Raw genomic sequence first — 57080 nt, 5'->3', positions numbered from 1 at the left:
TGGCAAAAGACAAAATCACATAAAATGCTGCGATGTAAACAATCTTCACTGGCCCGAGGATCAGCAAAAAGAAAGTTGTATTGGGGGTCAAAGTCGCTGCACCAACAACTATCGCAAATACCCCTGCACTAGCTCCAAGCATCATCGAGCTTTCTACCGATCCACTAAAGTAGGGTGCAAGATTGTAGATCAGAACATAAAACAAGGCTCCGAAAATCCCGCCTAAAATATACAAGTTTGCAAGCTTTCTACTTCCAAGGTATTGGTGGATCAGCATCCCAAACCAATAGAGAAAAAGCATATTGAAAAGGATGTGAAATAATCCTTCGTGCAAAAACATGTAGCTTAGAATTGACCAAGGCTGTGTGGCTATTTTAGGAAGATAAGCCGGCATCATCAGGTAGCTCAAAGCTGCTTTGTATAGCTCCCCAAATCCGCTGATTGTAAATATTACACGGACGATCAACAGACCAAAAAATACCAGAATATTTATCGCAATCAGCTTAAAAAGGCTGTTGTCGCCATGCCGGAAGGCATTCTTTAGATTATCCCAAAAACCACCGTACATATCAATAGAAGCTATTTCTGTCCTTTTTCCAATTGTAAACCAATACTGCCCCAACCACCAAGCCACTCAAGTGGGCAAAATGAGCCACATTATCTGTCGGGTTATTTACGAATACGTTGTAAATGGTATAAAGTGCATAGACTCCCACCAAATATTTTGCCTTGACAGGCATAGGTGGAAACAGTAAGAACAGCTGTGTGTTGGGGAAAAGCATGGCAAAGGCCACTAAAATTCCAAAAAGGGCACCTGATGCACCGACCATAGGCTGATTGGATCGTAGCCTCAGGATCGCCTGAAGTGTTTTTTCTGCCCGTTCGATAAACATTGGATCCTCGGGATTTCTGCTGAAATCGCCCACAAAATCAAATACTTCCGGGGAAAAATACCCTCGATTTTCTAAAACAAGTTTGTTGAAATATTCAGGATCGGGATCAGCTTCAAAGGTAAGCACCTTGTCCTCTAATTTTTTATACTCATACATGGAATAGCCTGAATACAGGACTCCTGCACCAATACCGCAAACCATCCAGAGAATGAATAATTTTTTTGGTCCCAAAAATTGCTCCAGCAGTGGGCCAAAAATCAATAGACCGAACATGTTGCTGAAAAGGTGCCAAAAATCGGCATGCATAAACATGTAAGTCAGGAATTGGAATGGCTTGAAATAAGGACTTTGAATAAAATAAAGTGCAAACCATTCATTCAAAACGGGAAAAACAAAATTTGCAACCAAAAAAACGATAATGTTGATCAGTAGAAGATTTTGTACGACCGGGGTGATATTTCTAAACATGTTATTTTCCGAAGAAGGAGTGAATGCTACTTAAATCCAATTTCACGAAAGTTTTGTTCCCCGCAGGGGAATAATTCGGGTTTTGGCTGGCAAAAAGCTGACCAACCAGTGTTTCCATCTCCTGAGGGTTCAGCTTTTGCCCCTTTTTGATAGAGGCTCTGCGCGAAAGTGAGCGGGCCAAATTTTCCCGTTTATCCAGAGAAAGCTCATTTTTGAAGTTTTTAAACTGCTCCACCAAACCTTCAAAAAGTTCTTTTTCATTTTTTACCTGCACATCTGCGGGCACGCCTTGAATCAAAACTGTATCCTTGCCAAATTCCTCCACAATAAACCCCAAACTATAAAGCTCCGGAAGCATATCCATCACCAAGGCAAAATCTCCGGCATTCAGTTGGACTGTCGGAGGGAAAAGACATTGCTGAGAAGCACCTTGGGAGGATTGAAGTTGCCGTAAGTAGCGCTCATATAAGATTCGTTCATGTGCGGATTGTTGATCTACGATCAGTAATCCTGTTGACATTTGTGCGATGATGTAGCTCAACTCAACCTGAAATGTAGTGCCGGTTGCCTCGGATTCCTGAGGAGGAATCAAAAATCTCGATTCATCCGAGGTGGCCCGACTTGGGAAGGTCAGGATTTCCTGGTCTTCCTCAGAATTCTGTACCGCAGATGGGGTAGGAGTAAAATTCCCTTCAAATAAGCGTTCCCAGCCTGAGACTGATGATTTTTTAAACTCCGGTGTGTTGAATGTTTTATAGCTGTACTCTCGGTCGACTTGCACCTTGGTGTCGGGATTTGAGGTCCAATTTTCCTGAAAATTCACATCCAGAGAAAAGTCAAGGGCCGGCATCACATGATGTGCTCCCAAGGCTTGCTTCACTGCTGATCGGATTACCGCATAGACAGTTCGCTCATCGTCAAACTTGATTTCGGTCTTGGTGGGATGGACATTGATGTCAATATGTGCCGGATCGATGTCAAGAAACAAAACATAAAAGGGGAATTGATCATTCTGAATCAGCCCTTCAAATGCCGAGCTCACGGCATGATGCAGGTATGAACTTTTGATGTAGCGGTTGTTGACAAAGAAAAACTGCTCTCCACGGGTTTTTTTGGCATTTTCAGGTTTCCCGATGTAGCCTTTCACATTGACATGGGGGGTTTCCTCATTGCAGGGGACTAATTGTCCCTGATAACTTTTGCCAAAAAGTGAAACAATTCGTTGACTCAATTTCCCCGAAGGAAGGCTGAAAACCTCCAAATCCTGCTGAAAAAGTGAAAAGGCGACTTCCGGATAGGAAAGTGCTACCCGCTGAAATTCGTCTACGATGTGACGCATTTCCACAGGATTGGATTTCAGGAAATTCCGACGCGCAGGAACATTGAAAAATAAATTTTTCATCGCCACGGAAGTTCCTACCGGTACAGCTACTGGCTCCTGTTTTTTCACTTCGGAGCCCTCGATTTGAATCAAAGTACCCAGTTCGGTTTCGGTCTGTCGCGTTTTCAGTTCCACATGGGCTACAGCGGCAATGGAGGCCAGCGCCTCTCCTCTGAACCCGAAAGTCCGGATTGCAAAAAGATCTTGCGATGTTCTGATTTTGGATGTCGCGTGCCGCTCAAAACTCATTCGCGCATCGGTGGCCGACATTCCTTTTCCATTGTCAATCACCTGAATCAGCTGTTTCCCGGCATCTTTGATCACTACTTGAATATGAGTTGCGCCAGCATCCACGGCATTTTCCAAAAGTTCCTTTAAGGCGGAAGCAGGGCGCTGTACTACTTCCCCGGCTGCAATTTGATTGGCAATTGCATCTGGAAGAAGTTGGATGATGTTACTCATCTTTTGACCTATTTTTTAGTCTAAAAAAGAAATAAACCCCGGCAACCAGTAAGCCCAGGTAAAGCAGATAAGTGAAAATATCAGGCCCAATGTAAATGTACCCGAATGCCATTAGGATCATTCCCAAGAATAGAAGGGTACGGATTATAGCAGTTGAACTGAAAACGCTGGTTTCTCTCGGCTTGATTCCTCGGTATTGAGAGAAGGAACCCCGGATTCCAGAGCTAAAATTTTCCAGGGAATCTTCATTTTCCGAATTCAAAAGCCCTTGCTCTGCCAATTCCCTTCTTATTCTGGAGGTTCGTTGTTCGATTTCCTCTTTGACAGGATCGTAGTAGCGTGGTTTGATATCATACCGCATCGGTGAAGCGGTACGGAATAAGGAGGGAAATTTCATAATAAACTCGGTTAGGGTTTGGGCCGGCTATTAGGGGAAACGAGGAGGCTCAAGGATTAAATATACCGAATAGACCCTTGTTTACGTTTTTAACCTTAAACCTCACGTAATGTTGCCCAATCTTTGTTACATTCAATTGAAAGTCTTTTACAGGCTTTGAAAAAAGCAGAAAAGACTCGTAGAATTTAATATATTCATAGCCTACACAAATATATTTTGAAAGTTAAGGATAAAAAATTGATCTCGTTAATGAAAAGGAAGCTTTGGGGCCCGATAGCACTTTTGATGTTGCTAGGAATAGCTACATCAGGTAAAGTCGACCCTTTTGTGGCCAATGAGGACCCATTGATCAGTAGTGATCGTGTTGAACAAAAGCATTGGGTCGACAGCGTGTTTTCAGCCATGAATTTTGATCAAAGATTGGGACAGCTTTTTATGGTAGCAGCCTATTCCAACAAAGATCAAAAGCATGTCGATGAGATCAGCAATTTGGTAAAAACCGAAAATTTGGGCGGTTTGATATTTTTTCAGGGAGGACCAAATCGACAGGCTAGGCTAACCAACTATTATCAGGCTCAATCAAAAACGCCACTTTTTATCGCAATGGATGCCGAGTGGGGAATAGGAATGCGTTTGGATTCCGTCCCGAACTTCCCGAAGGCGATGACTTTGGGAGCGATTCAAAATCAAAAATTGATTTATGATATGGGTGCTGAGATCGCACGCCAGTTTAAGGAACTGGGGATGCATATCAACTTTGCTCCGGTAGTAGATGTCAATTCCAATCCCAACAATCCGGTAATTGGATACCGGGCTTTTGGAGAAAATAAAGAAACGGTCACTCGTCGTGCGGTTGCCTATATGAAGGGCTTACAAGACAATGGTGTTATTGCCAATGCAAAGCATTTTCCAGGGCACGGTGATACAGATACTGACAGTCATTATGCTTTACCCGTGATCAAGCACGCCGAGAAGCGGATATGGGATGTGGATCTATATCCGTATCAGGAGCTTTTCAGAGAAGATTTAATGTCAGTGATGGTTGCCCACCTCAATGTCCCTAGTTTGGATCAGGGCTCCAATATTCCTTCCAGCCTTTCCAGGCCGATCGTGACCGATTTGCTTCAAAATAGGATGAATTTCCAGGGTTTGATTTTCACTGATGCGCTGAACATGAAAGGTGTGGCAAATTTCAGCAAACCCGGAGAAGTAGATCTGAAAGCACTACTTGCCGGTAATGATGTGTTACTATACTCCCAAGATGTCCCCAAGGCCAAAGCTCTTATTAAAGATGCCGTAGCGCGTGGTTTGATTAAAGAGTCGGAAATAAACCGACGGGTCATGAAAATCTTAAAAGCAAAATATTGGGCAGGTCTGGATAAGTACAAACCTATAGATACCTATAAAATTGCAGAGCGTCTCAATACGCCCAAAACCGCTGAAGTCATTGAAAAGCTTTATGCCGAATCCATCACCGTAGCATCCAACAAAGGTGATCTTTTGCCTTTTCAAAACTTGGATCTCAGAAAATTTGCCTGCTTGACAATTGGGGACGATGGAAAAGTTTTTAATCAATATCTAAAAAATTATACCCAAGTAGACCATTTCACTGTACAAAAGGCTGCAGGAGAATCTGCCCATTACAATCTGATTAAGCAATTGGAAGACTATGATGTGATTGTGGTAGGCTTGATGGGAGTGACTAACAGTCCACAGCGTGCCTTTGGAATTGCTCCCGGGGATATTCAACTAATCCGAACCTTGGAGAAAAGGCAAAAAGTGGTCACTGTCCTGTTTGGGAATGCTTATGGGGCCAAAGCCCTGGAAGGGATGGGCAATGTAGTCTTGGCGTATGAGAACTCCTCCGAAACACAAAAGCTTGTTCCTCAAGTGCTGTTTGGAGGTAGGTCAAGTCAGGGGATTTTACCCGTCACAGTCAGCGGACAATATTCCCATGGAGTGGGGGGATACCTGTCAGATGCCAATCGACTTTCGTATGGCACTCCCGAGAGTGTGGGATTGAAATCTGAAGTTTTGGATAAAATTGATGAAGTGGCCCAACGAATGATTCAGATTCAGGCTGCACCCGGAGCCAATGTTTTGGTATTAAAAGACGGAAAAGTGGTATTTGAGCGTTCTTACGGCTTTTTAGACTACAAAAAGACAGTCCCCGTATCTAAAGAAACGGTATACGATCTGGCATCAGTCACTAAAGTACTTGCGACCACGCAAGCGGCAATGTTTCTCAAAAGCCGTGGTGAATTGGATATGAATAAGACCTTGGGGGATTATTTGCCTGAGCTGAAAAACACCAACAAAGGCAACCTTGTCCTAAAGAATGTGATGATTCATGAATCAGGGCTCAAGGCATTCATTCCTTATTATGCCAAAACCGTCCAGTCAGGACAATGGCGTGGGGACTATTATAAGGCCTCATTAGAGACGGGTTTCAGCAGACCGGTTTCGAATGATATGTATGGGAAAGACGCGCTCAGAGACAGTATTTGGAACTGGACCGTTCAGTCTGAATTACTTCCCAAACCTTACAAATATGTCTATTCAGACCTGACTATGTACTTCATGCAGGCAGTGGTCGAGCGGATTGTCAACCAGCCACTGGATGAATTTTTGGATCAAAATTTCTATGCCCCTTTGGGTTTAAAGACGCTGACATTCAATCCCTATCTCAAAATGCCATTGGAAAAAATTGCACCGACAGAAAACGATGTGGCTTTCCGAAAACGTCAGGTTCAGGGCTTTGTACATGATCCAGGAGCAGCGATGTATGGTGGGGTCGCTGGTCATGCAGGACTTTTCGGTACTGCCAATGATCTTGCCGTCATGATGCAGCTGATGCTGAATAAAGGGACTTATGGGGGAATTACGCTCTTCGATCCAGAAACTGTGGATGCCTTTACCAAGCGCCAATCCAATATAAGCCGTCGGGGTTGGGGTTGGGATAAACCGGAACCCGAAGCAGGAAAAGGTGGTTCGGCAAGCAAGTTTGCTCCAAAAAGTACCTTTGGGCATACAGGCTTTACCGGTACTTGTGTTTGGGCGGACCCAGAAAATCAGCTGGTTTATGTTTTTCTGTCAAACCGGGTTTATCCGGACGCCGAAAACAACAAGCTTTTGAATGAGGGTATACGGACTAAGATTCACGACATCATCTATGAGTCGATGACTAGCGAGAAAAAGTAAAATCTAAGCTTTGTTTGGGGTAAAACTGGTTTTAATCAAGCGGTTGAAAATTCTACGGAACACTTGAATTTGGATCGGACATCTGACACCGGTCATCCGACAAATACAGTTAGGTAATCAAAAATTCAATTTTGTCATTCCTTTTTCCCATCTCTCAGCGACTTCAGGTAAAGCCCCTCCACCCGTTCTCTTGCCCAAGGTGTTTTTCTGAGAAATTTCAAGCTTGACCCAATCGAAGGGTCATGGGTAAAGCAACGGATCGTGATCCGTTCGCCGAGTTCTTTCCAGCCGTAAAACTCCACCAAATGCTGCAGGATATCATCCAGTCGAATGCCGTGAAGTGGATTGTTGGGTTGTGGTTCCATAGCTACTATTTTTCTGAATTCTGAAAACTGAGACTGCTTACTGTTTTACGGGTTCGATCAAATCCCACAAATTTCCATACAAATCCTTAAATACGGATACAGTTCCATAGGGCTCTTTTGCAGGTTCGCGGACGAATTCCACACCCCTGGAAGTGTATTTTCGATAATCTCTCCAAAAATCATCGGTATAAAGAAACAGAAATACACGTCCTCCCGCCTGAAACCCGATTTGCTGCTGCTGAGCTTCATTGGCTGCTTTAGCCAATAGCAAGTGACAAGAGGATCCGGGAGGTGAAACTCTCACCCAGCGTTTGCTTTCACTCATCACGGTATCTTCCAATAGCTCAAAGTCTAACACATCTGTGAAATAGCGAATGGCTTCGTCATAGTCGCTGACCAGAAGAGCGAGTTGTCCGAGTTGTTGTTTCATTATTAATGAGAAAATCCAAAAATTTCTTTCATAGTTTTAAAATTGGTTTTAGTTTAAAGCCTAAACCAATTATCATGTACAAGTTTACCGCATTATCTTTTTTCTTAAGTCTTTTTTCAGTTTTGATTTTTTCCTGTCAAGGAAAAAAGGAGGAAGTTATTTCTTGGAGTTTAGTCTCATCCGGCGAAAAAATCAAATTTCCACTAAATGATCAGACTCCCAATATCAGTATGGGGCTGGAATATTTCGGCGGAGAAAAACCACTGCTTTTCAATGTTAACGAGATAACCAATTCCCTGCAAATCTTCGATCTGGAGAGTCAGAGCTTGGTCAAGGAGTTGACCTTCGAGCGGGAAGGCGATCAGGGAGTTGATTTTCAATATTTTCATGTCCAAAGTCTGGACAGCATTTTTCTGTTTCCACCTTTTGGGAAAAGGATCATCCTCACTGACACCTCCGGCAAGATTAAAAACCGGATCCGCTTCGAGCTGCCCCTAGGCTATTCTACCATTTTCCCACATAACAGCTATTATGTATCCCCTCCTGCTGTAATCGGGAAAGAACTTACTGTAAAAGTCCGTGGGGATAGAAGACCCACAGAATATAGCCAAATCCAACTGGACAGTTTGGCTCTAGAAGCTGCAATTAATCTGGAAACAGGTGCTGTTCGAATGCTTCCTTTGGGTTTTCCGGGAGATTACCTAAATCTTGGCAGTAAGCAGCTGGAATACAGTATTGTCAATCAGGGCGGGAAGAAATTGGGTTCTTTTATTGGTGATCACCGCGTTTACCTTGCGGAGCAAAACTCAGAAGAATGGACTGCCAAGGATGCCAAAAGTCAGTTTTTGGATGAGCAAATGCCCTTTTTTGCCAAAGACGTAGATAGTAGAGGAATCAATGAATACGCCTTTTCCAAGTCACGCTATGAGTCATTAGTCTATGATCCCTATCGGAAAGTTTATTACCGATTTGCCTATCCGACGGTGACTTTTGAAACGGATGAGGAATTGAGGACATTGAGAACTAGTCCGGGACCTTTTGTGGTGATAGTTTTGGATGAAAATGGAGATATCCTGACCGAGCGGAGATTTGAAGCAGGCACCTATTACCCCACTAATTTCTTTGTAGGCGAAAAGGGGCTCTATCTTTCGATTAACCACCCCGATAATCCCGAAAATCAAGAGGATGTATTAGCATTTGAGCTGATTCGGCTTAATAAATAAAAAGCGAGGCTCCTTCTGATCTAGGAGCCTCCTTGAATTTTTTATGCATTGGAAAGTGTCCGGCGGATCATGTCCAGATTGACCCGAATCTCTTCGATGCTTTCCCATTCCCGGTCTGGCGCGCCATGCTCGATGCCCACATAGCCTCTGAACTTATGACCTACCACGATTTTCATCATTCGCTCATAGTCCAAGGGATGTTCTTTACCAAAATCATCCCAAACCTTTGGCTTCAAACTCACTCCTTTTGCTTTAGGCATCAATTCATCCACTCCTCGGTAGGAATCATAGCTGAATATTTTGTCACCTACTTTGTTCAATTGGAAATTCCCAAAATCAGGAAGTGTGCCTGCTCTCCGATGTCCGGTTTCTTTGATGAGTCGCGCCAGCCATTTCCCATTGCTGGAGTATCCTCCGTGGTTTTCTACAATCACATCGATGTCAAAATCATTGGCGAATTGACAGATTCTTCTCAACGTAGAGCTGCACACGTCGATGGCCTTTTTTTCCTCCTTGGGATCAGTGCTGTAGGGTACGGAAGTGTAGGCATTGACGCGGATGGCATGGCAACCTAAAAACTTGGCTGCTTCCACCCATTTTTTATGGTTTTCGACGGTCTTAGCTCGCTCTTCAGAAGTCGCAGCCCCCAATTGCCCTTCCCCGTCGATCATGATCAGAACTGAAGTCACACCTTCGCCATCAGCACGGTTTTTCATTTCCTGGAGGTAGGCTTTGTCTGTGGCTTTGTCTTTAAAAAACTGATTGACATACTCCACCGCGTCGATTCCGTGTTTTTTAGCTTCGATGGCAAAGTCCAGATGATTCATTTTTCCGGCGAAAAGGGGTTTGTTAAGCGACCACTCCGCCAGGGAAATTTTAAACAGCTCTTCTTTTTTCATGGAAAAAGAGAATTGAGGTAGCCCGAGGCCCACTGCTGCTGTGGCGAGGCCGGCTGATTTGATAAAGTTTCTTCTGTTTGTCATGGGTTAAAAAGGTTAATTAGAGATTGGTTTATTTGTTACTTATACATTTTAAATTTTGGAGATGCAAACTGCCATTGCCTACTTACTTTCAGCTTTAGACTTTTACTTCTGCAAACTGCAAACTGAGACTGCCTACTTTCTAAATCTCCCACCCACCTCGATAGGTTCGTGTCAGGAACTGATTCGCCGCTTCATCATTGGTAATTTTGACCAAATTAGAATCGAAATCTACTTTTTTTCCAGTCCGAAGTGCAATAGCTCCCAGATTGATTGTATCTGTGATGCATTGGGCTCGGGTAAAACTGCCTGGGGTTTGCTTGCCTTCCAGCATAGCGTCTACCCATTGAATAGTTTTTCTGTCCACTTCACGGGAATTGATCTTTTCGGATTCCGGACGACTGGCCATTTTACTTTCAGGCAAAAGAACCGGATTTTCTCCCCGGAAACCTCCCAGGATTTTCCCTTTGGTTCCGACCAAAAGTAATCCTTCTTCAGGCGTATCTTTTCCGTCTGCTTCCAATTCTTCGCAGGCAAATGGCTTCATTCCGCCGTCATACCAGAATAATTCGAAAGCAGGCAATTTTTCCTGCTCCGGAAATTTCCATTTGATGGTGCAACTTGCAGGAAAGGCAACTTCATTTTTCACCCATTGGTAGACCTGGTTAACCTCTTCACGCGAAGTCGTGCCAAAAGCTCTCGCTGAGATCGGTGATCGATTGATGCCCAGTGTATCAAATAGCGGAAATAAGCTGTAATGGCCCATATCTGCCACTGATCCTCCACCGAATTCATACCAGCCCCGGAAGACATTGTGGGTGTAATTTTTATGATAAGGCATATCGGGAACAGGTCCGAGCCAAAGATCCCAGTTGAAGCCTTCAGGGATAGGCTGAGTTTCGGTTGGTCTTTTGGTCCATTGCTGCCAGACCGGTCGGTAGGACCAATTGTGGATCTCTTGCAACTCACCAATCAATCCTTCATCCATCCAAGCTTTGATTTGGCGATACTCCGGTCGATCCGACCAAGCCAGAAGATGCGTGACCACGCCGGATTCTTTGGCTTTTTCGATGACTTTTCGTCCTTCTATTAATCGATTGGAAATAGGCTTATGCGTGACCACATGCATCTTTTGGTTCATTGCAGCCAAAGCAATTGAGGCATGCGTGTGATCTGGAGTCATGATTTTGATGGCATCGATGCCTTTTTCTTTTGCAAAAAGCTCGCGATAATCCTCATAACTCACACACCCCTTGTACTTACCGGAAGGTTTGTTTTTCGCATAGTATTTCTCAACGTATTCCTGACCTATATCTCTTCCTCCTGGAATTCCCGGTTTGCCTTCCCACCAAGTTGGATCTCCAAGGACTTCCCGGATGTCATTGCGAATACCATGGGCTGACCAGTCGATGTAGTCTGTCGAGAATTTATTGATATCGCAGACGGCCACTACACGGACTTTTGGGTTTTGGAGCAAACTCCCCATTTCCCGGAGTCCCTGCGTTCCGCAACCGATGTTTGCAACTGCGATTTGGTCAGAAGGAGGGATGTGGCCGGTACCGGCAATGACATGGGAAGGGACGATGGAAATGGAAGCGGCGATGGTAGCCGCCGAACCTAGAAATTCTCTTCGGTTGATTTTGGGTGATTGATCCATGAAAAGCTGTTAGCCTTGAAAGTCAATAATTTACAAAAGGAAAGAGTATTTCAAAAGAAAATTTTTTTCCAGACCATTGTCTAAAAATTTTCATAAGTAAGTAGGTGATTATTAGGCAATTTGATTATCCCCAAGGGTACCAGTACCAAGTTAAATGCAGAATAAATATTTATAATATTAATTTCCCCATAAAATTTCAAATCTACCCCTTAAGCGGCTCCGAAGGAGCCAAACCATTTATGATTTTGTACGGAGTGCAGGGAAAATATAGAATTGATTATCCTTCAGCCCTGAAAGGGTGAAACCTCAATGTTCCACCCCTTCGGGGCTCTATTTTTTAATTTTTACTTTACCCCCGGCTTTACCGGGGGTCATGAATTGTTTCGATCCTTCGGATCTAGGACATTCTAAAAATATGCTCCCTGCCAAGTGATTGCGGATATACTTTTTAGGCAAAAAAAATCCCCGAATCAGCATTCGGGGATTTGGAAACTTATCCGTTCTCTTGTTCCTTTTCAGGCTTTTTAGGAGAATCTTTTTTCTCATCTTCTCCCTTCAAATAAGTCGGAAGGTTGAGTCCGGCCATATTAAAAAGGTCATTCAGCGGCGGGACGGTTTTCATCATGCCTGAGACAAAGTTGGCCGTGGAGTTATTGCCATTTTCACCTTGTCCAGAATCCCAAACGGTGATTTTGTCGATTTTGATGTTTTTGACAGCTTCTACCTGAGTTTTGACAAGCTCAGGGAGTTTCTCAATCAGCAAGAGTTGGAAGGCTTTGGTAGGATCTCCACCTGCAGCAGCGACTACATCGCGGTAACCTTCGGCTTGCTTGGTCAGAATTTCATAGAGACCTTTTGCTTCTGCTTCCATCTTGGCAAAAATCGCATCTGCTTCACCTTTTGCCTGTTCACGGATTCGCTCAGCTTCAGCTTGTGCTTCAATGATCGCGCGCTGCTTGGCAATTTCGGCAGGGATTACAATGTTTGCATTTTGGGTGGATCGCTCTCGCTCAGCTCGGGCTGTTTCCGCCTTTTGCTCGGCTAAGTAAGCTTCTTCCAGGGCCTTTGCCGCCTGAACTTTTTCCGATGCCAAGGCAATTCTCAGCGCTTCCGCTTCTTTTTCCCTTCTTAGCGCATCCGATTGGGCAATGGAAATTTTAGCTTCGTTTTCCCCTTTGATCGCGATTGCATTGGCTTCGGAGGTTTTGACTCGGGTGTCTCGTTGCGCTTCCGCTTTACCGATGCTCTCATCTTTTTGGGCTTCTGCGATGCTTACTTCCCGATCCTTGAGGGTGATGGCGATTTTCACATCGCGGTCCCGCTGTGTATCGGCGATTTGGACGTCTTTTTCCCGGTCTGCAAGGGCTTTTCCGGTTTCACCGATTTTTTCCTGCTCTGCAACAGAAATTTTCGCTTCGTTGATGGCTTTTGCGGCAGCTTCTTTTCCCAACGCTTCGATGTAACCTGACTCGTCTTTGATATCTGTAACGTTGACGTTGATCAGTTTCAAGCCGATTTTCTTGAGTTCGGAGTCCACGTTTTTGGAGATATTGTCCAGAAACTTATCCCGGTCGGAGTTAATTTCCTCGATGGTCATCGTGGCAATCACCAAACGCAACTGACCAAATAGAATATCTTTGGCCAATTCCTGAATTTGCTCATGAGCAAGTCCTAGCAATCGCTCGGCGGCAGTATTCATGGTGTCTGAATCCGTGGAAATGGCGATAGTAAATCGGCAAGGAACATCCACACGGATATTTTGACGGGAAAGCGCATTGGTCAAGTTGGCCTCAATGGAAATCGGCTTGAGATCCAAGTAAGCATAGTCTTGGATCACAGGCCAAATGAATGCCCCTCCACCGTGGATACATTTGGCAGAAGTGCCACCGGTCTTACCGTAGACGACGAGGATTTTGTCAGAAGGACATCGCTTGTAGCGGGAAACTAAGGCGATGATGGTGACGAAGACAACAAAGGCCCCCGCCAGTATTAAAATTAAAGGATCCATAAAAAGGGTTGATTTAGATTTTTTCTACGATTAAAAGATTGCTTCCTTCCACGCCTATCACTTTGATTGCAGCTCCGGTTTCGATTCGATCACCAAGAGAGATTGCGCTTAGTTCCTTTTGGGAACCCTTGACGCTGACAGAGATTTTGCCAACGCCTTGCCTGTGTTCGGGAATGGAAAGGTAAACTGTTCCGGTTTTTTGCAAAGCTTGCTCCAGCCTGAAGGTGTTGTCTTCGGCGAGTTTTTGGATTTGCTTGATGATGAAAAAGAAAACCCACACAAACCCAAGACCTACCAGAGCGGAAAGCAAGATCAGGATAAAGTAATTGGGGATTGCATCATAAAACGTAATTCCGGTCCAGCTAAATCCCAGCAGGAAATTGATCAGGTTTCGAAGTGTAAAGAGTTGCATTGGAGCTTCGACACCTTCCAGATTTCCGTCAAAATCCGCATTCAGCCCCTCGGTAGAATCTGAACCGATAAAGGTCATGATGGTTTGAAGCAGAAAAATAAAAGAAACAGGCAGCGCAATGTACCAAAGCGCCCGGAGCGAGGGTTCCATTTCGGCTAAAAACTCCATTTTGCTGGCTAATTAAAGGGTGATAAATTCTGTGTATAATTATATCTTTAATTTTTAAGAATTGCAAAATTGGAGGCAGGAGGTTTGAAAATAAATACAGAATATGTAAACCATTATGATAATTAACCCATGATAGGATTTAAAATTGCTCTAAAAAATGAATCTTTTGAAGTTACTGCGGAAGCTACGCATGTGATTTTTTCGATGGTTAAAACTGAGAATCGTGAGGAGATTAATTTGGATATCTGTGGATCCAATTATTTTATGGAAGAGTACTTGAATTGGGGTTCATGGAAATTGGAGAAAGGCGATGAAATCCGCATTTCAGTAGTTGATGTCAAAAACATAACGGAACCAAAAATAAAAGAAATCGAAACCACTTCAGAGGAGCAATTAAAAGAGGAGTTGGCTACCTACCTATCTTTAAAGCAAGAACTAGAAAATGCAAAGCTGTTATGAATGATAAAATCTTAGGTTTTGAGTTGGAAGAGGGCGGGAGGACAATATTTGCTGGATTTGAAAATGTTTCCATGACCCTAATCTTCACTAAAAATCCCGAAGGAAGAGAAAGAAATCTAGAAGTGAGTTTGGGAGCTAACAATTTAGACGTAGATGAATCCGTGGAGTGGCTCAATAAAGAAATTAAGCTTGGAGATACTTTTGTAGTTAGGGTAAAGGAAGGAGAAAAGCCTAGCCCATACTTTGTTAAAGAAAAACTGAGACCGTATGAAGAAGTTTTTAAGAATATGAGCGAGGAGGAACTACTTCAAATGAAGCTAAAACAATTCTTATATCTAGAAAGAAAACTGAAAACCAAAAGTCTCATTTGACACAAAAAATCCCCTGATGAAATTCACCCGGGGGATTTTAGATACTCAGGTAAAATTTGGATTGTCTCAAATCCGAAATCCGAAATCACAAATCCGAAATTCAGAAAGCTCTTTCCTCCAAGTGCTCACCCAATTTCAATCTTGGAACTCCCTTGCTCATCCACTCAGGTGCAGGCTGATCTTTGAGGTGGTGATCAAAGAACTCCATCATTCGTACACTGTAGTCTTTTCGGTTTTCGAGTTTGCCGAGGCCGTGGTTTTCTCCCAGATACTGAACCATAATAACTGGCTTTTTCAAGCGGCGAAGTGCATTGTAATATTCCACGCCCTGCGTGAAGTCCACTGCTCCGTCTTTGTCATTGTGAAGCATCAATAGCGGAGTCTGCACATTTTTCACATGATAGATCGGACTGTTTCGCTCGTAAGCATCCCAGTTCTCCCAAGGTCCACCTAGGAATCTACCTTGCGAAGCCTCAAAGATCGACATATTTCCTCCTCCCGAATTCCAATAGATGAGATCATACATCGAGATCATATTGGTCAGCGGTGCACCGGCAGCAGCTGCTTTGAATCTAGTCGTTTGGGTGATCAGGAAGGAAGTCTGATAGCCGCCCCAACTGTGACCGTGGAGTCCCATTTTGCTTTCGTCAATGACACCTGTTTTAATCGCTGCGTCAACAGCGGGGAGAACCGCCCAAACTGCGGACATACCCGGGTCGTCCATTTTGTATACGATATCCGGAATCAACACTGCGTAGCCGTTGCTGGTATAAAGACTGGGATTCCAGCCTGTTCCGCTGTAACCGGGATTAGCCCAAGAGTGGAGGGTTTGAGAAAGCTTTTCGTAGTAATAAACCACCGTCGGATACTTTTGTCCTTCCACATAACCTGCCGGAAGGAATAGCGCCGCCTGAAGCGAATCGCCTTTTGTGGTCACATAATCCACCAATCGGACCCCGGTTGACCAGGCAAATTTTCCTGCATCCGGTGCATTTTCGGTGACTTTTCTGCCATTAGCCAAAGTAGCATCTGTGAGGTAGATCTGAGTAGGTTCGTTGAATTTCTCTTTGGAATAGGTGAAAACACTTGACTTTTCAGCTTTAGCGATTCCACCGATGTTGGCATCTTCCCAGAGAAGCATTTTGGGTCCTACAGCCAATCCGGCTTTTGCGGGAGAAAGGGTTGCCACGCCGCTTTTCTTGGAGTTTTCACCGTAGGTACGGATATAGACTGTCTTGCTCAAGTCGATTCCTTTCTCCTCTGGATCCAGTGTGAAGCGATACTGATAGCGGATTTTATCTTTTTTGCCGTTTTGGGTGAGGTTGATCGGACTTTCTTTTGCCGACATCGGAATCTGCCAGATGTCCCAACCGTCACGAACGAGCACATATTTGCTGTCGCTGCTCCATCCCAATGGATTCTGAAGAGGATCTTTCACATTGTGATCATCTTCGGTATTGATCATTGAGACGGGAAGCTTCTCGGTGATGTTGGTATGGGTTTTTGCTAGGATATCGTAAACATAGAAATGTCCGTCTTTGCCGTAAAGCAGCTTTTTGCCATCAGTTGACGGACGAGGCATCGAAGCATAGGATGGGAGGTAGAAGTTCTCGAAAAGCGGAGTCTTAGCTCCTGTTTTCAAATCCACTAAGAAGTAGTCCAGATAATTTTGCCCATTCAAATTGATGTCTAGCTCATAGCTTTGCTGATCAGATCCCAGTGCAAAGTGCTGATAGGGTAAAATATTCAGATCCTTCATGCTGCTGTCTTGAAGGGCGATGTGCTTCTTGCCAGCAACATCATACATGGCCCAAAAGCTGTAGTTTTTGTCCATGTTTTCCATCACCTGCTGACGGGATTGGAGACGATCATCCTGCCAATGCCAGATGGTCATTTCAGGTTTTTTGGCATCGTTGGATTTTTTGCCATTTACTTTTCCGGTATCCAATTTCGCGATCGCTTTCTGTAAATCAGCAATGGACTTAATGGTAGTATCCGCCATAATTTTGGCGATTTTTACGGACTCCGCAGTAGCTAGCGAATCTTTGTTTTCTTCCTTTTTCGGGCTTTCTTTTTCTGCCAAAACCAAGGGATGAATGCCGTAGAAAAGTCGGGTCAAATCCTCCGACCACATCGGACGGCGGTTTTGGCTAATGGTGTATTTTTGGTCAAATCCTGTAGAATCTTTGGCAGGTTCGTATTGCGTCAGCTGAGGATTATTGATGTTTTTCACCCCGAGTAAAATGCCACGATCCTGCTTGTATTTCTTGTCCTTCTTCATCTTCAGGGCAGCAAATGCATCGCCTTTTTCGGTCCAATTGATGCTTTGGTAGCCCGCTTCATCTGAATCCAGAACTTGAATGGAGCTGTTGGAAAGGGTCAAAAGGTACAAGCCGTTTCCTTGTGAGTTGGCTGCATCTACTGAATAAGCGAGGTGAGTACCGGCTTTGTTTGCGGCGTGCTCGCGGACATTTCCCAGGTTTTGGGATTTGCCTGAACTGAGATGATAGATCAATACATCGGAGCCTTTGGCGTCTCCGTTGCCTTCTTTGGGCAGATTGATCAGTAGATGCGAGGATGCTTGATTGTTGAAGCTGAATCCACCGGCACCTTCAAAGGTCTTTTTGTCTTCCGTTCCGAGTTTGATCAGGTGAAGTTTTTCCTTGAGAGGCTTGCCTTTGGCTTTTTCATTGGACTCTTTCTCCTTGAACTTTGGATATTCTTTGAAAGCAATCCATTGACTGTTTTGGCTAAAGTCAAAGTTGGGGAAGGTGGTGTTTCCAATTGGGAAAGTCTTTTTGGAAGTGGGATCGGCTACTTTTTGTAGAATCAGTTCGCCATCTGATTCGATGCCGACCAAGGCATAAGCCATCCACTGACCGTCCGGTGAAAGTTTAAAAGCACTGTTAGGCATGTATTTCCAGGTGGCGACATCCTTCCAGGACATGGGTTTGGTCTCCTGCGCTTGCGCAAAAGTGGCGGTCAGGCAGAGTAACCAGACCAAGAGTAGGTATTTTCTCATGGGTAAAGTTTTTTGGGGATTGGAAAAGAATACTCGTGAAGATCTGGTACGGCTTTACACCCTAAAGCAGTAACAGAACCTAGATTTAAAATTTGTTCGAAATGGGAAATTAGGGGATTTTTCCAGACGAAAAATCCAAAAAGTTTGAGAAAGGTCAAAAACAGGGGGATGAGGTTGCATTTTGCCGTGAATCTTTTTTTCTTTCAACCTAAGCTTTAAATTTCCAAAATTTATTTATCAAATGTCAAGATTCGCTTTTTCGCTAATTATTCTTCTCTTCAGCAGTTCCGGTCTTTATGCTCAGATTACCATAGAATCTGAACAGGACTCGGATCGTAATGTGCTGTTTTATGCAGTTAATCCTACAAAAATACCATATTCAGTGATTCTGAATTTCTCACAGCTTCAAAATATGACCACTTCCGGAGGCGGCAATGTCACGGGAATTGCCTTACCGGGGAGGACAAAGGTTGCTACGCTGAAACCTACTCTTGCCGGGCAAGGGACCAATTATCGATATGGATTCAGCTACGCAAAAGGTAATGTTTTCGGGAAAACTAAGATTGATCCAATCTATTTGATCCCTGTGCCTGAGGGAACTCAAGTCAAAGCCATTTTGAACCACAACATCGCCGAAACATTGAAAAAGGAAGAGGGATACGAAACCTATGTGGGTATTTCTTTCAATTTTGAACAGCCAACCGCTATTGTTGCGCCCAGAAAAGGAGTGATTGCAGAAATGAGAATGGACGTTAAGAGTGATAAGGAAAACTTAAATTACTCTGCAGATGAAAATTACATGGAGATTTACCACGAAGACGGCACAATCACCAGGTTGGTGGTTCTAAAGGCCGGTTCCGAAAAAGTAGAAGTTGGTGATGTGGTGCTGCCGGGTCAAGTTTTGGCGGAGTCGGGAGGAGAAAATTACCATCAGGGACCCCATGTACGGATGGTGAATCAAAAAACTGTTAAAGAAGGGATTGACAAATTTAAATACACCTATTTCCCGGTGGTTTTTGCCAGTAGCGAAGGAAACATTGAAATCAAAGCGCTGAGTGGCCTGACCGCAATTCATCCCAAGGAGGTACTCATGCTTGAGTTGAGCAAGAAGGAAATAAAGATGCTACTGGAAGGGAAATAACCAGTTTTGCCCAGCAAATGGCTATTTCCTGTTGCCAATCCAAACCCCAAGTATCACTCCTGCGATTCCAATATAGTGCCCAATAAGCAGTACTTCTCCGTCTAATACGCCCCACATAATCGCCACAATCGGGATCGTGTAAGTCACCAAGCTGGCGAAAAAAGGACTGGCACTTTTCACCATAATATTAAATAGTACCAAGGCTGTAGCCGTGCCGACCATACCCAGTATGGTCAGATAGCCCAAGGCTTCCCAGGCTTGGGGGTGTGTGACTAATTTGTACGAAAAGTTAGTCCCTGCAAATAGGTAAATCAATGCCATTGGCAGGATCATCAGCAAGGAAATCGAAGAGATTTCTATCGATTTCAGTTTGGTAAAGCGAGTTTTGATCACGTGCAGGTTGAAACTGTAGCAGATACAGGCGGCGATTACAAAAAGTCCATAGACATTGATCCCCGCTAAGGAATCACCCCAGTTTCCACCTTCCTTGTATGCAACCAGAATTATCACTCCGATGAATGCAATGAACAGTCCAAGTCCATTTCTCCGGGTAATTCTGGTATTAAAAAAAACCGCCCCTACCAAAACGACAAAAAGTGGAGTCAGTGCATTGAGTACCCCAGTCAGCGAACTACTCAGTTGAGTTTGAGCCATTGGGAAAAGAAAGGCGGGTATAAAACTCCCAAGTAATCCGGCTAGGAGAAGATTCTTTACCTGAGTTTTACTGAGATTTTTTATCCGTGGAAGCGAAAGCGGGAGTAAAAGAGTCGCTGCAGCTACCATTCGATAAGCTCCCACTTCTCCCGGGCTGAACACTTCCAGTCCACGCTTGATCAGGATGAAAGAACTTCCCCAGATTAAGGTAAGAATAGTCAGCAAAGCCCAGTTTTTCAGGCTGTTTTCCGAACGAGAAGTACTCATCAATTTTTCGTGGAGAAATTCGTCTGCAAAGGAAGTGAATCGAAAAGAAATTAAGCCAAAAAAAAGACCTCAGGGTTTAAAATTCTGAGGTCTGGTCAATTTCAGGGTTGAAATTCGTAATCAGCATAAGCGGCAGCCACCTGTTCGAAAATTTCCGCTACCTGAGCATAGGTGTCTGCAGTTACCATTTCAGTCCTAAATGGCTTGAAATTGGGCATCCCACGAAAATAATTCGTGTAGTGACGACGCATTTCGAGGATTCCCTGTTTTTCGCCTTTCCATCCCACAGAAAAATCCAGGTGTTTTTTAGCCACTGCGATCCGCTCGTCCAAATCAGGGGGAGTCAGTTTTTCGCCTGTTGCGAAATAATGCTTGATTTCATTAAATATCCATGGATAGCCGATCGAAGCCCGTCCGATCATCATGCCGTCTACATTGTATTTGGATCGGTATTCGGCTGCTTTTTCAGGAGAATCAATATCACCATTCCCGAAAACGGGAATATGCAATCTTGGATTTTCCTTCACCAGATTGAGATAGCTCCAGTCTGCTTCACCTTTATACATCTGCTGACGGGTACGGGCATGAATGGAAATGGCCTGTATTCCAACGTCCTGCAGGCGCTCGGCTACTTCCACGATCCGGATGGTATTGTGATCCCAGCCCAAGCGTGTTTTGACGGTCACAGGAATATTCACGCGCTTCACGATCTCTGCTGTCATGGAGACCATTTTGTCGATATCGAGTAGTATTCCAGCACCGGCACCTTTACAGGCTACTTTGTGAACCGGGCAACCGTAGTTGATATCCAGAATATCCGGCCCAGCTTCCTCTGCAATAGCGGCTGCTTCACGCATGGATTCGATTTCGTTGCCGAAAATCTGAATACCAATAGGGCGCTCATAATCATACACGTCCAGCTTTTGAATACTTTTTGCAGCGTCCCGAATCAGGCCTTCTGAGCTGATAAACTCGGTGTACATGAGGTCTGCCCCGTTCTGTTTGCAGACTGCGCGAAAGGGTGGATCGCTCACATCTTCCATCGGGGCGAGCAGTAAGGGAAATTCCCCCAGCTCTAACTTTCCAATCTTAACCACTTCTCAATTCTAAATTTGGCGTAAATTTACTTCAAATTATGGAGATATACGAAACCCAATCTGAAATAGCCAAACGTAAGAATTGGCTATTGTCCCTGATAGTCATTGTTTTAGTCACTTTTGGTACGTTGATTCTCCTTCAGGGAATTGCGCTTGCCTTTATTCCGGCCCTGTATAACATTTCACTTGAGGACTTAATGGGCCTCATGACAGGCAACTATGATGTTCCAAATGGTCGAAATGCGATGTTCTTTGTTCAGGGCATCGGGTCTGGAATCGGCTTTTGGGTAGCGGCTTGGATTGTCACCCGATTTATCGAAAAAGCCGACTTGCATTGGGAAATTCAACGATCCAGATTTAATGTCAAAAACCTGGGCATTGCACTCGCAATTACCCTTGGGGCCATGTTTTTCAATGGGCTTTTGGTTTATTGGAATGCCCAGCTGGTCCTGCCGGAGTCTATGGCAGGAATAGAAAGCTGGATGAAAGAAATGGAAACACAGTTGATGGAACTGACCAAGTTTCTGACCGATTTTCAGAGTATCCCGGAGCTGTTGACAGGGATTTTGGTGATAGGCGTATTTGCAGGCATTGGAGAGGAAATGTTTTTCAGGGGTGTGGTTCAACCCAAAATGAAGCACTATACCAATTCTGCACACTGGGGTATTTGGCTTACAGCAATCATCTTTTCCGCGATCCACATTCAGTTTTACGGATTCCTCCCAAGAGTATTTTTAGGGGCATTATTTGGTTACATGTACTTGTATTCCGGTAGTTTACTCTACCCGATTTTGGCACATATTTTCAATAACACACTGACAGTAATTGTGATATACATGTCAAATCAGGGGATGATCGACTTTGACTTGGAGTCGACTGATGCTGTCTCTTATCCTGCCGCCATACTTGGACTTTTGGTTCTTATGGTTGGATTCTTTTACTTTAAAAAAATCAATCAACCCAAAGATGCAGAGTTGGATCAAGGTATTTGAGAATCAAAACCAGATTCGCGCAGAGATCGTGAAGGGAGTTTTAGAAGAAAACGGGATAGCCGCAGTGGTGATGAGCAAAAAAGAAATAGCTTATCAGGTATTGGGAACCTATGAAGTACTCGTCCCCCATGGAGATGCCTTAGCTGCATTGCAACTGATTCAAAATGAGATCACGTTTTAATATAAATAATTACAGCAATCTCGGCCAAAGGGCGATCACTGCTGCAGTCGGAGCTTTGGTAGTGATCTCAGCTTCCGTCTATTCGGATTGGACTTATTTCGTGGTGTTTGCCGCAATATTGGCCTTTTCACAAATGGAATTCTACAAGCTCACGGGTTTGGATGGGATGCTTCCGCTTCGGAGTTTTGGGACTTTTCTGGGGGTGATGATTTTCACTCTGACATTTATGATTGAGAAAGAGCGCCTTCCCAACGAATACTTGTACCTGATTTTTCCGATTGTCTCTCTTACCTTTTTTATCAAGCTGTATAAGAAAACAGACAAAAAGCCTTTCACGGGAGTCGCCTATACTTTTTTGGGCATCTTCTACGTGGCTTTGCCCTTTTCCCTATTAAATCTGGCGGTCTTTTCAGTAGACAAAGTGTTTCACTATGAGATCTTGATTGGTTGCCTGATGATTCTTTGGGCGAGTGATACAGGAGCATATTTTGCGGGGACAAAATTTGGCAAGACCAAACTTTTTGAGCGAGTGTCACCTAAAAAATCTTGGGAAGGATTTCTCGGGGGTGCATTTTCTGCAATTTTAGTGGCTTTCATCCTTTCTCAATACTTCCACGTTATTGCTGATTGGAAGTGGCTGGTAATAGCCGGAATCATCATCATTGCCGGTACATACGGTGACTTGATTGAGTCTCTTTTCAAGCGCTCCATTGAAATTAAGGACTCCGGAAACGGTCTGCCGGGACATGGCGGATTTATGGATCGTTTTGACGGATTGTTACTTTCAGCCCCTTTTATCACCGCTTTTTTGAAAATCTTTTAATTCAAAGGCGGGCAGTCTGAAAATCTATTTAAGTTTGTGCAGCATTTCACAAATTCATTTTAAGAACCCAATATGGCTTACATTGAACCGGCTCCCATTAAGGACAAAGAAAATCCTTTGGAGTCAATGATGGAAAGATTTAACATCGCTGCTGAGAAACTTGGCCTCTCCGATGAAGTTTACAATGTGTTGAAGAATCCCGCCAAGCAAGTCATCGTTTCCCTACCTATTACCATGGACACGGGTAAAATTCAGGTTTTCGAAGGGATTCGAGTCATCCACTCCAATATCCTAGGTCCGGCAAAAGGAGGAATCCGATTTGCACCTGATGTGCATCTGGATGAAGTCCGAGCGCTTGCTGCCTGGATGACTTGGAAGTGTGCAGTGGTGGATATTCCTTATGGAGGAGCTAAAGGCGGGGTACGATGTAACCCGCGCGAAATGTCCAAAGGTGAAATTGAACGTCTGGTACGTGCCTATACCATGGCTATGATTGATGTTTTTGGCCCGGATAAAGATATTCCGGCGCCCGATATGGGAACTGGCCCAAGAGAAATGGCCTGGTTGATGGATGAATACTCCAAAGCACACGGGATGACTATACCTGCGGTGGTCACAGGAAAACCTTTGGTTCTCGGTGGATCATTGGGAAGAACAGAGGCAACTGGACGAGGAGTGATGGTGTCTGCTTTGGCAGCGATGCAAAAGCTAAAAATCAATCCTTTTTCTGCCACATGCGCTGTACAGGGCTTTGGAAATGTCGGGAGTTGGGCGGCCCAACTTTTGGAAGAAAGGGGATTGAAAATCGTTGCTATATCTGATCATACCGGGGCATTCTACAATGAAAAGGGGATCAACATCCAAGAAGCAATCAAACACAAAGACCTAAATAAAGGAACCCTTGAAGGGTTTACAGGTGGTGACCGCATGGAAAATGCGGATGATCTATTGACTTTAGAGGTAGATGTTCTCGTACCTGCAGCAATGGAAGATGTGATTACAGCAAAAAATGCTGAACATATCCGAGCTAAACTCATTGTTGAAGGGGCAAATGGACCAACTTCTGCTAAAGCTGATGCGATCCTCAATGAAAAGGGAATCATGGCTGTTCCGGATATTTTGGCCAATGCCGGTGGAGTGACCGTATCTTATTTCGAATGGGTACAAAACCGATTGGGCTACAAATGGACTGCTGACCGCGTTAATCGTCGTTCGGATCGTATCATGAAAGATGCCTTTGAGCACGTCTACGAGGCATCTGTGAAGTACAGTGTGCCCATGCGTATAGCTGCATACATCGTGGCAATTGATAAAGTGGCCAAGACTTACACCTTCCGAGGTGGGTTCTAAGACGTATTTTAGTTAAATCTTTTACCTTTGGGGCGTGGGGATCATCTTTCCACGCCTTTTTAATTCAACAGCTATGACTATACATCGAGAAGGAAGAGTGCTACTATTTTGGATGATGATCATCCTTGTCGCAGGTAACTACTTACTTTACTATTATTTACCTGAGGAAAGGTTGCTTATCAATGTATCTATTTTGGTCAGCACGGCATTGTACCTGATCATTTTGCAGTTTTTCAGAAACCCGATTTTCCCATTGCCCAATGAAGAGGGGATTGTTTTTGCACCTGCGGATGGAAAAGTGGTCGTGATAGAAGAGGCTTTCGAAGATGAATACCTGAAAGAAAAAAGAAAGCAGGTTTCCATTTTTATGTCTCCGATCAATGTGCATGTCAACCGATCGCCCGTCAAAGGTGAAGTCGAATATTTCCAATATCATCCCGGTAAATATCTGGTGGCCTGGCATCCCAAGTCAAGCACAGAAAATGAGCGGACTTCCATGGTGATCAAGGATCAAAATGGAACCAGGATTATGGTAAGACAGATTGCCGGAGCCTTGGCCAGAAGAATCAAATGGTATGTAAAGGCAGGCTCCCAACTCGAACAAGGGGGTGAATTTGGCTTTATCAAATTTGGATCACGGGTGGATATGTATCTCCCGCTGGATGCAGAGATCCTTTGTACGATGGATCAAGTGACAAAAGGAGCAAGAACACCAATTGCGAGGTTGAAATAAAGATTGCCATGTTTGTATCGTTTTGACTAGTAATTCCGTTCTTGAAATACTTTCAAACTTAATTTTTATAACATGAAAAATCATTTTCCTATTGCCCTTGTGGCTGTATTTGCAGTGTTGGTTGCCTGCACGGAGAATGAAGAACCTGTTAATCCGCTCATTGGAACTTGGGAAAATCGGGAGTTTGTCGATTCGTTGGATGTTTGGTTAGTGGAAACAATTGAAATTAAAAGTGACAATGTTTTTGAACAATATATTACTGTAAGACAAACAGAAAAAGGAGTAAACTTAGGCTATCGATCATTAAGTCAAGGACTTTATAGTAAAGTTGGTATTGAGTTGGACTTACGTTTTATGAATGATTTTAATTACCGGAACGCCCTAAATGTCGATGATTTGTTTGCTCCAAAAGAAGAACTCCGACACATTGAGATCTTTAGGATTTTCAGCTCCGCTAGGGTTCATTTGGTTTCAAATCATAAAGAATTGGAATATCAAATTATTTGCGATGAACCCTTTATTGGGTCTGCTTCATGTGAAGAAATCAGGAAGTTTACCAAGGTTTATTAAGAGACAGTTTCAATTAATTCTCTAAAATCATGTATTCTTTTTCTTAGAGATTCAAAAAATGCCGTATCCTTCGGACTAGCAACCTCGTTCAGGAAGTAAGTTCCAATCAAATTTTTCTCTAATGAAAAAATATTTCCCTTTCGCCCTAGTTGCAGTGTTTGCAGCATTTATTTCTTGTACTGAAAGTGAAGAACCGATCAGTCCTATAATAGGAACTTGGGAAAGCCGTGTATTTGTAGATTCCTTGGATCTCTGGTTTGTAGAAACATTGGAATTCAAAAATGACAGCATTTTTGACCTCACTATCACCGTTCGAGAACTGGAAACTGGACCAGATTTAGGCTTCCGGTTGGTTACTACCTCTTGGTACAATTTAGAAGGGGATACTTTCAAATATTATTATTCAGATGTATTGATGTATTTTGGTCTTCATGAAGAAGCTCCTCTCTATGTGCCAAAATCCGAATTGAATGTGGGAATAGTTGATTTTTTCAGAATACCTGAAGGAATTTTGACCTTTTCAAGCGATCGAAGACGGTTTCAGTTTCAAGAAAACTGCTTGACCATAAACCCAAGTATTGCCTGTTTTGAGTTTCCTATCAAAGAATATATTCGAGTCAATTAATTTAAATCAAGCCTCTGTTTATCCGACAGAGGCTTTTTTTGATCTATAGACCCACCAAGCTAAAAAGCCGGTACTTAGAAAAAATATCAGAGTCGTCCATTCAAACGTTCTTCGTTCGCGAAGTTTGGATTCGATTTCTTTGTCTCGCTCTGCTACTGCTCTTTTCAGAGCTTGCACATCCTGCTCCAGTTTTACGGTGATGGATTTATAATCATCCTTTTCCTGGGAGATTACGGTAGTTTCTATGGAGCCGATCATCCGAAGTTCATCCATGATTTGATTGTCCTTGGAGACGATTCGCTCCAGCCATTCGTTGGTTTCGACCATGTCTTTTTTGGTGCGGTTACCAAAAATCCCTGATTTTTTACTTTCAGAAGATCGCCATTGGGCGTGAAGTTTATCTCTATCCTGAACCATCCGTTCAAGTTTGGGGCCGTCAAATTGTGGGCCCTGGTAAAGTGTAAATAGAAGGACGAGGATTAGGTTGTACATGATTAATGGTTTTTGTTATTAAGGACAAAACTTGTTCCAGTATTCAGTCTCAGTAAACAGTTTACGGCGAAGTCTATGGGATTTTGTAAGTGGTAAAAAGTGAGGCGTAAGCTTTTTTAGGAATTGAGCCAAACTTGAACTTCAAAGGTTTTGAATATTGGGAGGCTTTTTTGAGATCGCAGAGAAAAAGCTTGCGCTTTTTGGGCCGCTGCTCCATTTACTCTTCACTGCTTACATTGCTTGGTTTCTCCTCATCGGTCATCGCCTGCCCACTGACCACTGCTTTTCCATGCCCGAGTCATTTCCTTTTTTCCAGGAGGACCCGGAAGTATTTCTGCTTGCAAGCCGAGTTCTTTCAAAGTGCGCTTCAGCTGTCCGGTTACGGCGTAGGTAGTAAGAAGCCCACCGGGACGCATGGCATCTGTAACTTTTTCCAAACTTTCCTTTTTCCAAAGTTCAGGCTGCTTTTTCTGCGCAAACGCATCAAAAAAGACCACATCTGAGGGATAAAGCTGAGCTTCTTCGAGGGTTACGATATCCTTTTTGAAGTTGAAGTATTCGGATACCGGCCCACCTTCATTCCAAGGTGCGGTATGCAGCGCTTCGAAATACTTGTGAAAATGCCAAATCCCATGATCATGCTCAATGTAGTTGAGTTGGGAATAGATTTCTTTCTCAACAGGAAAGGGTTCTATGGTGTGGTAAAGGACAGGGACTTGATTCTGTTCTGCCCATACCAACGTAAGCCATGCGTTTAGTCCTGTTCCAAATCCAAGCTCAAAAACCCGAATCGGATACTTCCGCGGATTTCTGGCCAACCAAGAATCCAAACCATAGATCATGTACACGTGAATTGATTCGCGGTATGCGCCATGAAAACTGTGATAAGTCTCCTGCAATTCCTCGTGATAAAGAGAATGTGAGCCATCCTCAGTGGTGATGATTTTTAATTTATTGCTCATACTTTATAAATCAAAGCGGTGCAGTAGGCGGCAATTCCCTCAGTTCTACCCACAAAGCCCAAATGCTCAGAAGTGGTGGCTTTGATGGAAATGGCATCCTCTTCCACATGCATTACCTGAGCTAGGCAAGCTTTCATTGCAGGTATATGAGGATTGAGCTTGGGGATTTGGAGGCAGACGGTGGAGTCAAAATTACCGACTTCGTATCCTGCTTCCCGGATCATTTTCATGACTTCGGTGAGCAGAATCTTACTGTCGATACCTTTGAATTTAGGGTCTTTGTCAGAGAAGTGGTAGCCTATATTTCGCATGTTGGCTGCGCCGAGAAGTGCGTCACAGATTACATGGATAAGTACATCGGCATCGGAATGGCCTACTGCACCTTTTTCATGGTCTATTTTTATTCCTCCCAGCCAGAAATCATAGCCAGGTTGTAGCTGATGGACATCGTATCCAAAACCTATTCTAAATGGTACCATTAATTGGTCGATTGATAGTATAGAACTGAAGCTTGATCTTCCTTTAAGAGCCTAGTCGCCCAATTTTTGATCTGTGGCGCTTCGATTTTTGATTTTTCGGAAAATTCGCTCCAATATAATTCAGGATTTCCCAAATGGGCAAAATAGGCCAAGTTCATTGCCCGGTTGAGCAGCTGAATTGATTCGTAGGTTTTCATCGCCTCACCCTGGTTTTTGATTTTCTGAAGTTCCCATTCGGAGATTTCATTTTGAAGAAATTCTTCAATTACCTCGTCCAAAGCATTTTCAGCTGTGGTGGACGAAACTCCGGATTCCATTTTTCCGGAAAACACCAAAAGTCCGGGGTCCACAGAGCCGGTGATGTAGCCTCCGACTGAAGCGAAGATTTTACCGTTTTTGACAAGCCGCTGTTCCAAAAGCGAAGATTTTCCAGACCCTAAAATATCACTGATCAAATCGGCTTCCAGATAGCCCGGTTGACCTTTTGCAGGCATTTTATAGGCTTTGTATAAGGCATCAGTCGGGACTTTTGCCTGAAGGGATTTGGATTTTTTGAGAGTTTGGACGGGCTCTTCCAAGATTCCGTTTCGAGTCAGAGGATTGGAGGGAATTGGACCAAACCATTTTTGTGCTAATTTTTCAATTTGAGAAAGTGTTACGTCACCCGCAACAACCAGGATGGCATTTCCCGGATGGTAGTGCGTTTGATAAAAATCAAGTACATCTTCCCGTGTATAGCCTTCAATATCATGAAGGGTCTGACCGATTGTCGGCCAACGGTAGGCGTGTTTTTCAAATGCCAAATCCCGCAAATGATGCCACACATCTCCGTAAGGCTGATTTAGATAACGCTGCTTGTATTCTTCCATCACTACTTTGCGTTGAGTTTCGATGGTTTTTTCGCTCAGACTCACTTGCAGCATGCGATCCGATTCCAGCCAAAATGCCGTCTCAATATTTGCTGCCGGCAGTGTCATGTAATAATTGGTGATGTCAGGACTGGTGAAGGCATTGCAGGATCCGCCAACACGCTCCAATTCCCTGTCGAAAACAGGAACATTGGCCGAGCTACCAAACATCAAATGCTCGAAAAAATGGGCCAGTCCGGTCTTCCCCAATTTTTCAAAGCGGGATCCAACTTTGTAGAGCAGATTGAAAACGGCAATTTTGCTGCTGTGATCCTCATGGACGATCACCTCTAGGCCATTGTTCAGGAAAAATCGCTTATATGGAAACATGTTTATTGGTTTAGCTCTAATAGGAAATCCAAAATGAAGGCTTTGGTTCAAGAAAAGAATTCAATTTCTTTTGATTTCGACTTTTTCGCCACTTATACCTGCCATTGATGTAAGATGTCCTGTTTTTTACAAAAAAAGCCGAACTTTGGTTCGAAGCGCTAAGTTAGACTTCCCAAACATACTTCACCCATTCCGATGAAAAAACACTGCGTAGATCTGAATAAGACGGGACAGTTTTCAAGATTTTTTTTGGATTACATAGAAGGAAAAGAGGCATTGAGGCCATTTTATACCCACTTACCCAAATTGGAGAGCTTCAAAGATGCAATCACGCAGAAAAATTTTCCCGATGAAAACCGGAAACTCCTTCATCAGGCTTTGCAAGAGCAATATTCAGGTTTAGATCTTTCTGAGGAAGTTACTGCCAATTTTGAGGCAATTCTCAGCAAAAAAACTTTCACAGTCACTACCGGACACCAGTTAAATCTGTTTACCGGCCCCCTCTACTTCATCTACAAGATCGTCTCCACAATCAATTTGGCCAAAAAGCTGAAGGAAGCCTACCCGGAATTTAATTTCGTTCCGGTGTATTGGATGGCAACTGAGGATCATGATTTTGATGAAATCAATTACTTCAAACTTGACGGTAAAAAATACCAATGGTCTTCCGGTCAAACAGGAGCAGTCGGTGATTTCGTTTTGGATGATTCTTTCAAATCATTTTTAAAAGAAACACAATTTGCTCCCGATGTATTCAAAGATGCCTACCAGTCCAGTAAAACTCTGGGAGAGGCGGTTCGCAAGTATGTGAATCAACTGTTTGGGGAGCATGGTCTGATCGTAGTTGATGGGCATGACGCAATGCTTAAAAGTATTTTGAAGCCGGTGATGAAGGCTGATATTTTTGATCACTCCCCCTTTGAAAAAGCGCAAATAGCCTCGCGGAAATTGGAAGACATGGGGTACAAGAGCCAGATTTTTCCCAGAGAGATCAACTTTTTTTATCTGGTAAAGGGCCTAAGGGAGCGGATAGAACGATCCAAGGGTGGATTTCAGGTAGTAAATACCGAAATCAGATTTACCTCAGATGAACTTGCAGCCTTGATTGAGTCCAATCCTGAGCGATTTAGTCCAAATGTGGTTCTCAGGCCATTGTATCAGGAGATGATTTTGCCCAACTTGGCGTATTTGGGTGGTCCGGCCGAAGTGGTTTATTGGCTTCAGTTGAAAGGGATTTTTGATCAGTTTGAAATTCCATTTCCCGTGTTGCTTCCGCGAAATTTCGCTTTGATTCTGGATGGATCGGTCTTGAAAAAACTGGAACAACTGGGCTGGGAGGGAGCTGATGTTTTTGTTGATTTTGATAGCTGGAAGAAGGGATTTGTAGCGCGACAAGCTCAGGTTGATTTTAGTATGAAAGCGGAAAAGGATGCGCTCTCCCAGCTTTTTGATACGAAAGGAAAAGAAGCGTCTGCTTTGGAAAAAAGTCTGGAGTCAGCCTTCCAGGCAGGAAAAGTACGAAGCTTGAAGATCCTTGATCAGATGGGTTCCAAACTGCGAAAAGCCGAGGAGAAAAGGCTAGCCGTAGAGTTGAATCGCGCTAAGGCTGTTTTGGACTTTACTGCACCTGGAGGCAGTCCCCAGGAGCGAGTAGTGAATATGATGCAGTTTTATTTAAAAAACCCTGAATTGATCGAAGAGCTGTTGGGCTGCTTTGATCCTCTTGACTTTAATATGATGGTATTGGAATACGCATGAAGACCAAAAAAGAACTACGGTCAGCCTACAGACAGCTGAGAAAAAGTCTGAAATCCGAAGAAGTGGAATCCAAATCCAAAGCAATCACTGTTCAGTTTCAAAAATGGCTTGAACAAAGAAGTGGGCTTCAGCATTTTCATTTGTTTTTTCCCATCGACAGATTTAATGAGGTCAACACGTTTTACATCAAAGAGATCTTGGATCAACTTGATAAAACCTTGTACACCTCTCAGGTGAATAAAACCAATACAGAACTGGAAACCTTGAAATTGCCTAAAGAAGCTGCTTTTTTCATGGATGAGTGGGGGATCCCTGTTCCTCAGGAATCTATCTTGGTTTCGCCTGGAAAAATTGAAGTGGTCTTTGTCCCCCTGTTAGCCTATGATAAATTTGGAAACCGGGTTGGATTTGGGAAAGGATTTTATGATTTATTTCTGAGCAAACTGAAGCCTGAGGTGATCAAAATCGGATTGAGTTTTTACGAACCCGAGGAGCAGATTGAGCCCGAATCGCACGATATCGGCTTGAATTATTGTATTACTCCCGAAAAAGTTTTTACTTTTTGAACGGATAAACTTACTGCCTTGAAAAAGCCAAAAATTTTTGTACCAGCTGCTCTTTTCGTATTACTGCTTTTCGGTTCATTTCGTGCTGAAGCCCAACAGGGGTATTATAACACCATGGTAGGTGTTAGGGCAGGGACATCATTGGGGGGCTCAGTTAAACGGTTTGTAACTGACCATTCTGCAGTCGAACTTATGGTGTTTAATCGCTGGAAAGGGTGGAATGCAGCTTTGCTTTATGAACGGCACATGGATATCAGGGAATTCCGGGGGATGGAGTGGTATATTGGAGGGGGAGCACATTATGGAATTTGGAAAGAACCCAAAGCCGAGCCGCCTTGGGTTTATAAGGGAACAGAAGATTATAAGGCGTACGGGATTGATTTTATAGTGGGTTTAGAATACAATTTTTACAACACTAATATCTATTTAAGTTTAGATTGGAAACCCGCATATAATTTTGTTGACTTTACAAAGTTATGGGGAGATGAAGCATCCTTCACTTTGAGATATTCCTTTTGAAATTGAAAAACCGGTGAATAAATGAACCGGTTTTTCTTTTTTTTGCAAAAAAATGACGAAAACATTGAAAAAAATAAACGTGAAATTCTGATTTTTTTGATATTTCAATTTTTCACTTTTGGAAAATTCTCGTTTTTAAAATTTTATTGGAAAAAATATGAAAAAGGGTACTTTTTATTCTTAAAAATGAGCTAAAAACAGTTTTTCAATACTATTTAATTTTTTTTTGCAGTTGAAAATTATTTTTGAGATTCATCTTTTTTTCAATTTTTCAAAATATTGTTTTGTGAATGTTAAAAAATCCATCGATTACCGTTAATAATTGTTAACATTATCGATTGCGACCAAATAATGTGCTTTTCTCTCCGCCTACACGAAATTTTTACCGCTTTTGAAATTAGCAGATAATAAATTTTATTTACAGATCAACTAAACTAAATACCTTATGAGAAAAGCTTTACTCTTTGTTGTTGCGCTTTTCACCATGACCCTCAGCTTCGAGGTGTCGGCGCAACAACGGGTAATTACCGGTACGGTAATTTCCGAGGAAGACGGACTAGGGTTGCCAGGGGCAACGGTTCTCGTCAAGGGTACGACAGTAGGTACTACCACCGATTTGGATGGTAATTACTCTATCAGTGTACCGGCGGGATCTAATGTCTTGATTTTCTCTTTTGTGGGTCTAAAATCCCAGGAAGAGACAATAGGCAACCGATCCGTAGTCAACATCACTCTAACAACTGACGCGTCGCAACTATCCGAAGTGGTAGTAACGGCGATCGGTATCGAAAGAGAGAAAAAAGCACTGGGTTACGCAGTAACTACAGTGGGCAATGAGCAACTGGAGAATCGTCCTGAGTCTGACGTGGCTCGAGTTCTTCAGGGCAAGGTTCCTGGCGTAAGTATCACTTCTACCAACGGGATGTCAGGATCCGGTACCAACATGGTAATCCGTGGTTATTCCTCAGCAACTGGTTCTAACCAGCCGCTATTCGTTGTAGACGGTGTTCCTTTTAATACGTCTACGAACAACCAAAACGGCTTCAATCAAGGCGGTGGAACGACATCTTCCCGATTCTTGGATATCGATCCAAACAACATCGAAAGCATGTCTGTACTGAAAGGCCTTTCTGCGACAGTTCTTTACGGTGACCAAGGTAGAAATGGGGTAATCCTTATTACCACCAAATCCGGTGCATCCAAGAGGAAAGCAGCTGAAGTAACCATCAACCAATCTGTATTTACCAACGAAGCGGCTTCCTTGCCAACATATGGTCAGGTATATGGTAATGGTTTCCAGCAGGCTCCGGGTTTCTTCTTCTCTAACTTTGGCCCTAGAATGGATCAGGGATTGACAATTGCACACCCTTATGCGACATCGTCCGTTGCTTCCATTAGAAATGCATTTCCGCAATTTTGGGTAGATGGTATTGTCGGTGGTACACCTGTGAGATATGAATACAAAGCTTATGATGATCCATCTAAAGTATTCTTCAAGACAGGTTTGATCTCAAATACCTCCGTACAAGTCGCAGGTGGATCTGATAAAACAGGCTTCAATGCCAGTTTTGGATACACAGATGAGGAAGGCTATTTGCCTGGAAATAACCTGCAGAAATACAATTTCGGCTTGGGAATCAACTCAGCAATCAGCGACAAGTTGTCAGTAAACTCATCCTTTACTTTCTCCATCACTGATTTGCTATCGCCTCCTGTGAATGCATCATTTGGATCAGGTAGTGCAATTCCTTCAGTTTTCGGCCACGTGCTCTTCACTCCCCGTTCCGTGGATTTGGCTGGTTTGCCTTTTGAAGATCCAGTTACTAAAGCTTCTGTTTATTTCCGCGGTGGAAATGACATTGTTAACCCTAACTGGTTGGTAAGAAATTATGTAAACTCTTCTGATGTGCAGCGTTTCTTTAATTCTACCTCATTGAATTACGACATCAGTGACAACTTCTCTCTGACGTACAGATTGGGTCTAGATACTTACACTGAACTGCAGGAATTGAGATACAATAAGGGAGGACCATCTGCAAACTTGGCTACCAACTCCGGGTATTACAGAACCGTTAATATTACCAATACCATCTGGAACCAGGACTTGATCTTGAATTGGAAGAAAGAATTCTCCGATAAGTTCAGTATGAGTGTGTTGTTAGGTGGTAACTCCCGTTATGATAACTATGCACAAAACGGCGTCGCTTCTCAGGGTCAATTGGCCTTCGGATTATTCCGTCACTCCAACTTCCAAAATTCATCCAGTAATGATGCTTATTCAGGAGGAACGATGACTTATACTCAGGAAGAAAGAAGATATGGTGTATATTCTAACATCACGCTTGATTATTCTGACTACTTGTTCTTGAACCTTTCAGCGAGAAATGACTGGACTTCCACTGTTGAAGCCGAAAACAGAAGTATCCTTTATCCTGGAGCTTCCCTTTCGTTTATCCCTACCACAGCATTTGATTGGGGATCTTCTACTTTGAATGACTTGAAGCTTAGATTGGGATATGGTACATCGGCAGGTTATCCAAGCCCTTACAGTACCAGAAATATTCTTTCTCAGTCTGCCCGAGCATTTGATCGCGGTGGGATCACTCAAACGCACTCAGTAGCGAATGTTTTGGGTAATCCAAATCTAAGACCTGAGCTTCATGGTGAATTGGAATTTGGTGTTGAAGCGGTGATGTTCAACAATAAATTGAGATTTGATCTTTCCTTGTATGAGAAGAATACAAGAGACTTGATCACTCAATCTCCAATCGATCCAGCTACTGGATTTACTTCTACTGCGATCAACATTGGTCAGATTAGAACAAGAGGAGCTGAGCTTCAAGCTACTGTCACTCCAATTTCTACTCCTTCTGGTTTTCAGTGGAACTCTACGATCAACTGGTCTACTTACCGAACCGAAGTTATTGAGTTGGGTGGAGGTTTACAGGAAGTGGTGGTATCAGGTTTTACTACCTTGGGTAACTTTGCCATTCCAGGTCAGCCTTTCAACGTGATCAAAGGTGTTGGTTTCGATAGAGCTCCTGACGGGCAGCCTATTATTTTGTCGAATGGATTACACAAGCCGGCAGTTGATCTTGTTGTGTTGGGTGATCCAAACCCGGCCTGGACAGGATCTTGGATTAACGGATTTACTTATAAGGGCTTTAACCTGAACGTAATGATGGAATATAGACATCGTGGCGTTGTCTACTCAAGTACCGTTACCGCAACATTGGCTCGAGGTGTTACCAAAGATCCGGTTGTCGACAGAGAGTTGACTTTCATTCTGCCAGGTGTAAGACAGGACGGAACAAACGCAGACGGAACTCCAAAATACATTCCTAACGACCAACAAATTACTGCCTCTGATTACTTCTTTGGAGGTTACCAAGGAGCAACGGATGAGCCGAATGTGTTTGATGGATCCATGGTTCGATTGAGAGAGATTTCCCTCGCCTACCAGTTGCCAAACTCGCTGATGTCAAAAACTCCGTTCAAGAGAGCTTCATTTGCGCTGAGTGGTACAAACCTTTGGTTTTTAGCATTGAACTTCCCGCCTAACATGAACTTTGATGTTGATGTTTTGGGAACGGGTGTTGGTAATGGCCTTGGATTTGACTTTGTGACTGGTCCTAGCTCGAGAAGAGTGGGTGGAACGTTAACTCTTACTTTCTAACCCTTAATAGACATGAAAATGAAAAGATTTATATACGGACTGACGGTAGCTACCACTTTGGTATTTGCCACGTCTTGTGATGAAAAATTGGAAGAATTGCTGGAAAACCCGAATGCAGTCAATGCGCAAACTGCATCTCCGGATTTTCTATTGAACAGAATCCAATTGGATTACCAGTCTCACTGGTTTGGATTGGCTGACAGAGGAGCGCGTCTTACCCGTCAGATCAATCAAGGATCTGCATTATATGAAGCTGCATACACTCCTCCTTCTACGAATGGAACTTGGACAAATGCCTATGCCAATATCTTAGCAGATATTAAATTTCTTGAGCCCTTGGCAACAGCAGCAAACTTGCAGCGGCACCTAGGTATTGCAAAGACCATCAAAGCAATGGTTTTGATGGATTTGGTCGATACTTATGGAGATGTACCATTTACGGAAGCAATTGATGCGGCTAATTTCAATCCAAAGACGGATACAGGTGCTTCAATTTATGAAGCAGCACTCAAGCTGTTGAATGAGGCACAGGGACATTTCACTGTGGCTACCACATCGGGGACTCCTAATGATTATTTCTACAACAGGAATTACACGAGGTGGGTGAGAATGGTGAATACGCTTAAGTTGAAATATTACCTCAATACCAAACTTGTAGCTGCGGCTGCATCTACAGCAGGGATCAACGCATTGATTGCACAGGATAATATGCTGAAGGCAGGTGATGATTTCGTGTTCCAATTTGGTACTACAGCGGCTGATCCAGATTCCAGACATCCAAAGTTCGGAGGCCAATATACTGCAGGTGGTGGTGACTATCAGTCTACTTCCTACATGTGGAGATTGACAGAGGAGAAAGGATTTGATGATCCAAGAGCGCGTTACTACTTCTACCGACAGGTTTTGGTCAATACGACCAATCCGGACGAGCAGGAGTGTATTACTCAGCTTGCTCCTCCTCAATATCTGGTAGGTGCTTTTATCTACTGTAACCCAGGCACAAGAGGTTATTGGGGTAGAGATCACCTGGATCCAGATGGTATTCCACCGGATGGATTGAAAAGAACAGCTTATGGTGTTTATCCATCGGCAGGAAGATTTGACAATAACTCTGCTGCACCAGTTAACAATCCTGCCTTAGGAGGAAGAGGTGCCGGTATTCACCCGATTATGCTCGCGGCCTATGTGGACTTTATGCTTGCTGAGGCTGCTTTGACCTTGGGTACAACCGGAAATGCCAAAACCTTACTGCTTTCAGGGATTACAAAGCAAATGAACTATGTCCGTTCATGGTCTTTGACGACAGCAGAGGGTTCTGTAATTAGCGCCTTTGATCCTGCTGATCAATTCACTAGATCAAGGGATAATTATGTGGCTTATGTAGGAAACCAATTTGATGCTGCAGCAAATAACAGTGCTAAAATGAATGTAGTGGCAGTAGAATATTGGTTGGCGCTGTTTGGTAATGGAAAAGAATCCTATGATCTCTACAGAAGAACAGGTATGCCTCTAAGAATGCAGCCTGCTTTGGAAGAGAATCCGGGTCCGTTCATCAGAACCTTCTTGTATCCGAACAATTACATGGTGACTAACACGAATGCTGTCCAAAAGCCAAATTTGGCAGTGAAGACTTTCTGGGATACAAATCCTGCATCGCCTTGGATTTACTAACCGAAAAATCAGAAAAAATGAAAATGCTAAAATATAGTTTCGGCTTATTAGCCATGGCGCTCATCTTTCTAAGTTCTTGTCGAGATTCTGTGGAACCAAATGTTCCATACAGTACATTCGACACAGGAGCATATTTGAGAACCATCGCTAGAACGAGTACCACGTTTAACTTCTTTAATCTTGCTGGATCCAAGTTCGCGTTGACTTTGGAAGCAGTAGATAAAGAAGATGGAGCTACAGTTTCTAATGTAGAAATCAGGGTTAGACACAGAAGATTAATCCCGGGAGTTGGTTTGAAGTATACCCCGACTAATGACGTCATCGTTAAGACGCTACAGGCAGCTGACTTTAAGCCAAATACCGAGACAAGATTTCTAAGGACTTCCTTTGAAATCACTGCTGCTGAGACGATCGCGGCTGTAGGTTTGACTTCCGCGCAGATCGAAGGTGGAGACGTGTTTGAGTTTAGATTGGTGTTGAATGATAAGTTCGGACGATCTTTCTCATCCAATAACGTGACTACCAACGTCGCAGGCGCTCCGTTCTATAATTCTCCATTCCAATACCCTGTCAGTGTGATCTGTCCTTCTGATTTAGCAGGCACTTACGCTTTCGATGCTTTGGAGACTTTCTGTAGCAAGAAATTTTCAGGTTCTACTACATTGACAGCAGTTGCTGCAACTCCAGGGTCCTACACTGTATTGGATGGTACATTTGGTGCATGGCAAGCTTGCTATCCTGATACATGGGGTAGTGGAAACGTAAGAATCAACGATGCTTGCGGTCGCTTGACTATGACAGGTACTGATAAGTATGGGGACAGTTATTCGATGAAGGTTCTAAGTGCCACTCCTAGTGTTTTGACCATCGAATGGGTCAATACTTATGGTGAATTTGGTACTGTAGCGATCAAATCAAATGCAGGTAAACCTTGGCCAGCTGGTCTGAGATAATCTGCTCAGTTAATCAAATTAAAAGCAGCGCTCTCAAGGCGCTGCTTTTTTTGTGTATAATGGAAAGCAAACTATCTTGATTGAGTTCTAAATGAAAACCTCGGTGAATTCAAATTTCTGTCCGTTAAACAATCCTTTGTCGCTGAGCTTCAAATCAGGAATGACAAGCAAGCCCATAAAGCTGAGCGTCATAAATGGGGAATTCAAAGTTGAGCCCATTTCCTTTGCCAGTTGATCGATCTTGGTGTAAGCCTTGGCTACCTCATATCCGTCTTCAGGTGACATGATTCCGCCTACGGGTAGGGGAAGAATATTTTCTTTTTCTCCGGATACCGCTGAAATTCCCCCTTTGGACTCAATGATCAGATTGACAGCGCTGCAGATAGCATGGTCATCCACTCCGACTGCTATAATATTATGGGAATCGTGGCCTACCGATGAGGCAATGGCTCCGGATTTCAGTCCAAAATTTTTGATGAAGGCAACTGCCGGAGGTGCATCGAAGTAGCGATTCACCACAGTGATTTTCAATATGTCCTTTTCAGGATTGGATTCCGCAAAACCATCTTTGATTAATATTTCTCCCTGAATTTCAGGAGTGATCAACTGCCCATCCAAGGCTTCAATGACCCGGACTTTGGCAGTACTTGTAGCAAGTTTGAAGTCATTCGGGGTTTTGAGGGGAGTATTGAAGTTGTTAATGACTTTATTTTTGACTTTTGGGATTAAGGTTTTTCCATTCTCGGCCAATTTTTGCCCATTGATATAAGTCGCCTGGACTTCAAATTTCTCAAGGTCTTTTACAATAATAAAATCAGCAGGGTCTCCTATTCTAAGTTGTCCGACATTCAGGGAATAGTGGGAAATTGGAGTTAGACAAGCAGCCTTTAGAACGTCAAATAAATTCTTCCCTTTGGTGATTGCTCTTGTTACCAATTCATTGATGTGGCTTACTGCAAGATTGTCCGGATGCTTGTCATCCGAACAGAACATGATCATCTCCGGATATTCATCGATGAGGTCTATAAGTGCATCAAAGTTTTTGGCTGCAGAACCTTCGCGGATGGCGATTTTCATTCCTAAGCGTAGTTTTTCCCGGCCCTCTTCAGCTGTAAAACATTCATGATCCGTACTTGGTCCTGCACTGATGTATTTTGCGGCCAATTCTCCTTTTAACCCTGGGGCATGTCCATCGATTGGCTTTCCATATTTTTTAGAAATTTGTATTTTCTGCATCACCAAAGGATCCCGATTTACAGTTCCGGGCCAGTTCATCATCTCTGCAAGGTAATGGATTTCAGTTCTTTTCATCAAGTCTTCGATGTCTTCAGCGCTGATTTCTCCACCGGCTGTTTCAAAAGGAGTGGCAGGGACACAGGAAGGTGCTCCGAAATAGAATTTGAATGGCACCTGTTTCCCATTATCGATCATGTATTCAACTCCTTGCATCCCACACACATTAGCGATCTCATGGGGGTCAGATATAGTGGCTACGGTGCCATGGACCACAGCGAGGCGGGCAAATTCGGAGGGTACAAGCATTGAAGACTCCACATGGACATGCGAATCTATAAATCCAGGCATCAGAAAAGGCAGTGAGCTTTTAGGTTTTATCTTTTCGATTTTAAGGATTTTACCATTGGCAACTTCAATTTCTGCAGGGTAAATTTTTCGATTGGAGATGTCAACAAGATTTCCTTGAATTTTCATGGTTGATTGATTAACGATCAGTGAGCCTGCATCCGATTGGATTATCGGGTATTCACAGATTGGAGAAAGGATAAGATTAAAACTACTATATTTGCCCAAAATTAATAAGGAAACCAAGACAGGATTTTATTGATGGGTAAAATCGTCGTTGCCATAGATGGATATTCAGGGTGTGGGAAAAGTTCTACTGCAAAGGCAGTAGCCAAGGATTTGGGCTTCACCTATATAGATTCGGGAGCCATGTATCGTGCGGCCACATTACATTTTTTGAATAATTACCTCTCCGCTTCTAATCCACAGGATGTTGCAAAAGGTCTGGAAACTCTTGACATTTCTTTCCATTTAAATCCCGATACAGGCATTCAGGAGACGTATCTCAATGGACTCAATGTGGAGGATGAAATCAGAAGCATGCCTGTCTCACAAAAAGTCAGTGAGATAGCTACAGTTAAAGAAATCAGAAAAGAACTGGTTGCTCAACAAAAGCGTTTAGGGAAGAAAAAAGGCGTAGTAATGGATGGGAGAGACATTGGATCTGTGGTATTTCCTAAAGCTGAACTGAAAGTTTTTATGACTGCTGATTTGGAAACCAGATCAATGAGAAGGCAGCAGGAATTGTTTGAAAAAGGAGAATTGGTGGAGTTGGAGGATATAAAGAATAATCTGGCGGAGCGGGATCGCATAGATTCATCCAGGGCAGAAAGCCCATTGATTAAGGTTCCCGATGCTGTTGAAATAGACACGAGTAATCTTACTTTTGAGAGACAGGTTGCACAGATCGTGCAGTTGGCAAAAGATGTAATCGATAAGGAAAAAGAGCATGCAAGTAACCATAGATAGAAATTCGGGCTATTGCTTTGGAGTCGAGTTTGCCATTAAAATGGCCGAAGATGAAATGCAAAACAGCGATCAGCTGTATTGTCTGGGAGATATTGTTCACAATGACATGGAAGTCAAACGACTCCGTGAAAAAGGCCTTGTAGTCATTGACCGAGATCAGTTGCAGGAGTTGACAAATTGTAAAGTGCTCATTCGGGCGCATGGCGAGCCTCCTGAGACTTATAGAACCGCTATTGAAAATAATATCGAACTCATTGATGCGTCCTGCCCGGTAGTGCTCAAGCTTCAGAATCGGGTCAAAAATGCATTTGACAAGATGGAGCGTGAGAATGGTCAGATCGTAATTTATGGGAAAAAGGGTCATGCAGAAGTAATCGGACTGACCGGTCAAACGCTGGAAAAAGCGGTGGTCGTCATGGAGGATTCAGACCTAGAAAAGATTGATTACAGTCGCCCGGTCACGCTATTCAGCCAAACTACCAAAAGTACAAAAGGCTTTTACGATCTATCCCAAAAAATAGAAGATAGGATTAAGTCAGCCAAAGGTGAGTTGACAGAACTGGACTACAATGCCAATGATTCAATCTGCCGCCAAGTTTCCAACCGTGAGCCACAGCTGAAGAAATTTGCTCAGGAAAATGATGTGATCCTTTTCGTATCGGGTAAAAAAAGCTCCAACGGGAAGGCGCTTTACCAGATTTGTTTAGGTGAAAACCCGAGGAGTTATTTTATAGAAAATGAAACAGAGTTGGACCCTGAGTGGTTTAGCGTTGAGGATAAAATTGGGATTTGCGGAGCTACATCTACCCCGATGTGGCTCATGGAACAAGTGAAATCCTATGTGGAGTCTTTAGAAGAAAATATGCTTCATGCCTGATATTCGCCGAGGTACCCTGTATCAAAAGTTCGAACATTTAATCCGATATAAGCGCTAATTCAATTGGTTTTTCTTTAGATTTGGGGCGTTTTTCAATAGCTCATAGTTCAAAAACAGATATGTCTAAAATAGTGAAGCTTAACAAAGGCTTTGACATCAGACTGGTAGGAAAGGCCTCGAAAGAGATCGCAAATTTCGCCTCAGCTCAAACTTTCGCCATTAAACCAACAGACTTTATAGGGCTTCAGCGTCCGAAAGTCCTTGTCAATGAAGGTGATACGGTAAAGGCTGGGACTCCCATTTTGGTAGACAAAGCATTGGATCAAGTCATCTACGCATCTCCCGTATCCGGTGAGATCGTCGAGATCAAAAGAGGAGATAGACGAAAGCTACTCGAAATCAAAATTCTTGCTGACAAAACCGTCATTCATGAAAATTTTGGTAAAATTGACTTAAGTCAAAATCGAGATTCCCTTGCGGCCAAATTGGCATCAACCGGAGTTTGGCCAAACATCATTCAAAGACCTTTTGGGATTGTGGCTAACCCTGCCGATACACCAAAGGCTATTTTCATTTCCGCTTTTGACACGCATCCTTTAGCCCCTGATTATGGATTTACGCTTCAGGGTGAAGAGAAATACTTACAAGCGGGAATTGATGCTTTGGCAAAACTTACTCCGGGTAAGGTTCATTTGAACGTGGATGGTTCCAAGCCGGTAGATGCGATTTTCTCGGGAGTGAAAAATGCCCAAATAAATCAGTTTTCTGGTCCCCATCCAGCAGGAAATGTAGGAATACAGATTCATCACTTGGATCCGATCAATAAAGGTGACCTCGTTTGGACGGTTAGTCCTGCAGGCGTTGTCCAGATTGGTAAAGCAGTATTGGAGGGGGTATATGATACGTCCAAAATTATTGCTGTCACAGGATCTGAATTGACCAAAGCGGCTTACGTGAAAACTTTTGTAGGCGCTAATGTCTCCACCTTTGTGAAAGGCAACCTGAACTCAGGCCACGTTAGAGTAATCTCAGGAAATGTTCTTACAGGTGAGAAGATCAATTTGGAAGGCTTCCTTGGGTTTTACCACAACCAAATCACAGTAATCCCTGAGGGTGACTATTATGAGTTTTTGGGATGGGCCAAGCCTACAGCTTCCAAACTTAGCTACCATCGCGCACTCGGGCTTTTGTCATTTCTCACGCCCAAAAAAGAGTTTGTTCTTGATTCAAATTGCAGAGGTGAGGAGCGAGCATTTGTTCAGACCGGTGTATTTGAGTCGGTGACTCCAATGGATATTCTTCCTGTTTATTTATTGAAAGCCATTATGGCAGAAGATTTCGATGAAATGGAAGAATTGGGAATCTATGAAATCGTTGAAGAGGATTTGGCACTTTGTGAATTTGTCGATGTGTCCAAGCACCCCGTGCAGGAGTTGGTAAGAAAAGGTATAGAATTAATCCAATACAGTTAATCCATATGAAGTTTCTAAGAGATTTGATGGACAAGCAGCGTCCCCTTTTTGAAAAAGGAGGAAAGCTTGAAAGTTTATATTATGCATTTGAGGCGGGGGAGACTTTCCTCTTTTCTCCAAATCATACCACAGGAATCAAAGGTGCCCAAGTAAAGGATGCCATTGACCTGAAGCGTATGATGATCACAGTGGTGATCGCTATGATTCCTTGTTTGCTTTTTGGTATCTATAATACCGGACATCAAAGCTTGCTTGCAACAGGTGCTACTGCCGGGTTGTTGGATAATTTTGGTGATAAGGCAATCATCGGACTTCAACTTGTACTCCCGATTGTCATCGTTGCCTATGCAGCAGGAGGTTTGGTAGAGGCAGTATTTGCCGTCATTCGAAAGCACCCAATTAACGAAGGCTTTTTGGTGACAGGTATGTTGATCCCATTGGTGGTCCCCGCTACCACACCACTTTGGCAAGTTGCACTAGCGACAATCTTCGCAGTAGTGATTGCTAAAGAAGTATTTGGTGGGACAGGGATGAATATCCTTAATGTGGCCATGACAGCAAGAGCGTTTTTGTATTTTGCTTATCCTGCTCAGATTTCTGGAGATCAAGTTTGGACTTATCTTGGTGAAAAAACAGCCATTGATGGTTTTTCAGGGGCTACCGCTCTCGCCGTAGCATATAATGCAGGCGTTGATGGGGTTCCTGTAGTCGATGCATTAGCCGGGCATAATACAGCCTTAGGTGCTGACCTGTTTAGTTTTTCAAATTTATTTATGGGTTGGATTCCCGGTTCTATTGGAGAGACATCAACTTTGATGGCATTACTTGGAGCAGCTATTCTTATTGGTACTGGAGTTGCGAGCTGGAAAATTATAGTTTCCGGATTCGCAGGTGCTTTCCTTATGGGACTTTTATTGAATGTTCTTGCGGTGAATGAATATATGGCTATGCCTCCTCAATATCATTGGGTAATGGGTGGTTTGGCATTTGGTATCGTATTTATGGCTACTGATCCCGTATCAGCAGCACAAACCGAAACCGGAAAGTGGATTTACGGCTTGCTTATAGGAGTGCTCACTGTGATCATCCGGGTAACAAATCCGGCCTATCCTGAAGGAATTATGCTTGCAGTTCTATTTATGAACGTGTTTGCTCCGCTCATCGATTATTATGTAGTTAAAGCTAACAAAACAAGGAGGTTACAACGTGCAACAGTCTAACACTTACATTATTGTATTTTCTGCAGTCCTTACCATTGTACTTGGACTACTTCTTTCAGGGACTTCTCAAGTTCTTGGACCCATGCAGCAGGAAGCAATTGCCCTGGATAAGAAGAAGCAGATTCTGGGTGCTGTGATAAGCGCTGAAGAAATTGACGCCATGACTCCGGTGCAAGTGAACGAGTTTTATTCCAAAAGAATAGCTTCCACAGTGGTGGATATCAATGGAAAAGAGATCAGTTCTGGTGATGTCACGGCAGAGAAAGTGGAGGTTGCTAAATTCTATAAGAAACCTGCAGCCGACAGACAGTATCCAGTCTATGTTTTTCATGCAGAAGGAAATCCTGAGGCAGTGGAATCCTACATTTTCCCACTGTATGGTGCGGGACTTTGGGATGCTATTTGGGGCTATCTTGCGCTCGAAACTGACATGAATACCATCGGAGGAATAACATTGGCTCACGCTGGAGAAACTCCGGGATTAGGTGCCAGAATTACCGAAGGTGGAGTTCAGGAAAGATACGTAGGCAAAAAAGTTTTTGACGAATCCGGACAATTGGTTGCCGTTCAAATGATGAAAGGTGAAGGAAAGGATTATTCAGGGGACGTCCATAAGGTAGATGGCATGTCGGGAGCTACAATTACTGCCAACGGAGTGAATAACATGCTGAAGGCTTACCTGAGTCATTACGAGGCTTTCATTAAGGGTAAGTCATCCAATCAGGCTGTTGCAGGTCTTTAATTCATTTTCAACTCACATAATCACTAAATAATGAGTGCTGAAACTTTAGAAAAAGCGATTGAGAAAAAGCCGGCTGAAGCCCTTTTTTCCAAGCGTAGAAGAAAATTAGTAGCCGATCCCCTGATTGACGATAACCCAATCACCATTCAGGTACTTGGTATCTGTTCTGCATTGGCTGTGACTACTCAAATGAAGCCTACCTTGGTTATGGCCATTTCGGTAATCTTCGTAATCGCGATGTCCAATTTTGTGATCTCAGTGATGCGAAATACAATTCCTGCACGGGTAAGAATTATCGTACAGCTTGCTGTAGTGGCTACTTTGGTGACCTTGGTAAGTGAAGTGTTGAAAGCTTTCGCTTACGATATGTACAAAGAACTGTCGGTATTCATCGGTTTGATTATTACCAACTGTATTGTAATGGGTCGATTGGAAGCATTTGCGATGGGAAATAAGCCTTACGATTCCTTATTGGATGGTTTGGGATCCGCATTGGGATATTCCTGGATTATATTGACTGTTGCTTTCTTCAGAGAATTATTCGGTTCAGGTTCTGTATTTGGGATTCCTGTTTACAATTACGTGTCATCCATATTTGGTCCAGACTTTAGTTTGGCAACCAATGGATTGATGGTCTCGCCAATTGGTGCGTTTATTATTCTTGGTCTGATTGTATGGGTACAGCGTACCAAAACCGGTTACGTAGAACATTAAAAGACATTAGAAATGGAATTATTTAGTTTAGCTATTCGGTCGATCTTTATCGACAATATGATTTTCGCTTACTTCCTTGGAATGTGTTCTTTCTTGGCGGTTTCGAAAAAAGTAAGTACAGCCTTGGGCCTTGGTGCCGCTGTTATATTTGTTCTTTCTGTTACTACTCCTGTTAACTGGCTTCTCAACGAATTTATCCTGAAAGAAGGAGCACTGACTTGGGTAAGTGCCGATTTGGTAGCAATTGACCTGTCTTTCCTTAGATTCATCATGTTTATCGCCATCATTGCAGCGATGGTTCAGCTGGTAGAGATGGTCGTGGAAAAGTTTGCACCTGCACTTTACGGGCAGTTAGGTATATTCCTTCCTTTGATCGCTGTAAACTGTGCTATTTTGGGTGGTTCACTATTCATGGCACAACGAGATTATACCCTGGCTGAATCTGCTGTATATGGATTCGGTTCCGGTACTGGTTTTTTATTAGCTATAGTAGCTTTGGCTGCAATCCGTGAAAAATTGAAATATTCTCATGTTCCAAATGGTCTGAAAGGATTGGGTATTACTATGCTTTTGACTGGTCTTATGGGATTGGCATTCATGTCATTTATGGGGATTGACCTTTAATCAGGTGTTTCTCTAAATTCCTAAGGCTCCGAGGTTATCCCCGGAGCCTTTTTTCTTTTCAATGGTATCAGCATTTTCAGTAAGAGTATCTATCTTATAGTCTCAATAACCTAGAACCCAAAACACATGAAGAAATTATTTGCATTCCTTGTCCTCTGTTTACTTTCTGTTTCTGCTTTTTCACAAAGTGGGGAATGGGTGGAGCTTTTCAACGGGGAAAATTTCGACGGATGGAAAATTTCCGAAAATCCCAGTTCGTTCACTATCGTAGATAAGACTATCAAAGTCGATGGACCAAGAGGTCATGCTTTTTATGATGGCCCGGTTGGAAACCACGATTTCAAAAACTTTGAATTGATGGTGGAAGTAAAGACTATGCCCAAAGCCAATTCAGGAATTTTCATCCATACCGAATATCAGGAAACTGGTTGGCCAAATAAAGGGCATGAAATACAAGTCAATCAAACGCATGGAGATTGGAGAAAAACCGGCTCAGTTTACTCTTTTAAAGATGTAAAGGAGACTTTTGTAGAGGATGGCGAATGGTACACCGAACATGTAATCGTAAAAGGAAATCAAGTCACTGTTAAAGTCAATGGTAAGGTCATCAATGAATACGATGAGTCAAAAGATAGAACAGGAGATCTTGGAACCAAAAAATTGAGTTCAGGAACAATTGCCTTACAGGCACACGATCCTCAGAGTGTGATTTATTATAGAAGTGTAAAAATTAAACTTTTGGACTGATTCAGATAGTTTGTTCAAATTATATATGCTTAATCATCGATTAGGCATTTTTTTTAACTTGACACCTAAATTCAAAACCCCATGGCTTTCACCTACCGAAGAATATTTTCCTACTTTCTGAGAGGGCTATTATTTCTCACTCCTTTGGCAGTTACCGTTTATGTTGTGTATGCGATATTCATCTTTTTGGATAATCTGATACCAGTTCCCATCCCGGGGATCGGAATTTTGATGGTTTTGGCCCTGATTACCTTTGTTGGATACTTCGCAAGTCTCTTTTTCGCAAAACCATTCTTCGATTGGTTTGAGCGCGGAGTTTTCAAGATTCCATTGGTCAATTTGCTGTACACCAGTATCAAAGATTTGATGGGAGCTTTTGTCGGGGACAAAAAGAAATTCAGCGCCCCAGTCATTGTGGAGATCAGTGATTCTATGGCCCGGTTGGGCTTTATTACCCAGGAGGATTTGAATATTATTGAAAGGCCTGATTTGGTAGCTGTTTATTTTCCGCACAGTTACAATGTCTCGGGTAATGTATTTTTGGTAAAGCGGGAAAAAGTCAAGTCTTTAACCGGCGTGAAGAGCTCTGACGTGATGAAATTTATGGTTTCGGGAGGGGTATCACCGCTTTTAGAACATGATTAACAATTTTTTTAAAAAAATTGGAAAATAATTCAACTAAATATTTGCTTCTTTCTTTCTTTCTTTGGACATAGTCTAAATGACTTTTTATTTATCTTTTCTCCAAAACAAAAATCATTATGATCAAAAAGTTAAAGTATTTTATTCCTGTCGTATTAATCGTGGGTTTTTTTTCGGTTAATGTTTCTGCTCAAGAAGGTGAGCCAGAGGTTGAAGATACCAGAGGTTGTTCTGAAGTTGGATCTCTTGATGCAACTTGTAGGTCGGGTAGTATCATTCCTAAATGCGGGTTTGAGAGGGGGGCTCAGACTTATACTTGTAATTTTTCTAATTCTTAATTTAACATTTTGTCCAAATGACTTATTACTAAGTTATTTGGACTTTTTATAGATTTATGAAATATTCAGTCTTATTTATTTCCATCTTCTGTTTGTATTCATGCAATCAAAGAGAAGTAAATAAAATAAAAATTAGAAGTGTGGAGTCGATTCAATCCATACAGTTTCCTCTTGACTCATTGACCCCAGATTATTTTCATGGGCTTGAGTTAGTGACCTTGGGAGGTAAAGATTATTTTACTCTGTTAAACGATCTTACAAGTACCATTTATTATTATGATTTTGAAACAAGGAATTTGGATAGATTGTTAAGTTTCGATACTGGTGATGGTGGAATAAGTAGGGGTGTTATGAGCTATTACCACATTGGTGAAGATTCTATTTTTTTGTTTGGCAAAAAACTCACCTCATATATGGTTGATTTGGAAGGTAATATTATTGATAAATACAATCTTCTTGATTTAAGTATTAGACAAAGCACCTACTCAAGTTCTAAAAATCCCGCCCTGTTTTTGGATAACATGATTTATTATAATTCATTGATTTGGGGAATGTATGAAAAGGATTATTTCCCTATACTAAGGTATTCGATGGAGAAAAGACACGTAGAGCTTTCAGACCCTCTACCTGAAGTTTATTTCCAAGATGGTGATTGGGGAAAGCTTTGGTATGATTATGCCTATCAGGCTTTGGATTCTAAAAACCATAGAATTATATACTCTTTTCCTGCATCTAATACCTTATTTGTGAGAGAATCAGGTGATATCGGATTAAAAGAGATTGAAAATTCAAGAATCTTTGACCCGATATTACCTCCTTTTGAAAGTAATCAATACGTGTATGATTCAGACGAATGGAATATGGAAATGAATAATACTCCAATTTTTAAATCTATTCTTATAGACTATGAGAATGAGATATTACTGCGAGTATATTTAAAACCTGTAAATTCTTCAATAAGAAATGCGAAAAGATCAATTAGTCTTGTAAAATATAATTTGAATTCACTTGAACTTATGGAAGTATTGGAACTGCCAAACAATTACTATGATTTCGATAATTCATTTTTTAAAGATTCGTTTTTATATATAAGAAAATTAACCCAAGATGAAGATTTTATTGAATTCGAGAAGTTTAATTTTTAAGGCTGTATTATTAGTATTGTTTTTTTCATGTTCAAGTGAGAAACAAGATCCTGCCAGTTTTCTCCTTAAAAATTATAACTTAGATATTGTAAAGAATAAGGAAAATTCAGTTTATCTTTTTATTGATTTAAATTCATGTGGAACCTGTTTGAATCATATTATTACTCAGTTAAAAAGAGAACAGATTTTTTCTAAATTAAATCTTGTTTTCATAGAGAATCAAAGTGGAAGAAAATTAGTTGAAAATGAATTAAATTTAAAATCAAATAATGTTTTTTTTATTAAAGAAGAAGATTTTGTTGATTTAAATAATGGGTATGGATTTTTTTTGTATTTATATTCTGGGGAGAATTTATTAAAGAGATTAGATCTTAACACAATTAATGTTGAAGAGTCATTTAACATTGCCATTTCATTTTTTAAAAATGAACTTTAGCAAAGTTTTTATTCATATGATTAATACATGAATTCGACTCTTTTTTAATTTGTGTTCCACTTTTTGGATTTTGTTACCATTATTTGTGATACCTCACAAAAGCAATCCTCTCTCCATCCGGTGACCAGCTATGGACATTGATTGTGCCCTGATCACCATAGAAGACAGGTGTTTGATCTTTTATAGCTTTTGTCTCTACATTCAAAAATCGAAGTTTCACATCCTTGCCAAATGGATGCGCACCTTTTTGATCCTCCTAATATGAAATAATTGCTGCGGTTTTTTTATCAGGTGAAGGGTGATGAAACCAATTGTCCAATTCATCAAAAGTAAGCTGTTCCTGTTGACTACATTCAGTTTTCATTCGATAAGCTTGCATCCTACCTTTCCGGTGTGAGTTGAAATAGATCCATTGGACATCATAGGAGTATTCAGGTCCATTGTCCAAACCAATCAGTGAGTCTAATTTTTTTGCCACCAGCTTTGGGAATCACATAGATATCCCATTCATCATTACGCATGGCGCAATAGGCAAGCATTTTACCGTCGAGTCTGATTCCATGCCAGTAACTGGTGTAGTTCTCTGTGACCAATAGTGGCGGAGTAGATCCGTCGATTGGCATTGTAAAGATTTGAGAACTTTTTCAGGACTCGCTTTTAATTATAAGCAATGTTTTTCCATCAAAACTAATCCCATGATCATTATTGGCTCTGGTGACTAGATCTGGGAAAAGTCTCCCCAGTTTATTTCCATTCAAATCCACCTTTTCTAAAAACCCCCTTGAATTTATAAGAAGAAAGCCTCCTTCTCTGGACCAGTTAGGTGCTTCAAAATGCCGACTTTCACTCAAAATAGTTTTCTCTTCCACTGTAATTACATTTAAAATGACGAGTTCAGAGGTGATATTTTCCTGAGTCTGTGCGAAGCTTTCAAGGGTCAACAGGAAAAAAAGCTAGAAAGGAAGGCCAGGAACTTCATTTTGATAGTTTTTATGGTGTGCCAGAAGTTACTGGAAAACTTCCACTACTTTAGCGCCTTTTTCCACAAACCTTCCAATCTCCCAACAGGCTTGCTTGTGAAGCAGCATCGTTTCGTCAAACCAAGCTTTATTCTCCGGGGCAACTGAAATCAGTAGCCCTCCGCTTGTCTGTGGATCGCAGAGCTTCACCAAATCCATTCCCACCACTCCCTTGGTTTTGGTGTTGTAAGCATTCCAGTTCCGGTAGGTGTTATCAGGAAAAATAAACTGGTTTATATATTCTTGAATTCCTTCGATCAAGGGAAGTTTACCGATTTCTATTTCCGCAGAAAGGCCAGCTCCCTCAGCCATTTCAATCAGATGACCCAATAGTCCAAATCCGGTCACATCGGTCATGGCATGGACTTCTTCATGATTTCCCAGCACAGCACCGATGGAATTCAACCTGCAAGCTGTATCAATCAGATTGAGGTAATCTTCTTCTTTTATCTTCTCTCTTTTCAAAGCAGTAGCCAATACCCCGATTCCAAGTGGCTTAGTCAGAAAAAGGAGATCTCCTGATTTTGATCCTGCATTGGTTTTGATTTTTCGAGGGTGAATGATTCCATTCACAGAAAGTCCGAATATCGGGTCTTTGGCTGCAATTGAATGCCCTCCAGCTAATTCAATTCCAGCTTGTTTGCAAATGCTTTTTGCACCTTCCAGGACTTTGGCGGCCAATTCCGGAGCAATTTTTTCTACCGGCCAACTTAAAATCGCATTCGCGAAAATGGGTTTCCCTCCCATCGCATAGACATCTGAAATTGCATTTGCCGCAGCGATTCTCCCAAAATCAAAAGGATCGTCTACAATGGGGGTAAAAAAATCAACCGTATTGATCACCGCCAAATCATCGGAAACCTGATAGACGGCCGCGTCATCCTTATGAAGGTTCCCCACCAATAGATTTGGATCGCTTTGTGAAAAAGAACCACTTGCACTCAAAATCTGATCTAGAATGGCAGGGGCAATTTTGCAGCCACAGCCGGATCCTTCACTCCATTCGGTCAGGCGCATTGATTTAGTTTCCATGATGTTGGTTTTTGATTTTCAGTAATAGTTCGACTTGTTCGGCTATCGAGTTTCCTGTCAGGTCAATGATTTTTGTTTTCCCTGCTTCATGCCGCGTCAAGTCAAACTCGTAAGTCTTATCGTAATAGATCAGCAGATTGGAAATCCACAACTCGTGATTTTTCTCCTGAATCGCTTCGATTGCCTGCTGGGTTCTCAAGCCTCCGAGCCGTTTTTGAATTCGTTTTACAGCGGCAATCAGTTCTTCTTCCGGTAGCTGCGCATATTCGGCGGCGATGTGCCGAATTCGCTCGGCTAAGGGCTTTTGTATGTCTACAAGCAGACAGTTTCCCATTTGTTCAAAAAGGCGATCTGGCACGATAAGTCGTCCAATTTTTCGGCTTTCATTTTCAACCCATGTAGGAATGCTTGGATCTAGTGAGCTTAGATTTTCTGCCAGCAGATTTTCAAACTGCTCCACTGTCGGTTGTGGAGGCAGTCCTATTCCTCCAAAAGAGGATCCTTTATGATTTGCAATTCCTTCCAGATCGAGGATTTGCTCCCCCCTTTCCTTGAGTTTTTGGAGCAAGATAGTTTTAGCGGTTCCGGTTTTTCCTCCCAGTACAATCAAGTTCCGCTCCTTTCTGACTTCCTCAAAAGTAAATGTCCGGTAGGTTTTATAGCCACCTTTCAATCGATAAATCTCAAAACCCACCATGCTCAATAGCCAGGATAGGATTTGGCTTCTCATCCCGCCACGCCAGCAATAGACGATGATTTTTCGCTCCGGGAACAAACGGATCGCTTCTTTTTGGATTTCATGAAATCTCGGTCCAACCAGTTCAAAGCCTCTCAGCGTAGCAGACTCGGCCCCCTTTTCTTTGTAAAGCGTACCTACTACGATGCGTTCTTTATTATTAAGGATTGGCAGATTGTTAGAGCCGGGAATATGACTTTGTGCAAATTCTCCCTCACTTCTTGCATCTAGTATTGGCAATTGCTTGCGCAACCTCCAAAATTCATCAAGATTAATCAGTTGTTCTGCCATAGAGGCGTGAAGGTAAGGTTAGTATGCATAAAGCTTCATAAAAAACAGAATTCAAAGCTACATCTTTTAGAAAAGCATCATTATGCTTTTTCTATAACCTCATTTCTTCGGGTCGGTTCAATTTAAAGGGAAGGATTATTCTGATTTTCTACTTTTTGGTCAAATCTGTATAACGGACGAAAGCGATGGATTTTCCGTCAGGCGACCAGCTGTGCACATTGATTGTTCCCTGTCCTCCATAAAATACCGGAGTGATGTCTTTGATTTCCCTAGTCTCCAAAATCATCATTCTCAGCTTCACATCTTTGCCAAAGGGATGCGCTCCTTTTTGATCTTCGAGATAGGCAATATATACGATGGATTTGTTGTCTGGACTTGGATGAGGAAACCAGTTGTCAAGGGCATCATCAGTGAGTTGCTCCACGCCGGATCCATCTGGCTGCATACGATAAAGCTGCATCCTTCCAGTACGGTGCGAGTTGAAGTAAATCCAGTTTCCATCATAGCTATATTCTGGTCCATCGTCCAAACCCTTGGAATCAGTGATTTTCTCCTCGGCACCACCTTCTGTTGGAATCCGATAGATGTCCCATTCGCCATTTCTCTGTGCGGTATAAGCGAGGTATTTGTTATCCGGACTGATTCCATGCCAGTAGCTCGGGAAGTCCGGTGTCACCAGTTTCGGATTGCTTCCTTCTGCATTGGAAACATAGATTCGGGAATTATTACTCGGTGCTGCTGCCTTATCGTTTTTGCTGAAGACCAGGATCTTTCCGTCGAAGCTTAATCCGTGATCATTATTGACGGTATTGATGCCATCAGGATTTATTTTCCCTAAATTTTTCCCTTTTCGGTCGATTTTTTCCAAAAGCCCGGCAGCGTTAATTATCAGAAACTTGCCGTCTCTGCTCCAATTGGGTGCTTCGAAGTGTCGGTTCTCTTTGAGGAGGACTTTTTCTTTGCCGGTTTTCACCTTGAGAAGGACCAGTTCGCTGGAAATTTCCTTAGGCATTTGGGCAAAAGTATTGAATGATATTAATGTCAGAATAGCCAATAATTGTTTCATAGGTTTTTGGGTTTTGAAGAAATGATACTTCTTAACTTCAAGTTCAAGCTTTTAATCTCAATAGCAAGATGATTTACATAGGAAGAAAAAATCTCATAGAAAGTGAGCGGAAATGAGGATCATAAAAATATGATTGATCCAAGTTTGATAGTTCACCCGGTTTCAGAGGGAAAAGTGATTGTTTTGAAAACAAAAAAGCCGCAAAGAATTCTCTGCGGCTTTCGTATCTAAATGTAATTAAGAATTATAGTTGTGCGTCTAGTTTTTGTGCCAAAACAGCTTTTGGCACTGCGCCTACTTGCTTGTCGACGATTTGTCCGCCTTTGAAGAATAGTAGGGTAGGGATAGAACGGATTCCGAAGGCTTGTGCCACAGAAGGATTAGAATCTACGTCTACTTTGCCAATGACTGCTTTTCCTTCATATTCTGCTGCCAACTGTTCAACTACGGGGCCGATCATTTTACATGGTCCGCACCACTCTGCCCAAAAGTCAACCAAAATTGGTTGGTCACCTGAGATTATTTCTTCAAAATTGGCATCAGTAATTTCTATTGCTTTTCCCATTTTATTATTGGATTTATAAGTTTCGATTTTTCAAATATATCAGCAAAAGCGGATTGAAGGATATTAAGTTCCGACTGAGTTAGAAAAAATGTCTATGGGGCATTGAAGAAATCGAAATCCTGATGGGATTAATAATATTCAAAGGTTTTTCTTTCGATAGGTCCAGACAAAAAGCGTATATCGTTTTTGATTTCCTCTGATAATCGCATTTTGTCATCGTAGAAATATTCGAATTCGATACGGTTGAATTCTCCTAAAAATGAGATGAATTTAGCCCTAAGAAGTCCATCTTCTTTATAATCAAACTTGTACCGATAGAGGGGGTCTGTAGTGCCTGATTCAAAATAATGTTCCTCCATGATCTGTCGGGATTGCTCATTTTGGTAAATGTATTTATGGAGAGAATATAAGGTGTCGCTTCCTCTTCGGTATGAAATCTTCCTGCCTTTCTCATCAAACTTAAACTGCTCATGTTGGGAAAAATTATCGTCTCTTCCTTTCATGTTGTTGATCGTTTGGCCGCTATTTTCATAGAATCTTTTGAAATAATGCGTAAAGACAAACCCTTCAGGTCCCAGAGAATATACACCTGTCTGATTTAGTTTCCCATCTTCCAGGTATTCATTCAGAAATACCGCTGAAGTATCCAAATTTTGGATCGTAACCTTCAAGAGTTCTCTTCCTTCTGTATCGTAATAAAAATCTGTACGGTATTGGAGTGTATTTGGACCGTAATAGAATGACTCACTTTTTAACATTCCAGCAGGAGTGAACAATGGGCCATTTAATACTTCTTTGAGAAGAATAAGTCGTTCATCGACTTGGATTGGAGTGGTGGGTTCGCCCGGATCGGCACATCCTGAAAGCAATGCAAGGCAAATAAGCAATATTGAATTTATGATTCTCATATTGAAAAACATTTAACTATCAACGAGATATCAAAGTAAATATTTCTTAGTAATAAAAAAAAGGCTGCCTTAAAAGACAAAAATTGTGTCACCCTGAGTCTTAAATATTCTGGGAACATACAAAATGGAAATGACGGGGGGGGTGCAGGCCAAGCGCCTTTAAAATTTGATTTCACATCAGGTTTACTCCTGCTTAGGCAGAACATTGACCGGAAGGGCGCGTTGGGAGGATTTGCCAGCGAGCCAGCGTTCGGCCCTGTGCGGTGGGAGCTTTGGCAAATCTTGATCTTTTGGTTCTTTTGGATCAAGCCAAAAGAACGAAGAAAAAGAATAGCCTAACCAAAGTGCAAGTACTTGCTTAGCTGATTAAAGGCATGAATCTCAAAGCGTAAAATCAAAATAAAATTTCGAATTATTAATATTTTCAAATAAAACATATTCCGTCATTGGTGGCGGAGTCGAAGGCCATTTGCAACAAATATAGTCGCATTTCGACTCCGTTCATTTTGACAGTTAGGAGACAGCTTCTTTTCTTTAAATCACCTTATACACTACCTCTGGAAGTTCTTTCAGCTCTTGGATCATCTCCGAACTCGGATCGATGGTGAATTTCTTGGAGAAAAGCTCCAGCGAAATGTTTTCTCTTCGATCGATCACATCAATGTAGAGCTTGGCATCTCCCTTGTATTTGGCAGTGATGGCTTCCAATTTTTCCATCAGATCAAGTGTCAGATCGTCCAGATCGATATTCACACGAATTCCTTTCACCATTTTTCCACGCACTTCACTAAGGAGCATCATGGAGGTGATTTTGAATTCCACTTCATTTTCATTCCCCCACTTGCGCTGTTCCACTTTTCCGGTTAGAAACAAAAACCACCCGGTCATAAAGTACTCTTTGAATTTGACATAGTCGTCTCCGAAGAGAAAGAACGTGAAGGAACCGTGGTAATCTTCCATGGTAAGCGTTCCAAATGGCTTCCCCGTTTTGGTCGTGCGATGCGCAAAGCTGCTGACCGATCCGGCAAGCTTCAGTTCGTTTTTCCCCCGTAAGCTTTCCAAATCAGCTAATGCAGTCAGTGGTGTGTTGGTGAACGATTCGATTTCCAATCTATATTGATCCAGAGGGTGGCCGGAGATAAACAGTCCGACGACTTCTTTTTCGATATTAAGTTGTTGAATCTGCGAAAATGGCTCCATCGGGGCAATGGTCGGCACAGGCACTTCCATGCTTCCCCCGCCGCCTCCAAAGAGACTCACTTGTGCACTGTCTTCTTCCTGTTGAATCTTTTGGGCGTATTTCGTTGCTTTT

Annotated in this window: 54 protein-coding genes (2 of these 54 running past the window's edge); 29 read left to right on the top strand and 25 right to left on the bottom strand. The window is 42.5% G+C overall.

Translation table 11 applies throughout. The annotated features are described in order from the left end of the window. The 4 genes in view from Q8M62_RS17130 to Q8M62_RS17115 are tightly spaced (at most 1 nt apart) and all read right to left on the bottom strand, a layout consistent with a single transcriptional unit that may run on beyond the window. Positions 1-568: the 5' portion of a rhomboid family intramembrane serine protease gene (locus tag Q8M62_RS17130; protein ID WP_304899355.1), read on the bottom strand. It extends 368 nt beyond the left edge of the window; the window shows 568 of its 936 coding nt (coding positions 1-568); it begins with the start codon at positions 566-568; its stop codon lies off the left edge, out of view. Position 569: 1 nt separating this feature from the next. After that, positions 570-1361 carry a rhomboid family intramembrane serine protease gene (locus Q8M62_RS17125; RefSeq protein ID WP_304899354.1) on the bottom strand — a complete coding sequence of 264 codons (792 nt, stop codon included), beginning with the start codon at positions 1359-1361 and terminating at the stop codon, positions 570-572. 1 nt (position 1362) lies between these two features. After that, positions 1363-3204, bottom strand: a complete 1842-nt coding sequence (gene mutL, locus Q8M62_RS17120) for a DNA mismatch repair endonuclease MutL (RefSeq protein ID WP_304899353.1) — start codon at positions 3202-3204, stop codon at positions 1363-1365. Further along, on the bottom strand, positions 3197-3601 hold the full coding sequence (locus Q8M62_RS17115) for a hypothetical protein (protein WP_304899352.1): 405 nt from the start codon (positions 3599-3601) through the stop codon (positions 3197-3199). The genes mutL and Q8M62_RS17115 overlap by 8 nt, the downstream gene beginning before the upstream one ends. A 249-nt stretch (positions 3602-3850) precedes the next feature. On the opposite strand from Q8M62_RS17115, the gene Q8M62_RS17110 reads away from it, so the two are divergent. Continuing rightward, positions 3851-6802, top strand: a complete 2952-nt coding sequence (locus Q8M62_RS17110; protein WP_304899351.1) for a glycoside hydrolase family 3 N-terminal domain-containing protein — start codon at positions 3851-3853, stop codon at positions 6800-6802. 134 nt (positions 6803-6936) lie between these two features. Here Q8M62_RS17110 and Q8M62_RS17105 read toward each other — a convergent pair whose 3' ends face one another. After that, positions 6937-7167 (bottom strand): VF530 family protein, encoded by a 231-nt coding sequence (locus Q8M62_RS17105; protein ID WP_304899350.1) that lies wholly within the window; start codon positions 7165-7167, stop codon positions 6937-6939. Between the two features lie 37 nt (positions 7168-7204). After that, on the bottom strand, positions 7205-7597 hold the full coding sequence (locus Q8M62_RS17100) for a VOC family protein (protein ID WP_304899349.1): 393 nt from the start codon (positions 7595-7597) through the stop codon (positions 7205-7207). Between the two features lie 74 nt (positions 7598-7671). Between Q8M62_RS17100 and Q8M62_RS17095 the strand changes: the two genes are divergently transcribed. Then, a complete protein-coding gene (locus Q8M62_RS17095; protein ID WP_304899348.1) occupies positions 7672-8820 on the top strand; it encodes a DUF4221 family protein in 1149 nt (382 codons plus the stop codon). A 41-nt stretch (positions 8821-8861) separates the two neighbouring features. Here the strand turns inward: Q8M62_RS17095 and Q8M62_RS17090 are convergent, their stop codons facing one another. The 4 genes from Q8M62_RS17090 to Q8M62_RS17075 form a co-directional block, all read right to left on the bottom strand. Next, positions 8862-9803 carry a TIM barrel protein gene (locus tag Q8M62_RS17090; protein WP_304899347.1) on the bottom strand — a complete coding sequence of 314 codons (942 nt, stop codon included), beginning with the start codon at positions 9801-9803 and terminating at the stop codon, positions 8862-8864. A 139-nt stretch (positions 9804-9942) separates the two neighbouring features. Then, a complete protein-coding gene (locus tag Q8M62_RS17085) occupies positions 9943-11457 on the bottom strand; it encodes a Gfo/Idh/MocA family protein (RefSeq protein WP_304899346.1) in 1515 nt (504 codons plus the stop codon). Between the two features lie 493 nt (positions 11458-11950). After that, complete coding sequence (locus Q8M62_RS17080) at positions 11951-13465, bottom strand: flotillin family protein (RefSeq protein ID WP_304899345.1); 1515 nt, start codon at positions 13463-13465, stop codon at positions 11951-11953. A 13-nt stretch (positions 13466-13478) separates the two neighbouring features. Then, complete coding sequence (locus Q8M62_RS17075) at positions 13479-14045, bottom strand: NfeD family protein (protein WP_304899344.1); 567 nt, start codon at positions 14043-14045, stop codon at positions 13479-13481. A gap of 129 nt (positions 14046-14174) precedes the next feature. On the opposite strand from Q8M62_RS17075, the gene Q8M62_RS17070 reads away from it, so the two are divergent. Then, on the top strand, positions 14175-14504 hold the full coding sequence (locus Q8M62_RS17070) for a hypothetical protein (protein WP_304899343.1): 330 nt from the start codon (positions 14175-14177) through the stop codon (positions 14502-14504). Further along, positions 14501-14875, top strand: a complete 375-nt coding sequence (locus tag Q8M62_RS17065) for a hypothetical protein (protein ID WP_304899342.1) — start codon at positions 14501-14503, stop codon at positions 14873-14875. Before Q8M62_RS17070 ends, Q8M62_RS17065 begins: the two co-directional genes overlap by 4 nt. A 100-nt stretch (positions 14876-14975) precedes the next feature. On the opposite strand, the gene Q8M62_RS17060 is transcribed toward Q8M62_RS17065, so the two are convergent. After that, positions 14976-17897: a prolyl oligopeptidase family serine peptidase gene (locus tag Q8M62_RS17060; protein WP_304899341.1), complete on the bottom strand. Its 2922-nt coding sequence runs from the start codon at positions 17895-17897 to the stop codon at positions 14976-14978. Positions 17898-18138: 241 nt separating this feature from the next. On the opposite strand from Q8M62_RS17060, the gene Q8M62_RS17055 reads away from it, so the two are divergent. Continuing rightward, entirely contained in the window at positions 18139-19038 is a 900-nt protein-coding gene (locus tag Q8M62_RS17055; RefSeq protein ID WP_304899340.1) for a M23 family metallopeptidase, read from the top strand. Between the two features lie 21 nt (positions 19039-19059). On the opposite strand, the gene Q8M62_RS17050 is transcribed toward Q8M62_RS17055, so the two are convergent. Both Q8M62_RS17050 and dusB read right to left on the bottom strand, forming a co-directional pair. Next, positions 19060-19959 carry a DMT family transporter gene (locus Q8M62_RS17050; RefSeq protein ID WP_304899339.1) on the bottom strand — a complete coding sequence of 300 codons (900 nt, stop codon included), beginning with the start codon at positions 19957-19959 and terminating at the stop codon, positions 19060-19062. A gap of 101 nt (positions 19960-20060) precedes the next feature. Beyond that, entirely contained in the window at positions 20061-21056 is a 996-nt protein-coding gene (dusB, locus tag Q8M62_RS17045; protein WP_304899338.1) for a tRNA dihydrouridine synthase DusB, read from the bottom strand. Between the two features lie 38 nt (positions 21057-21094). Here dusB and Q8M62_RS17040 point away from each other — a divergent pair, with 38 nt between their 5' ends. The 7 genes from Q8M62_RS17040 to Q8M62_RS17010 all read left to right on the top strand — a co-directional run bounded on the left by Q8M62_RS17040 (position 21095) and on the right by Q8M62_RS17010 (position 26330). Further along, on the top strand, positions 21095-22048 hold the full coding sequence (locus Q8M62_RS17040; protein WP_304899337.1) for a CPBP family intramembrane glutamic endopeptidase: 954 nt from the start codon (positions 21095-21097) through the stop codon (positions 22046-22048). Then, positions 22023-22229: a DUF2007 domain-containing protein gene (locus Q8M62_RS17035; protein ID WP_304899336.1), complete on the top strand. Its 207-nt coding sequence runs from the start codon at positions 22023-22025 to the stop codon at positions 22227-22229. The genes Q8M62_RS17040 and Q8M62_RS17035 overlap by 26 nt, the downstream gene beginning before the upstream one ends. Beyond that, a complete protein-coding gene (locus Q8M62_RS17030) occupies positions 22213-23052 on the top strand; it encodes a phosphatidate cytidylyltransferase (protein ID WP_304899335.1) in 840 nt (279 codons plus the stop codon). The genes Q8M62_RS17035 and Q8M62_RS17030 overlap by 17 nt, the downstream gene beginning before the upstream one ends. Positions 23053-23124: 72 nt before the next feature. Further along, positions 23125-24402: a Glu/Leu/Phe/Val dehydrogenase gene (locus tag Q8M62_RS17025; RefSeq protein WP_092729103.1), complete on the top strand. Its 1278-nt coding sequence runs from the start codon at positions 23125-23127 to the stop codon at positions 24400-24402. 73 nt (positions 24403-24475) lie between these two features. Then, positions 24476-25135 (top strand): phosphatidylserine decarboxylase family protein, encoded by a 660-nt coding sequence (locus Q8M62_RS17020; protein ID WP_304899334.1) that lies wholly within the window; start codon positions 24476-24478, stop codon positions 25133-25135. Between the two features lie 72 nt (positions 25136-25207). Next, a complete protein-coding gene (locus Q8M62_RS17015) occupies positions 25208-25705 on the top strand; it encodes a hypothetical protein (protein WP_304899333.1) in 498 nt (165 codons plus the stop codon). Positions 25706-25826: 121 nt separating this feature from the next. Further along, complete coding sequence (locus Q8M62_RS17010; RefSeq protein ID WP_304899332.1) at positions 25827-26330, top strand: hypothetical protein; 504 nt, start codon at positions 25827-25829, stop codon at positions 26328-26330. An 18-nt stretch (positions 26331-26348) separates the two neighbouring features. Here Q8M62_RS17010 and Q8M62_RS17005 read toward each other — a convergent pair whose 3' ends face one another. From Q8M62_RS17005 to Q8M62_RS16990, 4 genes are all read right to left on the bottom strand, one after another. Continuing rightward, the gene (locus tag Q8M62_RS17005; RefSeq protein ID WP_304899331.1) at positions 26349-26822 is read right to left on the bottom strand and encodes a DUF5984 family protein; all 474 of its coding nucleotides are present in this window, start codon (positions 26820-26822) and stop codon (positions 26349-26351) included. A gap of 251 nt (positions 26823-27073) precedes the next feature. Continuing rightward, positions 27074-27784 (bottom strand): tRNA (5-methylaminomethyl-2-thiouridine)(34)-methyltransferase MnmD, encoded by a 711-nt coding sequence (gene mnmD, locus Q8M62_RS17000; RefSeq protein ID WP_304899330.1) that lies wholly within the window; start codon positions 27782-27784, stop codon positions 27074-27076. After that, positions 27781-28263: a 2-C-methyl-D-erythritol 2,4-cyclodiphosphate synthase gene (gene ispF / locus Q8M62_RS16995; protein WP_304899329.1), complete on the bottom strand. Its 483-nt coding sequence runs from the start codon at positions 28261-28263 to the stop codon at positions 27781-27783. Before ispF ends, mnmD begins: the two co-directional genes overlap by 4 nt. After that, positions 28263-29501 (bottom strand): pitrilysin family protein, encoded by a 1239-nt coding sequence (locus tag Q8M62_RS16990; protein ID WP_304899328.1) that lies wholly within the window; start codon positions 29499-29501, stop codon positions 28263-28265. Before Q8M62_RS16990 ends, ispF begins: the two co-directional genes overlap by 1 nt. A 195-nt stretch (positions 29502-29696) precedes the next feature. Here Q8M62_RS16990 and bshC point away from each other — a divergent pair, with 195 nt between their 5' ends. The 6 genes from bshC to Q8M62_RS16960 all read left to right on the top strand — a co-directional run bounded on the left by bshC (position 29697) and on the right by Q8M62_RS16960 (position 38644). Next, positions 29697-31259, top strand: a complete 1563-nt coding sequence (bshC, locus tag Q8M62_RS16985) for a bacillithiol biosynthesis cysteine-adding enzyme BshC (protein ID WP_304899327.1) — start codon at positions 29697-29699, stop codon at positions 31257-31259. Further along, positions 31256-31825, top strand: coding sequence for a 5-formyltetrahydrofolate cyclo-ligase (locus Q8M62_RS16980; RefSeq protein WP_304899326.1), 570 nt, complete (start codon positions 31256-31258; stop codon positions 31823-31825). The genes bshC and Q8M62_RS16980 overlap by 4 nt, the downstream gene beginning before the upstream one ends. An 18-nt stretch (positions 31826-31843) precedes the next feature. Then, the gene (locus Q8M62_RS16975; RefSeq protein WP_304899325.1) at positions 31844-32344 is read left to right on the top strand and encodes a hypothetical protein; all 501 of its coding nucleotides are present in this window, start codon (positions 31844-31846) and stop codon (positions 32342-32344) included. A gap of 445 nt (positions 32345-32789) precedes the next feature. Next, on the top strand, positions 32790-36020 hold the full coding sequence (locus Q8M62_RS16970) for a SusC/RagA family TonB-linked outer membrane protein (protein WP_304899324.1): 3231 nt from the start codon (positions 32790-32792) through the stop codon (positions 36018-36020). A gap of 18 nt (positions 36021-36038) precedes the next feature. Continuing rightward, the gene (locus Q8M62_RS16965) at positions 36039-37691 is read left to right on the top strand and encodes a SusD/RagB family nutrient-binding outer membrane lipoprotein (protein ID WP_304899323.1); all 1653 of its coding nucleotides are present in this window, start codon (positions 36039-36041) and stop codon (positions 37689-37691) included. Between the two features lie 17 nt (positions 37692-37708). Then, the gene (locus tag Q8M62_RS16960) at positions 37709-38644 is read left to right on the top strand and encodes a hypothetical protein (protein ID WP_305668228.1); all 936 of its coding nucleotides are present in this window, start codon (positions 37709-37711) and stop codon (positions 38642-38644) included. Between the two features lie 87 nt (positions 38645-38731). Here Q8M62_RS16960 and ade read toward each other — a convergent pair whose 3' ends face one another. Continuing rightward, positions 38732-40354, bottom strand: a complete 1623-nt coding sequence (ade, locus tag Q8M62_RS16955) for an adenine deaminase (protein WP_304899321.1) — start codon at positions 40352-40354, stop codon at positions 38732-38734. Positions 40355-40486: 132 nt separating this feature from the next. Here ade and cmk point away from each other — a divergent pair, with 132 nt between their 5' ends. The 11 genes from cmk (at position 40487) to Q8M62_RS16900 (ending at position 50151) form a co-directional block, all read left to right on the top strand. Beyond that, on the top strand, positions 40487-41194 hold the full coding sequence (gene cmk, locus Q8M62_RS16950) for a (d)CMP kinase (RefSeq protein ID WP_304899320.1): 708 nt from the start codon (positions 40487-40489) through the stop codon (positions 41192-41194). After that, positions 41175-42071, top strand: a complete 897-nt coding sequence (locus Q8M62_RS16945) for a 4-hydroxy-3-methylbut-2-enyl diphosphate reductase (RefSeq protein ID WP_304899319.1) — start codon at positions 41175-41177, stop codon at positions 42069-42071. Before cmk ends, Q8M62_RS16945 begins: the two co-directional genes overlap by 20 nt. 119 nt (positions 42072-42190) lie before the next feature. Then, entirely contained in the window at positions 42191-43543 is a 1353-nt protein-coding gene (locus Q8M62_RS16940) for a Na(+)-translocating NADH-quinone reductase subunit A (RefSeq protein WP_304899318.1), read from the top strand. Positions 43544-43548: 5 nt separating this feature from the next. Continuing rightward, the gene (locus Q8M62_RS16935) at positions 43549-44763 is read left to right on the top strand and encodes an NADH:ubiquinone reductase (Na(+)-transporting) subunit B (RefSeq protein ID WP_304899317.1); all 1215 of its coding nucleotides are present in this window, start codon (positions 43549-43551) and stop codon (positions 44761-44763) included. After that, positions 44750-45505: an NADH:ubiquinone reductase (Na(+)-transporting) subunit C gene (gene nqrC / locus Q8M62_RS16930; protein WP_304899316.1), complete on the top strand. Its 756-nt coding sequence runs from the start codon at positions 44750-44752 to the stop codon at positions 45503-45505. Before Q8M62_RS16935 ends, nqrC begins: the two co-directional genes overlap by 14 nt. 30 nt (positions 45506-45535) lie before the next feature. After that, entirely contained in the window at positions 45536-46219 is a 684-nt protein-coding gene (locus tag Q8M62_RS16925) for an NADH:ubiquinone reductase (Na(+)-transporting) subunit D (protein WP_304899315.1), read from the top strand. Positions 46220-46231: 12 nt separating this feature from the next. Beyond that, positions 46232-46843 carry an NADH:ubiquinone reductase (Na(+)-transporting) subunit E gene (nqrE, locus tag Q8M62_RS16920; RefSeq protein ID WP_092729120.1) on the top strand — a complete coding sequence of 204 codons (612 nt, stop codon included), beginning with the start codon at positions 46232-46234 and terminating at the stop codon, positions 46841-46843. A 126-nt stretch (positions 46844-46969) separates the two neighbouring features. Beyond that, positions 46970-47590 (top strand): DUF1080 domain-containing protein, encoded by a 621-nt coding sequence (locus Q8M62_RS16915; protein ID WP_304899314.1) that lies wholly within the window; start codon positions 46970-46972, stop codon positions 47588-47590. Positions 47591-47671: 81 nt separating this feature from the next. After that, a complete protein-coding gene (locus Q8M62_RS16910) occupies positions 47672-48235 on the top strand; it encodes a DUF502 domain-containing protein (protein ID WP_304899313.1) in 564 nt (187 codons plus the stop codon). A gap of 475 nt (positions 48236-48710) precedes the next feature. Then, positions 48711-49715: a hypothetical protein gene (locus tag Q8M62_RS16905; protein WP_304899312.1), complete on the top strand. Its 1005-nt coding sequence runs from the start codon at positions 48711-48713 to the stop codon at positions 49713-49715. Further along, positions 49678-50151 (top strand): hypothetical protein, encoded by a 474-nt coding sequence (locus tag Q8M62_RS16900; RefSeq protein WP_304899311.1) that lies wholly within the window; start codon positions 49678-49680, stop codon positions 50149-50151. Before Q8M62_RS16905 ends, Q8M62_RS16900 begins: the two co-directional genes overlap by 38 nt. 431 nt (positions 50152-50582) lie before the next feature. Here Q8M62_RS16900 and Q8M62_RS16895 read toward each other — a convergent pair whose 3' ends face one another. From Q8M62_RS16895 to dnaE, 7 genes are all read right to left on the bottom strand, one after another. Then, positions 50583-50774: a hypothetical protein gene (locus tag Q8M62_RS16895; RefSeq protein WP_304899310.1), complete on the bottom strand. Its 192-nt coding sequence runs from the start codon at positions 50772-50774 to the stop codon at positions 50583-50585. A gap of 384 nt (positions 50775-51158) precedes the next feature. After that, positions 51159-52202 carry a selenide, water dikinase SelD gene (gene selD / locus Q8M62_RS16890; RefSeq protein ID WP_304899309.1) on the bottom strand — a complete coding sequence of 348 codons (1044 nt, stop codon included), beginning with the start codon at positions 52200-52202 and terminating at the stop codon, positions 51159-51161. Further along, positions 52192-53229: a tRNA 2-selenouridine(34) synthase MnmH gene (gene mnmH / locus Q8M62_RS16885; RefSeq protein WP_304899308.1), complete on the bottom strand. Its 1038-nt coding sequence runs from the start codon at positions 53227-53229 to the stop codon at positions 52192-52194. Before mnmH ends, selD begins: the two co-directional genes overlap by 11 nt. A 148-nt stretch (positions 53230-53377) precedes the next feature. Next, positions 53378-54295 carry a DUF5050 domain-containing protein gene (locus tag Q8M62_RS16880; RefSeq protein ID WP_304899307.1) on the bottom strand — a complete coding sequence of 306 codons (918 nt, stop codon included), beginning with the start codon at positions 54293-54295 and terminating at the stop codon, positions 53378-53380. Positions 54296-54539: 244 nt separating this feature from the next. Continuing rightward, complete coding sequence (trxA, locus tag Q8M62_RS16875) at positions 54540-54860, bottom strand: thioredoxin (protein WP_304899306.1); 321 nt, start codon at positions 54858-54860, stop codon at positions 54540-54542. 128 nt (positions 54861-54988) lie between these two features. Next, complete coding sequence (locus tag Q8M62_RS16870; RefSeq protein ID WP_304899305.1) at positions 54989-55768, bottom strand: hypothetical protein; 780 nt, start codon at positions 55766-55768, stop codon at positions 54989-54991. Positions 55769-56302: 534 nt separating this feature from the next. Beyond that, positions 56303-57080 carry the final stretch of a DNA polymerase III subunit alpha gene (gene dnaE, locus Q8M62_RS16865; protein WP_304899304.1) on the bottom strand. The gene runs 3515 nt beyond the window's last position, so only the last 778 of its 4293 coding nucleotides appear in the window; its start codon lies beyond the right edge, outside the window; its stop codon occupies positions 56303-56305.

The sequence above is a fragment of the Algoriphagus sp. genome, from assembly GCF_030694375.1.
Classification (GTDB): Bacteria; Bacteroidota; Bacteroidia; order Cytophagales; family Cyclobacteriaceae; genus Algoriphagus.
This window is presented reverse-complemented; position numbering and strand designations above follow the sequence as displayed.

What these genes read in the sequence shown, in the direction of transcription:
- Q8M62_RS17070 (WP_304899343.1), top strand. Translation starts at nt 14,175, where the DNA reads ATGATAGGATTTAAAATTGCTCTAAAAAATGAATCTTTTGAAGTTACT.
- Q8M62_RS17050 (WP_304899339.1), bottom strand. Translation starts at nt 19,959, where the DNA reads ATGAGTACTTCTCGTTCGGAAAACAGCCTGAAAAACTGGGCTTTGCTG.
- cmk (WP_304899320.1), top strand. Translation starts at nt 40,487, where the DNA reads ATGGGTAAAATCGTCGTTGCCATAGATGGATATTCAGGGTGTGGGAAA.
- Q8M62_RS17125 (WP_304899354.1), bottom strand. Translation starts at nt 1,361, where the DNA reads ATGTTTAGAAATATCACCCCGGTCGTACAAAATCTTCTACTGATCAAC.
- Q8M62_RS17105 (WP_304899350.1), bottom strand. Translation starts at nt 7,167, where the DNA reads ATGGAACCACAACCCAACAATCCACTTCACGGCATTCGACTGGATGAT.
- Q8M62_RS16970 (WP_304899324.1), top strand. Translation starts at nt 32,790, where the DNA reads ATGAGAAAAGCTTTACTCTTTGTTGTTGCGCTTTTCACCATGACCCTC.
- Q8M62_RS17115 (WP_304899352.1), bottom strand. Translation starts at nt 3,601, where the DNA reads ATGAAATTTCCCTCCTTATTCCGTACCGCTTCACCGATGCGGTATGAT.
- Q8M62_RS16925 (WP_304899315.1), top strand. Translation starts at nt 45,536, where the DNA reads ATGAGTGCTGAAACTTTAGAAAAAGCGATTGAGAAAAAGCCGGCTGAA.
- Q8M62_RS17010 (WP_304899332.1), top strand. Translation starts at nt 25,827, where the DNA reads ATGAAAAAATATTTCCCTTTCGCCCTAGTTGCAGTGTTTGCAGCATTT.
- trxA (WP_304899306.1), bottom strand. Translation starts at nt 54,860, where the DNA reads ATGGGAAAAGCAATAGAAATTACTGATGCCAATTTTGAAGAAATAATC.
- Q8M62_RS17100 (WP_304899349.1), bottom strand. Translation starts at nt 7,597, where the DNA reads ATGAAACAACAACTCGGACAACTCGCTCTTCTGGTCAGCGACTATGAC.
- Q8M62_RS16935 (WP_304899317.1), top strand. Translation starts at nt 43,549, where the DNA reads ATGAAGTTTCTAAGAGATTTGATGGACAAGCAGCGTCCCCTTTTTGAA.
- nqrE (WP_092729120.1), top strand. Translation starts at nt 46,232, where the DNA reads ATGGAATTATTTAGTTTAGCTATTCGGTCGATCTTTATCGACAATATG.
- Q8M62_RS16980 (WP_304899326.1), top strand. Translation starts at nt 31,256, where the DNA reads ATGAAGACCAAAAAAGAACTACGGTCAGCCTACAGACAGCTGAGAAAA.
- Q8M62_RS17095 (WP_304899348.1), top strand. Translation starts at nt 7,672, where the DNA reads ATGTACAAGTTTACCGCATTATCTTTTTTCTTAAGTCTTTTTTCAGTT.
- bshC (WP_304899327.1), top strand. Translation starts at nt 29,697, where the DNA reads ATGAAAAAACACTGCGTAGATCTGAATAAGACGGGACAGTTTTCAAGA.
- Q8M62_RS16990 (WP_304899328.1), bottom strand. Translation starts at nt 29,501, where the DNA reads ATGTTTCCATATAAGCGATTTTTCCTGAACAATGGCCTAGAGGTGATC.
- Q8M62_RS17065 (WP_304899342.1), top strand. Translation starts at nt 14,501, where the DNA reads ATGAATGATAAAATCTTAGGTTTTGAGTTGGAAGAGGGCGGGAGGACA.
- Q8M62_RS17110 (WP_304899351.1), top strand. Translation starts at nt 3,851, where the DNA reads ATGAAAAGGAAGCTTTGGGGCCCGATAGCACTTTTGATGTTGCTAGGA.
- Q8M62_RS17075 (WP_304899344.1), bottom strand. Translation starts at nt 14,045, where the DNA reads ATGGAGTTTTTAGCCGAAATGGAACCCTCGCTCCGGGCGCTTTGGTAC.
- Q8M62_RS16900 (WP_304899311.1), top strand. Translation starts at nt 49,678, where the DNA reads ATGAAGATTTTATTGAATTCGAGAAGTTTAATTTTTAAGGCTGTATTA.
- Q8M62_RS16940 (WP_304899318.1), top strand. Translation starts at nt 42,191, where the DNA reads ATGTCTAAAATAGTGAAGCTTAACAAAGGCTTTGACATCAGACTGGTA.
- Q8M62_RS17040 (WP_304899337.1), top strand. Translation starts at nt 21,095, where the DNA reads ATGGAGATATACGAAACCCAATCTGAAATAGCCAAACGTAAGAATTGG.
- Q8M62_RS16880 (WP_304899307.1), bottom strand. Translation starts at nt 54,295, where the DNA reads ATGAAACAATTATTGGCTATTCTGACATTAATATCATTCAATACTTTT.
- Q8M62_RS16895 (WP_304899310.1), bottom strand. Translation starts at nt 50,774, where the DNA reads ATGCCAATCGACGGATCTACTCCGCCACTATTGGTCACAGAGAACTAC.
- Q8M62_RS17035 (WP_304899336.1), top strand. Translation starts at nt 22,023, where the DNA reads ATGCAGAGTTGGATCAAGGTATTTGAGAATCAAAACCAGATTCGCGCA.
- Q8M62_RS16960 (WP_305668228.1), top strand. Translation starts at nt 37,709, where the DNA reads ATGAAAATGCTAAAATATAGTTTCGGCTTATTAGCCATGGCGCTCATC.
- Q8M62_RS17020 (WP_304899334.1), top strand. Translation starts at nt 24,476, where the DNA reads ATGACTATACATCGAGAAGGAAGAGTGCTACTATTTTGGATGATGATC.
- Q8M62_RS16945 (WP_304899319.1), top strand. Translation starts at nt 41,175, where the DNA reads ATGCAAGTAACCATAGATAGAAATTCGGGCTATTGCTTTGGAGTCGAG.
- Q8M62_RS17090 (WP_304899347.1), bottom strand. Translation starts at nt 9,803, where the DNA reads ATGACAAACAGAAGAAACTTTATCAAATCAGCCGGCCTCGCCACAGCA.
- Q8M62_RS17030 (WP_304899335.1), top strand. Translation starts at nt 22,213, where the DNA reads ATGAGATCACGTTTTAATATAAATAATTACAGCAATCTCGGCCAAAGG.
- Q8M62_RS17015 (WP_304899333.1), top strand. Translation starts at nt 25,208, where the DNA reads ATGAAAAATCATTTTCCTATTGCCCTTGTGGCTGTATTTGCAGTGTTG.
- Q8M62_RS17080 (WP_304899345.1), bottom strand. Translation starts at nt 13,465, where the DNA reads ATGGATCCTTTAATTTTAATACTGGCGGGGGCCTTTGTTGTCTTCGTC.
- Q8M62_RS17085 (WP_304899346.1), bottom strand. Translation starts at nt 11,457, where the DNA reads ATGGATCAATCACCCAAAATCAACCGAAGAGAATTTCTAGGTTCGGCG.
- ispF (WP_304899329.1), bottom strand. Translation starts at nt 28,263, where the DNA reads ATGGTACCATTTAGAATAGGTTTTGGATACGATGTCCATCAGCTACAA.
- selD (WP_304899309.1), bottom strand. Translation starts at nt 52,202, where the DNA reads ATGGAAACTAAATCAATGCGCCTGACCGAATGGAGTGAAGGATCCGGC.
- Q8M62_RS16915 (WP_304899314.1), top strand. Translation starts at nt 46,970, where the DNA reads ATGAAGAAATTATTTGCATTCCTTGTCCTCTGTTTACTTTCTGTTTCT.
- Q8M62_RS17025 (WP_092729103.1), top strand. Translation starts at nt 23,125, where the DNA reads ATGGCTTACATTGAACCGGCTCCCATTAAGGACAAAGAAAATCCTTTG.
- Q8M62_RS17005 (WP_304899331.1), bottom strand. Translation starts at nt 26,822, where the DNA reads ATGTACAACCTAATCCTCGTCCTTCTATTTACACTTTACCAGGGCCCA.
- Q8M62_RS16870 (WP_304899305.1), bottom strand. Translation starts at nt 55,768, where the DNA reads ATGAGAATCATAAATTCAATATTGCTTATTTGCCTTGCATTGCTTTCA.
- Q8M62_RS17055 (WP_304899340.1), top strand. Translation starts at nt 18,139, where the DNA reads ATGTCAAGATTCGCTTTTTCGCTAATTATTCTTCTCTTCAGCAGTTCC.
- Q8M62_RS16910 (WP_304899313.1), top strand. Translation starts at nt 47,672, where the DNA reads ATGGCTTTCACCTACCGAAGAATATTTTCCTACTTTCTGAGAGGGCTA.
- Q8M62_RS17060 (WP_304899341.1), bottom strand. Translation starts at nt 17,897, where the DNA reads ATGAGAAAATACCTACTCTTGGTCTGGTTACTCTGCCTGACCGCCACT.
- mnmD (WP_304899330.1), bottom strand. Translation starts at nt 27,784, where the DNA reads ATGAGCAATAAATTAAAAATCATCACCACTGAGGATGGCTCACATTCT.
- Q8M62_RS16965 (WP_304899323.1), top strand. Translation starts at nt 36,039, where the DNA reads ATGAAAAGATTTATATACGGACTGACGGTAGCTACCACTTTGGTATTT.
- mnmH (WP_304899308.1), bottom strand. Translation starts at nt 53,229, where the DNA reads ATGGCAGAACAACTGATTAATCTTGATGAATTTTGGAGGTTGCGCAAG.
- mutL (WP_304899353.1), bottom strand. Translation starts at nt 3,204, where the DNA reads ATGAGTAACATCATCCAACTTCTTCCAGATGCAATTGCCAATCAAATT.
- ade (WP_304899321.1), bottom strand. Translation starts at nt 40,354, where the DNA reads ATGAAAATTCAAGGAAATCTTGTTGACATCTCCAATCGAAAAATTTAC.